Here is a 57,671-nt window from a genome sequence, read left to right as displayed (position 1 = left end):
GTAGTTAAAGGTGATGCCCTGCCCCACCAGTTCCGGCAAATCTGCGCCGGCCAGATACTTGAGCACGCCGTACCCCAGGCCTTTCCCCGGCACGGCACGCACGGCTTCCTTGACTGTCTTGAGAGTCGAGACCAGCCCTTCGCCCGCATCCAGCGCCAACGGGTAAAGGCTGGTGAACCAACCGACGCTGCGGCTCAGGTCCAGCACGTCGCTGCCTTGCTCGACGGTGTGCTCGCGCCCATGCCCTTCAAGGCTGATGACATGACGACGGCGCCCGGTCCATTGCGCCAGCGATTGCGCGAGCGCTGCCAGCAACAGGTCATCGATGCGGGTGCGATACGCCGCTGGCGCCTCCACCAGCAATTGCCGGGTGATGCCAGCGTCGAACACCAGGCTGACCTGTTCGGCGTCGCCGACCCGGCTTTCAATTGTGCGGTCGCCTGGCAAGCAAGCGTCGACCGCAGTCAGCGCTTGCCAATGCGGCAACTGCGCCTGCAGTTGCGGGCTGCTCGCCACGCCCTGCAAGGCCTCGGACCACGCCTGGAAGCTCGCGGTTTTGTCGGCCAGCGTCAGCGGTTGGCCGGCGGCAAGCTGGCTGTAAATGTGTTGCAGGTCTTCGAGCAGGATGCGCCACGACACGCCGTCCACGGCAAGGTGATGAATCGCCAGCAGCATGCGCCCTTCGCCAGACGGCAAACGCCCATGGACCACGCGCAGCAAAGGGCCGTGTTCGATATTGAGGCTGCGCTGGGCGTCTTCGCACAGCCGCTGCATGTCTTCTGCACGAGCGATTTCGCAATTCCACATCACACGCTCGGCGCTCTCGTTCTCGCGATAACGCTGCTGCCACTGGCCGTCTTGCGCCTGGTGGAAACTCAACCGCAGGCTGTCGTGCTGGGTCAGCAACACGTCGAAGGCCCGTTGCAGCAGCGCGTTGTCGAGGGCCTGCGGCAACTCAAGCAGCAGCGACTGGTTCCAGTGGCTACGCTGCGCCACGGGCTGGGCGAAGAAGCGCGCCTGAATCGGTGTCAGGGCAAAGTCCTGGGTGGCCAGCGGCACTGGCGCACTGACTGCTGCCGGTTTGGCTTCGGCCAGTACCGCCACTTGCGCGAGTTCAGCGATGGTCTGCTTTTCGAACAGTTGCTTGGGCGTCAGGCGAATGCCCTGACGGCGGGCGCGGGCGATGATTTGCAGGCTCAGGATCGAGTCGCCGCCCAGGGTGAAGAAGTTGTCGTGGCGGCCCACCGACTCGATGTTCAGGGCCGTTGCCCAGAGCGCCGCCAGTGACGCCTCGACACCTTCATGGGGGGCTTCGAAGGTCTGCGTGGTCAGTTGCGGCGCAGGTAATGCAGCGTGGTCGAGCTTGCCGTTGGCCGTCAGCGGGAAGGCATCCAGCACAACGATGTGCGCGGGCACCATGTAATCCGGCAGGCAAGCGGCCAACGCCGTGCGCAGGGATTCGTCGGTCAGCGTCAGCCCTTTGCCTTGCAGCGCGTAGGCAATGAGTTGCCCGCGGTCATCGACCCGCACGTACGCATCGCGCACGCCGTCGAGCTGGCGCAGGCGTTGGGCGATTTCACCCAGGGCCACGCGATAGCCGCGAATCTTGACCTGATCGTCGGCGCGGCCGAGAAACTGGATCTGCCCGTTTGCCAAAAGCTGCGCATGGTCGCCAGTGCGGTACAGGCGTTGTCCCGGATGGCGCAGATCAGGCAGAAATACCGCTGCCGTCATGCCCGGCCGGTCGTGATAACCCCGAGCCAGGCCCGGCCCGCCGATATACAGCTCGCCGATGTCGCCCTGCACCACTGGCTCCAGGCGTTCATTGAGAATCAGCGCAGCGGCGTTCGGCAACGGCTGGCCCACGGGCACGCTGTCACCTTGGGGCGTGAGCCCGCTCAATTCGTGGATCAGCACGCCAACGGTGGTTTCGGTCGGGCCGTAGTGGTTGATCATCCGGCAGCCGGGCTTGAGACGATTGACCTGCGCCACCAGTTCCCACGGCAGGGCATCGCCGCCCAGAATCAGCGCCTGCTCTGGCAAGACATCCGCCGCAGCCGCGGCTTGCAGCAGACCGCTCAAATGCGTCGGCACGATTTTCAGCACAGCGACGCGGTGCTCGGCCATATACGCAGCGAAACGGTCGGCGTCCGTGGCGCGTTCAGCCGCGATCACGTGTAACGCACGGCCGGAGCACAAGGCGCCGAACAACACGGTGTGGCCCAGATCGGCACCGACCGTGGAGACCATCGCCATGCTCGCGCCGGGCGCCAGATCAAGCCGGTGCAGCAAACCCTGCACATAGTCCGCCAGCGCGCCGTGACTGATCACCACCCCCTTGGGCGTGCCGCTGGTGCCGGAGGTGTAGATCAGGTACGCCGCCTGCTGCGGATGCACCCGCACATCGAGCGGTGTGGCCGGCTGTGAGTGCCAGGCTGCATCGGCATCCATGGCGATTCGTTCACCGGCAAATTCGGCAGGCGCCGCAGCGTCGCTGATCAACCAGCGTGCGCCGCTGTCCGCCAGGACAAAACCCTGACGCTCGGCGGGCCATTTAGGGTCCAGCGGCACATACGCTGCGCCGCTTTTAAGGACGGCCAGCAGCGCGACGACGAACTCGACGGAGCGCTCCAGCGCAACGCCGACGCGGCTCTCGACGCCCACACCGGCCTGCTTGAGATGCTGCGCCAGGCGCCTGGCCTGGGCGTCGAACCAGGCAAAATCACGGCGCTCGGTTTCGTGCTGCACCGCGAGATCACCGGGCGCTGCGACGACGCGTTGATCCCACAGCGCGAGCACGTCGCTACCCGCAAAATCAGCCGATTCAGCCTGCACCACCGACGTCGCCGCAGACAGTTGCACCTCGGCCAGCAAGGTCGTCGGTTGCGCAGTGACCTGCGCGCAAATGCGCAGCAGGTCGGCCGCCATGCCGGCGATCCGTGGCTCATCGAACAGGTCGCACGCGTAGGTAAAGACCGCCTGTATGCCCTCGGGCGTGTCGGTGATGTCCAGGCCCAGATCGAAGTGCGCCGAGTAGTCATCCAGCTGGCTGACGTCCAGCGTCACATCCCCCAGCTCCAGCCCTTGAGGCAACACGAACTGCTGGGTGAATTTGACCTGGCACAGCGGGTTGTGGCTGAGGTCGCGGGTAACGCCCAGTGCTTCCACCAATTGCTCGAACGGCAGATCCTGATGGCTCTGCGCACCGAGTGCGTTGTGCCTCACCGCCTGTAACAGCGAGACGAACGACTGTTGCGGCGAGACGTCAGTGCGCAGCACCAGCGTGTTGACGAACAGCCCGATCAGGCCTTCTGCCTCGGTGCAGGTACGCCCCGCCACCGGCACGCCGACGCGCATATCCGTCTGGCTGCTGTAGCGCTGAAGCAGGGTTTTGTAGGCCGCGAGCATGACCATGAACAACGTTGCGCCATGGGCGGTCGCCAGGCTACGCAGTTGCTGGCTGAGCGCGGTGTCGAACGCAAGCGCATAACGCGCACCCCGGTGGCTTTGCTGCGCCGGGCGCGGACGATCGCCGGGCAACGTGAGCACGGGCTGCGTGTCGCCCAGGCGTTCACGCCAGTAGTTGAGTTGACGCTCGCCTTCCCCACTGGCCAGCCGTGCGCGTTGCCAGGCCGAGAAGTCAGCGTACTGCACCGGCAACGGCGCCAGGTCCGGCACGCGATGCTGCGCGTGGGCGGTGTACAGCGCGGTCAGGTCTTTGAGCAACACCTGCACCGACCAGCCATCGGCAATGATGTGATGCAGCACCAACACCAGTTGCTGACGGTCCGGCGCCAGGCGCACGTTCAGCACACGCCACAATGGCCCGGTCTGCAAGTCCATCGGTTGCTCGACCGCCGCTTTCGCCAACGCGTCCAGGGCTTCAAGCGGTTGTGCATTCAGGCTGAGGTCATGGCGCTCAATGTTGACGGCACGCGCCGGGTGCACGCATTGCACCAGCGCCTCGTCGGCACCCACGGCAAAGGTGGTGCGCAGGCTTTCGTGGCGCGCGGCGAGGTCATCGAAACTGCGCTGCAACGCGGCATCGTCCACGGTGCCAGTGAGGGTGAGTTGCCCGCATAAATGGTAGGCGCTGCTGTCAGGTTCCAGCTGCGCCAGAAACCACAGGCGTTGCTGAGCGAACGATTGCATCAGCGGCGCATCTCGATTGACCCGCAGCACCGGCTGAACAGCCATTTCACCAGGGGATTGCCCGGCGACAAGGGCGCTGAAATCCCCCAGTAACGGCTGCTCGAACAGGTGCGCCGGTTGCAGGTTCAGGCCCAACGCGGCATTGAGCCGGGACAGCACTTGCACGGCGCCGACTGAATCACCGCCACGGGCGAAAAAGTGGTCGTGGGCGGCCAGATCGCTCGCGCCCAGCACCTCTTGCCAGGCCGCAACCACCTCTGCCCGCAACGGTGTGGTCGTTGCGGGCTGCGATCCGGTGTGGGCGGCGGTGTGAGCGGCATCGAGCAAACGCCCGTTCTGCCAGACGGCGAAACTGTCGAGGGTGCCGTTTTGCCAACCCGACCGACAGGCCGAGCGCTGCAGTTTGCCGCTGGTGGTGCGCGGCAAGGCGCCGGGCTCCAGCAGGACGATGAGCCTGGGGGCGACCATGAACACGTCGGAAACCGCGTCACGCACGGCGTCGCAGATCATCTGCGGCTTCATCAGGCGGCGCACGTTGCGGCTGATTTCCAGCGCCAGGCCGATGCCTTCGCTGCCGTCGGCATCGTTCATTGCAAACGCCGCGATACGCCCACGGCGCAGCAGTTCGACGCGTTTCTCCAGCGACTCTTCAATGTCCTGCGGGTATAGGTTCTGGCCGTTGAGGATGATCAAGTCCTTCACGCGGCCGGTGATGAAGAGTTCGCCGTCGCGCTCAATCCCCAAATCACCGCTGCGCAACCAGCGTTGGCCATCGCGCTCGACGAACGTCTGCGCCGTGGCTTCGGCATTCTGCCAATAGCCTTGGGCGACGCTGGGGCCGGCGATCCAGATTTCCCCCACCTGCCCCGGCGCCAGCGGCTGCAAGGTCGCAGGGTCGACGATTCTCAGGGCGTGATCGGGGCGGCACCAGCCACAGCCCGGCAACCGGCTGCCGTTTGCCTGGCTGACCAGATTGGCCACGTCGGCGTCGCCCGCTGCCAGTTGGTTGGCGTCGAAGCGGTGGATTCCGAAAGGCTTTTGCCGGTCGGCAGCGCTGACATACAGCGTTGCCTCGGCCAGTCCGTAGCTGGGGGTCAGCGCGCGCTGCTTGAAGCCTGCGGCGCCGAAGCGCTCACAAAACGCGTCCAGGGTGTCCAGCCGGATCGGCTCGGACCCGGAAAACGCCAGGCTCCAGGTGTCGAGCTTGAGGCTGCCCAGTGCGTTGGGCTTGATGCGCTCAACGCACAGACGATAGGCAAAGTCAGGCCCGCCGGAGAACGTGCCGCCGTATTCAGTGATCGCCTCCAGCCAGCGCGCCGGGCGCCCCAGAAAGTAGTTGGGCGACATCAGCGTCAGCGTGCCGCCGTAATACAACGGCAACAGCAGGCCGCACATCAGGCCCATGTCGTGGTAAAGCGGCAGCCAACTGACCCAGCTCTCCGAAGGCGCGTCAGTGATGAAGTGCCGGGCCATGGCCACTTCATTGGCCATGAGGTTGTCGTGGGAGACCATCACGCCTTTGGGTGCGCTGGTGGAGCCAGAGGTGTACTGCAAAAAGGCGACCGATGAAGTGTCGATGATCGACGGCTGGCAGGACGTCAGCCAGCCGTTGTGAATGTCTTCGATGGCGATTAATTGCCCGCCTGCCGGCATGAACGGCCGCAGCTGTTGCTGGTATTTGTCGAGGTCTTCACGACGCCCGAGCACCACACGCGGCGTGGCATCACGCAGGATGCCAGTGAGTCGGTCCAGGTGGGTCTGGCGGTTGTATTCGGGGGCGAACGCCGGAACCGCGATGACATTGGCATACAGGCAACCCAGGAAAGCGGCTGCGTAGTCGGCGCCGGTCGGCAGGATCAGCACGCAACGCTCGCCGCGGCATTCACCCGGGCCAGCGCCCAGGTGATGTTGCAGAAAACCGGCCACCGAACGCGCCTGTTGATCCAGCGCGGCGTAGGTGGTCAGCAGCGGGGCCTGGTCTTCGGAAATGATGTGTCGAAGGGCAATCCGGTCCGGCTGGCGCTGCGCATAAAAGCCCACCAGTTCGGGAAAATGCGCGGCCTGATCTCGTATGGATTTCATGTGTCACCTTTTTTCGGGCAAAGCTCAACCCGCAGGCGGCCATCACGGCTCGGCCCACAACGTTGTGAGGAAAGTCAGGTGGCTGCGTGAGCCACCGGGTTGGAGGTGCGGCGGTCAGCGCGCCAGTTTCAGGGGTGCGGCGCTGCGCAGCTCCGGCACTGAAGCGACTGTGGCGGGCCGACTGGAGCAAGGCTGCGCGTAGTCGGCAAAGATCGACTCGACGACCTCCTGCGAGCGGATCGCCAGGACCGACAACAAGGTGTCGCTCAAGCCATGGCTGTCTTCGCAACAGCCCTGCAAAAACACCCTGGCCTCGCTGCCGGGACGCATGGGCAGTCGGTATTGACGGTCCACGGCCGCGCCGTCGATGCAGTCTTCGAGACCGGCCAGCAGCTGGCGGTGGTAATCACGGCGGTAACCGGTCGCCAGCACCACCACGTCGAAATGCTCACTGTCGGTACGGTCATTGATGGCGTCGCGCAGGAACAATTCGATGCCGGCGTCGCCTATTTCGGCATGCACCACTTCACGGTTGGTCAGCAGTTGATGGCGCACTTCGCCGCGTACTTTCTGGTGATACAGGCGCTGAAAGATCGACTCGATCAGGTCGGTGTCGACCACTGAATAGTTGGTGTTGCGGAACTCGTTGAACAACGCGTCGCGGCGCTCTTCGCTGTGATTGAAAATGGTGTCGGTGAACGACGGGTTGAAGATCTGATTGACGAAGGGGCTGTCATCCGAAGGCTTGAGCGCGGTGCCGCGAATCACCAGCGTCGCGTCGACATGGTCGAAGCGGCTGGCCAGGTCTTCGAATATTTCTGCCGCGCTCTGGCCGCCGCCGACAACCGCGACTTTCACCGGAGCCGAACCACGCACGCCCGCAAAACTGCCCAGCACGCTTTCGATGCCGCCGCGATAGCGCGATGAGTGCAGAACGCGGGAATCCTTGACCCCTTCAAACGGCGCAGGAACGGTCGGTATGCCGCCGATGCCGAACACCAGATTGCGCGCCCGACGCCGGGATACAGCGCCGTCCGCCCCGCGAGACAGCACGTCCACCGCAACGAAACGACCGTCGTGATAGAACGGCTCGACCGCAATCACGTCTTCGCCGTAATGCGTCTGATCGGCGAAATGCGAAGCAGCCCAGGTCAGGTAATCGGTGTATTCCTCACGTGTCGGGAAGAAGGTCTTCAGGTTGATAAAGTCCTGCAGGCGACCGCGCTCATTGAGGTAGTTGATGAAGCTGAAACGGCTGGCGGGATTGCGCAGCGTCACCAGGTCCTTGAGAAAGGAAATCTGCATGGTGGAACCGTCGATCAGCATGCCTTCGTGCCAGTTGAAAGCCGGCTTCTTTTCGAGGAAACACACCTGAGGCGCCTGACCGTTGGCCGCCGCGTGCTCTTGCGTGGCGATGGCCAGTGCCAGGTTCGACGGGCCGAAACCGATGCCGATGTAGTCGTAGACGAGTTCCATGCTTGCCTCTCGTTTTGAAAAATGTGCCGTTGTAATCAAGCGCCGCAATCGAAGGTGGCCTTGCAGGCCGGGCAGGATCGCTGGCGCCCAACGACGTTAATAGTGATTCTCATTTACTAAGACGGGTGAGGCTGACGGCTGTTTAGTCGTTGGCCTTCAAACTTGAAAAATTCATGAAACCGCCGTCGGACGAGGTTGATACGCACCGCCGATTTCTTCCACAGCGTCGCGGCTGGCGTTGTCGCGGCGCGCGCCTTGTAGCTCACTGAGCTGGCCGCCTTCCATCTTCACCAGGCGGTCGGCGAGGTCGAAATATTGATCGTCGTGGCTGATGGCAAACACGGTCAGCCCAGCCTGCTTGAACATCGGCAACAGCTCGCGGTAGAAGAACCGGCGAAACAGCGGGTCCTGATCTGCCGCCCACTCGTCCAGCAGCAAGATGTCGCGTTTTTCCAGCAGCGCCAGCAGCAATGCCAGACGCTTGCGCTGCCCCTGGGAAAAGCGCGTGTCGAGCAGATGACCGTCGCCAATGCGCACCTTGTGGCGCATGTGCAACTGGTCAAGCCAGTGGTCGGTGTGGGTGGATTCGCTGGTCTCCCCTTGGGGTCCGAGCAGCTGTGAGAACAGGTGGAAGTCGGTGAACACCGAGGCGAACAAGTGACGATAGGCAGGCCAGTCCTTTGAGGTGATGAGCTGGCCGTCGATCAGAATCGCGCCAGCGGACGGTCGATACAACCCGCTGAGCAAGCGCGCCAGGCTCGACTTGCCGCTGCCGTTGCCGCCCATCAAAAACACCGTCTCGCCCCGCTTGAGCGTGAGGTTGACCGGGCCGACATCGAAGCCTGGCTCATCGCGCTGCGCGGGATAGTGGTACTCGACATCTCGGAGTTCCAGCGTCTGCCAGTGCCCGGCAATGTGGCTCGGCGCGACGGCAAAACTTTCCTGGTGCTCGGCCAGGGCCAGGGATTCGACCTTGTCCAGCGCGACACGCCCGGCAATCTGCGCGGGAATCGCCGCGACGGCCAGCACCAGCGGCGTGCGCATGAACAACACGGTCAGGGCGTAGGTCGCGGCAACCTCGGTCGGCGCCCAGCCAAGGCCATTGGCAAGGTAAAACGCCAGGCCGATCGTGCCCAGCACCATGATGTTTGCCCAGTTGCTGGCGATGCCGTGGTAGCGGTCCGCAAGGGTAATGTGGTCGCGGTATTTGCGTGCGCTGGCGTCGAAGGTTTCGTCGAACAGCCGCCGCGCCCGGTCGCGATTGAGGGTCAGTTCCTTGCGGCCGTCGATCACCCCTTGGTAGCTCTGGTAGAGCTTGTCTTCGGATTCGCGCAGCAGTCGCAACTGCGCGTTGAGCCGACCTACCAACAACCAGCCGATGCCCAGCGTGAAGCCCATCCAGCACACGGTGGTCGCGAACAGCGACGGCGACAGCCACGCCAGATAACTGAACGCCGTCACGCTCAGCACCGAGCCGTAGATCAGGTCGGGCAATTGCACAAAGGCCATGGTCACGCTTCGAATGTCGCTGGACAGGCTGGCAAAAATCTTCGCCCCGCCGATGGCTTCGACGCGCTCGATGTCGGTGTCCAGCAGCCGCTTGACCATCACCCGGCGCAGCCCGTAGACGAAACGATGCCCCAGTGCCGTGAGTGACAATTGCGCGCCGGACGCCAGGCACAGCAGTAGCGCCAGCATCAGGCCGAACTGCCAGAGCGCGGTGCCCAGGCCTTCGTGCACGCTGATCATGCGCTGGTTGACGAAGGCGATCACGCCCACGCTCAACAGGCCGCTGCTGACGCTCAGCAACATGACCAGTGCGAGGGGCCAGCGGTATTGCTGGAAGACCAGACGAATGAGTTTCATGGATGACTCCAGGCGTGAAAATGAAACGCAGGTAATGGCGTTATCGGATATCGCCCAGCCGCGCACGGCAGTGGGACAGTGTGTCGCGCAGCAGGAAGTTGACCATCGTCGGCGAGGTGCCGATGACCCGTGCCACATCGCGCTGGGTGTAGCCCTGGATCTGGCTGAGGTTGAAGACGATACGCATGCGCTTGGGCAGCTCGTTGAGGGCGCCGACCAGTTGATTGACGGTTTCACGACCGGCCAGCACGCGCTCCGGCGAAACCTCGAAGAGCGGCTGCTCGTCGCGTTGCGCTTCAGCGCCGTGATTGCGTTCAAGTCGCTGCCTGCGCAGCCGGTCGATCGCCAGATTGCGCACGACGCGGAACATGTAGCGCGCAGGTTCGGTGGAGGCCAGATCGCTTTCCAGCATTTTCACGAACGCGTCCTGCACCACATCTTCAGCACGCGCACGGCAGCCCAGAAACTTGGCCGCCAGGCGCAACAGCCCTTCGCGATGGGTGTGATAAGTGGACATGAGCGCATCCAGTCGAGGATCGATGAATGTGCAGGACGCGCCAATACGGCTGGAGCGCGGCGCTGGAGGCCGGTCCGTGAGAGGACGAAAATCCATCTTGTTCGACATCCCTGGTAACAAAGGAATGCGAAGGATAACGCAAACGATTCTCATTGCAACAGGAGAACATTTACCTTTGTATGAAACTTGATAACCCGACGTAGGTCCGGCCCTACTGGCTTTTGGCTACATCATCAGGCGTTTCTGTAGGCGCGAATTCATTCGCGTGGCGGTGGGATTGGTTCAACCGGTTGCGCCGCATCGCCAACACATTGGTGCCTACAGAGGTAATTAGGCTTGCGCCCGCAATCAGCGCAACACCGCTGGCGCTACTGCAAATTGACGAACAATCCGCCGTCCACCAACAACGACGCGCCGGTCACGTAGCGCGCCATGTCGGAGGCCAGAAACACGATCGGTCCGGCGACATCTTCAGGCTCACCCAGGCGGCCGAGCGGCGTGCGCGAGGTCATATAGGCCAGTTTTTCTTCGTCGGCCAGGTCTTCTTTATTGATGTCCGTGGCGATGGTGCCGGGCAGTACAGAGTTGCAGCGAATGCCATAAGGCCCCAGCGCAATCGCGCACGATTGCATCAGCGAGTGCAGCCCGGCCTTGGTCGGCGTGTAGTGGGTCTGCATGCCGCCACCGACCAATGCGCTGATGGAACTGACGGCGATGATCGCCCCGCCACGGCCCTGGTTTTTCATTTGGTTGGCGGCCGCCTGCACAGCGAAGTACGCGCCGTTGAGATTGGTGTTGACCGTCTTCAGATAGACCTCGCGAGGCATGTCGAGGAACGAGTGAAACGGACAGATACCCGCATTGTTGACGAACACATCAACACCGCCGAAGGCATCCACGGCGCCCTTCACCAACCGGTCGCCGGTGTCCGGATCTTCCGCGTCACTGCCGACTTCGATGGCTTGCCCGCCAAATGCCGCGATCTCCTCGATCAGGCTGCGCGCGGCTGCAAGACCCTGCTCGCTGCCGCTGTGACCGATGACCACGCTCGCGCCTTGTCGGGCGCACTCCTTTGCCGCGCCCCGGCCAATGCCTCGTGAAGCACCCGTGATGATCACGGTTTTGCCTGCCAGTAACATAGAGAACTCCTGAATGAATGCCGTGTGGCCGTAGGGTTGTTTTCAGCCGAGATAGTTGCCGTAGCCGACCATGCCGATGGAGCCGAGAATCACTGCGATACCCATCATCAACACACCTTTGTTGGATGCGGTCGTGCCCTGCCACTCGCGGAAATACAGGCCCCAGCAGTTGGACACAACGATGATGAAAGACATATGCAGCACCCACGAACTGGCGTCGTTCTGAAAACGGCTTTCGCCCATCCCGTAGAAGAAGAACTGCAGGAACCACAGCGTCCCCGCGCTCGCCACCAACAGGTAGTTGCGCAGCAGCGGCGTCTGGGTGTTGGTGTAATCACTGAATGTACGGTTGCGCCGATTGAGCCACAGGCACCAGATGGCGTTGGTGGTGAGCCCGCCCCACATGATCACCATGAAGGTCACGTTGTTTTGAAACAGGCTGTTGGCGCCGTGCTGCACCGCCGCTTCGGCCAGCGGGCGGCCGGCCGCGATGCCGTAACTGAAACAAGCGCTGAGCACGCCAGAGATGACCGCCACCACAGCGCCCTTGCCCAGCGAAAATTCACTGACGCTGGCGAACTTGGTTTCGTCGGACACGTCGCGCTCCTTGAGCATTCCGGCGCGCCCGCACAACGCTATACCGATCATCGACACCGCCACGCCCCACAGCACCCAATTGCCGCTGGCGCTCGCGGCCATTTCGGTCAGCGTGCCAGTGGTGGCATCGGTGAACAGGTCACGGTAGAGCGCCGGCATCAACGCGCCGAGGGCGGAGGTCAAGCCCATCACCAAGGACATTCCCAGTGACAACCCGAGGTAACGCATGGTCAGGCCGAACGTGAGCCCGCCAATCCCCCACAGCACGCCAAACAGGTAAGTCCAGAACAAGGTGCCGCTGTCGGCCTGACGCAAGATGTCGACGTAACCGGGCACCGTGAGTTGCGCCGCGATCAACGGCACGATCAGCCACGACGACAGACCGCCCATGATCCAGTAGCTTTCCCACGCCCAGCCACTGACCTTCTTGTAGGGGATGTAGAAGCTGCCGGAAGCCGCTCCCCCAATGAAATGCAGCAGCACGCCGAGCAGAATGATTTCCACGATGTACGTCCTTTTTTTGTTGTTATTGAGTAAGTCAGTCAGCTTTCGCTTGAGTGAATGGAGCGTGTGCTCAGTCCCGATTCAGGCTGAACACCGGTTGCAGATCCACGCTGATCGGCGAGGCGTCGGGGTGGCTGGGCATGAGCGATTGCATATGCCGCCACCAGCGCTGCATGACGGGCAAGTGCGGCAATTGATCGAGTTGATGAGGGTGCTCATGGGTCATCACGGCGAACAGCGCGAGGGATTCGGAATCGAGGAAAATCCGGTAATCAGTGATCCCCGCATCGCGCAGGGCCTGCTCCAGTTCGGGCCATATCTCGTCATGACGACGCCGGTATTCATCGGTCTGGCCAGGGTTGAGGTTCATGCGAAACGCGCGAACTGCCATCAGCCGATCCCCCTGTCCGCCAGCGCATACGCCGTGAAAACGTTGCGCCGGAAAAACTTCGTCTGCACCTCCAGTGGCTGATCGGCGAGCCAGTGTTTGACCAATGCCTGGGTGGTGTCGAAATCGGCGACGGTGTTGCTGTTGGGCCAGTCGCTGCCAAACAGGCAACGGTCTTCACTGAAGGCTTCCCACAGATAGGCCAACCGATCGCGGTAATACGCAGGGTCACTGATCAAGCCGTTGGCGTTGACCTGAGGGATTTCGGCCAGCTTGGCGAACACATTGGGGTTGGCGGCCAGCGCCAGCACATCACGCTGAAAGCCAGGCCATTGATCGTCACTGACAGCGGCGCTGGGCAAGTGATCAACGACAATGCGCAGGTCCGGCAACGCGTCGCTCAAGCGCAACAAGCCCTTGATCAGCCGCGGATCAGGATTGGCGCTGTCCAGACTGCGGCCCGACTCGACCAAGCGTCGCAGGCCATCGATGAAGCCGGGACGTATCTGATCTTCCAGCAGGTCGCGTTCCCACAAGTTGCCGTAGCGCAGGCCCAGAAACAGCGGCTCGCGTTCCAGTGCGGAAAAGTCGTCGTTAAAGCGAGGGTCCAGCGGAGACAGGTTGCCGACGAAACCGAGCATGCCGGGACTCTCTCGCAGCGTGTCCAGCAGCCACTGATTATCACTGCGCCAAGGGCTCGCCTCGACCACAATCGCGCCCTCGACCTGATGCGCAGCGGACACTGCCCAGTAGTCCGCAGGCAGCGAAGCACCGTACAAGGCATGCCCGGGTTCGGGCCACGCAATACCCTGGGCGCGAGCCGCGTCGAAAAGATGAATGTGACTGTCGATGATCGGGCCAGCGTACGAGGTGGGAGCAGTCATTCTCAATTCCGGCTGATAAAACCTGTTCTTATTGAGGCCGACTGTAGGGTGTCGCAGCGATACGTGACTAATCGATTTTTGGTTAACCGTGATACCCGGAAGGTATCGACAGCTATCGGATACTCACCGGTTGAGCCTGGCAATTTCCGCTGACAAGGATGAAGAGGTATCTAGCGAAAACTTATCGTTGCACCGCAATGCATTTGATTTCGACAAGCAGGCCCGGCCGGGCGAGATCACTGACACCTATGCATGTCCAGGCACACGCCCCACGTGGAAAGACTTCATCCTTCACGCGTCTGAAGACAGGCATGTGGCGGTGCATATCGACGTGATAGGTCGTCATGTCGACTACATCTTCAAATGTGCAGCCGCCGGCGGCCAGGACCTGTCGCAGGTTGTTCCACGCTGCAAGAAACTGCTCCTCCGGGTCTTCGATCACTGTCAAATCCGCTGTACGACCTACCTGGCCAGCGCAGTAGAGCGTATCCCCGACCTTTACTGCTGGCGCGTAACCGGCCTGTTCATAAAGCAGCCGCATATCATCTGGAACAATGATCTGACGATCAGTCATGGCTATGGAAATCCAATAAATAAAGGGATGCGGAACCTACTCCACTACCAGAATTGCGTCCAGTCGAGACCCTTTTCTCGGCAGAGCGAGATGAAGCCGGACAGCCGTGTCAGCCGTGTCAGCCGTGTCAGCCGTGGGCTCACGCGCATTTCTGATCGGGTACAAAAGCATTACCGGGATAGGCGCGCCCGTTTGGGAAATGACACGGAATCTTTAGCCAGACCCAAGGCTCTGAATTGACATGCGGTGTGATCGCACGCTGCGGCCAGAGGTGGCAGCAGCGTCAGGCGTGATCACTATCAATTCGATCAATATTGAACATAGCGATGGTCGCCGTTCTTTTTCCGGTGCGAGACGGGGATGATGCGCCATTGATTTTCCTAGGACTTAGCCCATGACCGTCAACATGACCCTCCTGTTTTTACTGATCGTTTCCTTTTCGGTGGCGCTGCTGGGCGTAGGCTCGTTTTAAGACTGAAATAGCTCAGCGCCCTTCTAGCAGTTTCCCTGCCTGGTCCAGCAACCCCAGTGGATCGCTGGTCTTGTGAATGTCGACAGACAACAACTGGCGAAACTTGCGAGCGCCGGGAAAACCCGTCCCCAGCCCCAACACATGCCGCGTGATGTGGTGCATCGAGCCGCCATCGTTCAGGTGCTTCTCGACATAGGGACGCATCGCCGCCAGCACGTCTGAACGCGAAATCACCGGCGCGGTGCTGCCAAACAGCTCGCGGTCGACTTCGGCCAGCAGGTAAGGATTGTGGTAAGCCTCGCGGCCAAGCATCACGCCGTCGAAGGTTTGCAGGTGCTCGTGGCATTGCTCCAGCGTCTTGATGCCGCCGTTGACGATGAACTCAAGGTGCGGAAAGTCCTGGGTCAACCGCCCTGCGATGTCGTAGCGCAACGGCGGAATGTCGCGGTTCTCTTTGGGCGACAGACCCTCAAGAATCGCAATCCGCGCATGCACCGTAAAACTCGTGCAGCCGGCTCCTGCCACAGTCCCGACAAACTCACACAACGCTTCATAGCTGTCGCGGCCATTGATGCCGATGCGGTGCTTGACCGTGACCGGCACAGACACCGCGTCGCGCATGGCTTTGACGCAGTCGGCCACCAGCTGCGGGTGCCCCATCAGCACAGCACCTATCATGTTGTTCTGCACGCGGTCGCTCGGGCAACCCACATTCAGGTTGATCTCGTCATACCCCGCCGCTTCGCCCAGCTTCGCGCACGCCGCAAGGTCCGCAGGCGTGCTGCCGCCCAACTGCAACGCCAGTGGGTGCTCGGTCTCGTCGTGGCCCAGGAAACGCTCGCGATCGCCATGAATCAGCGCGCCGGTGGTTACCATTTCGGTGTACAGCAAAGCGTTTTTGGACAGCAGGCGCAGGAAGTACCGGCAATGGCGGTCGGTCCAGTCCATCATCGGCGCAACGGAGAAGCGGCGGGATAGCGGAAACGCTAAATTTCCAATGTATGCTGGGGTATCTCGTTTTTCGCTGATCATAATTACTGGTCTTTTATACAGCTATTTTTATCCGTTTTTGCTTGTTTTTCATGAGCTGTTGCTACAATGTAGCAAATCGATTCTGAAATGTAGCAAATGAAATGGGCACGATCACAGCAAGGAAACGCAAAGACAAAACCACTGGCTTCACGGCTCAGATTCGGATCAATAGGGTCGGCCTGCCAGTTTATCAGGAAACCCAAACCTTCGACCGTAAGCAGGTTGCCCAAGCCTGGATCAAGAAACGTGAAGCTGAGCTGACCGCACCTGGTGCGATCGAACGCATAAACCGCAAAACCGTCAGCATCAAGCAGATGATTGATCGATACCTAGACGAGTACGAGAAGGTTCGCCCTCTGGGCAAGACCAAGCGGGCAACCCTAACTGCAATCAGCGAGAGCTGGCTGGGAGCGGTGGCGGACTCAGCTTTGACTAGTCAGAAACTGGTTGAGTACGCGCAATGGCGAATGGGCAAGGAAGGTGGAGGCGTCCAGGCGCAAACTGTGGGCAATGATTTGTCGCATCTGGGAGCAGTACTGTCTGTAGCAAAGCCGGCATGGGGATATGACGTTACCCCTCATGCAATGTCAGATGCGCGAATCGTCCTGCGTAAGCTGGGAATGGTCAGCAAGAGTAAAGAGCGTACTCGGAGACCTACAAAAGACGAACTCGCCGCCCTGTTCACGCATTTTTTTGAGATGCAGATACGTAAACCGACTTCGATCAATATGCCCAAAGTGCTGGGGTTTGCGATATTTTCCACGCGGAGGCAGGAAGAGATCACACGCATTAGATGGGACGATCTGGATGAAAAACGCCAGGCAGTCCTAGTGAGAGACATGAAAAACCCCGGACAAAAGATCGGCAACGACGTCTGGTGCCACCTTCCTGACGAAGCTTGGGCGATCCTGCAGAGCATGCCTAAAGGGTGCGCAGAGATTTTCCCCTATAACTCAGATTCGATCTCTGCCGCATTCACACGGGCTTGTAAGTATCTCGAGCTGAAAGATTTGCGCTTTCATGACATGCGACATGACGGCATAAGCAGACTTTTCGAAATGGACTGGGACATCCCCAGGGTATCGAGCGTGTCAGGCCATCGTGACTGGAACTCTTTACGGCGGTACACGCACCTGAGAGGACGCGGCGACCCCTACCAGGGCTGGGAGTGGCTTAAGCAGATTGTGGAAGCAGAGGTTGACCTTGGTGCACGAACGAACCAACGCTAGTGCAGCAATACTCCCTCCACGCTTCGCTTGCACAGCGTGGAGGGGACGCTCGCTCAAATTTATATTTTTGGAGAACCCTGCGATGACTTACCATGAGCAACACGCTTAAATCGTCCGATCTCACTGATCTCACGAGCAGCAAAATCATTTAATTTTTTTCTTGCCTCGCCACTAGGCCTGATATCCATAACTTCCAGCAAGCTCAAAAGCTCCTCCTTAGTAAATCTATACTCGGAGAAATAAGACTTAATAGCCTCTACATCCATATCCATAAGTTCATCAGGTGACTTATAAAGCTCTTTCCGCCTATTCTCGATTACAAAATCAATAACTTCAGAGCGACGCAACTTACTGCTCAGACTCAACTTTTTTGAAGAATCTAGATCTAGTATTTCGGAGATTGTCAGGTCACTTTTATCCAAGCCTGCCTTAGCACCTTCAACGCCAAGCCAACTTATAAGAACGGTTAAATCAATCATGGACATGTCCGCATAAATTCTTTCGTTAAACTGCGAAATTGCTGGGCTTGCTTTGCAGCGTTGGCACCAGTCCCGTCGTAGACAGACTGTCTATTCGCAGCTGCCATACGAAGTCCATCACCCTCGGTGACGTAATTCTCAAATACGGGGCCAGCACTCCTTAGCAAACGATACTCAGTGTGTTCTGAGTACTTTAATGCTTCAGCGTACTCTCTAGCCATCATACCTATAGCACCAGAGAATATCGTATCACGGTACCCATCTTCAATCTTCAGCGCACTTCTGATCATCGCAATATCCGAGTTAACATTATCGATCTCGGCCATAACTGAGGCCACACCGATAGCTGACTGGCGGTCTAACTTGACCGGCGAAACACAGTAATCGGATGCATAAATTATAGACTTTAGAACATCCGAAATTTCTGGATGAGAGTCAATAAGTACATAGTCATATTCATCGTGCATCGTGCATCGGCTGCAATACAAAATCTATAGTTTTCATATGTGCCAGAAGCGAAACGTTATTTTCGCGAATATTGTTAGTACTTGGCAATTTGTTAACCGAAACTGTAGACAGTCTATAGTCAGCGGGAGCCAAAAACAACCCATCAGCAAACTCAACAACATCTATATCAGGTGTCTGGATACCGGCACTATATAGCTGCTGATACTTCTGATAAAGTGTTGCACCAGAAGGCACAACAACTCCAAACTCTTCGATCAGATCAGGAAAAAACCTGCCTGAAATACCACCACGCTGATAATCCGCATCAATAACCAGAACTCTTTTATCATGAAACCTATTCAAGGCAACTGCAACGTGATAACAGGATGTTGTCTTGCCAACCCCACCTTTCTCACTAATAAAGCCAGCGACCGTTGCCATGTAAACTCTCCTAGTTTCTTACGCTGAAGCACTCAGACGCTCGCCGTCCCTAACGAAGCCATTGTTGCATAGCTTCAGCACGTCCAACAATCCGTGGCCCCAGCAATTAGCACGGATGATCGCCAACATCTTCCGAAGTCGGCTCGGCTCAAAAAACGAAACCGAGGCAGCTAGGCTTCCAATTCATGATTACCAGCTCACCGCTGACATCAGCCTTACCCTTTCGCTGATTCGCTGTGGTGTAGCGAATGTCGACCGTTTCAAAATGGAAGCCTTCAAACACGCGTCGTATGTCAGGGTGGTCATTGATGCTGACCATCACCTTCCCTTTGCACGTCCGCATGAAATCAGCCATCCGCTCATAATTCTCGAAAGGAAAATCAACACCATACCCGGCCGTCTGCCAGTAAGGCGGGTCCATGTAGTGAAAGGTGTGAGGCCGGTCGTAACGCTCAGCGCACTCAAGCCAAGGCAGGTTCTCCACATAGGTACCCGACAAACGCTGCCAGGCCGCAGAAAGGTTCTCCTCGATCCGTAGCAGGTTGATGGCCGGGCCTGTCGTTGCGGTCCCGAATGTCTGCCCGCTCACCTTGCCTGCGAAAGCATGGTGCTGCAGGTAGAAGAACCGGGCGGCGCGCTGGATGTCGGTGAGGGTTTCGGGGCGGGTCATCTTCTGCCACTCAAATACTTGGCGCGAGCTGAGTGCCCATTTGAACTGGCGGACGAATTCTTCAAGGTGGTTTTGGACGACGCGATATAGCGTCACCAGGTCTCCGTTGATGTCATTCAAGACCTCGACAGGAGCTGCCTGGGGACGCATGAAGTAGAGGGCCGCACCGCCTGCGAATACTTCGACGTAGCATTCGTGGGGTGGGAAAAGCGGGATGAGGCGGTCGGCCAGGCGGCGTTTGCCGCCCATCCAAGGGATGATGGGTGTGGACATAGAAAGCAAGACCTTTACTGTATATATAGACAGGTGCTAGGCTCGCTCCGCTTTGTGCACGAAGCGAGAGCCTTGGCTGGACTTGCAGGGGTAATCTGCGGGGACGGCGACCGGGCGTGGTGTTGGCGCATCACGACTGGTCGCTCTTTTTTAACTTACGGCTGCGGTTGATTGACTCGTAACTGACACAACTTGATCTGCTCAACCCGATGAGGGTCAGTGAACTGCCGCCACCTTTGCGGCCTACAGCCGATCAATCCGCCTACAGGCCGATTTTGCCCAAAGCTGGCAGGCGCCCCCCTGAAAAATTATTTTGTGTATGATTGAGACACACGGGCCTCATTAAAAGGAATTTACTATGTCATTTGAAGCATATCTCCAGATTGAAGGTGTACCAGGCGAAACCCTCTCCGAGGGCTACGAGAACTGGATCGAATTACAGGATTTCGACCTCTCTGCAAACCAGACGGCATCTGCGACGTCCACCTCATCTGGTGGCGCGACCTCTGGGCGTGCCTACATGAGTGACATGCTTGTCCGGAAAGCCGTAGACAACGCCACGCCGAAGCTTCACGAAGCTTGCTGCAGCGGTAAGCATTTTAAGCAAGTATCCGTCCACGTTTTTCGGGCCGGAGACCCGAAAGTAAAATACTTAGAGATAAAATTGGAAGAGGTCATTATTAGTTCGTTTACGTTAACCGGTAATGGCAATCAAGCCGGTGCCTTTCCTAGCGAGCTGATTGCCTTGAACTACGGGCGCATTCAGCTCGTCTACTCAAAGCAAAGTAGGAAGTCGGGGCAGAGCGCTGGGCAAATTGCTGGCGGCTGGGATGCTATCAGCAACAAAATCTATTCATAACTCTTTCTATTTTAGAATAAGGAATAGTTATGGACATTATCATACCGCCTGTTATACCTCTTCACGTGAGTGTTGATGTGCATATGAAGCTGGCCAATGACCGCTGGAAACGAGACCCTGCAACTGGCGCATTTATGAGCTGGTTCTACCAAAAGGTTCGTGGTCGCGGACCATGGGATTACAAGCAGGAAAATCGCAAATGGGAGGACTTCGGTAACTTCCACTACGGTGCTGTTGGTAGAGCTGGCCAGCTATCCGAACAGCTTTTATTAAGAGCTGCCGGCTTTGCTCAAAAGGACGCAGGAACACAAGACCCTGATATTGACTGGGGTCATTGGTTTTGGAGGGCTCCTTATGGTGATGATCCTAAAGATCAGGTATGGATAGAAAGAGGGATCCGCTATGCAGAACTCAAAGGCTATTGAGCTTAAACTAAATTATAAATTTTTCTTCTGGGCGCTAATTATCATAATCGCGCTAAGATTTATTTTTGATGGCTTCCTTTTCGGCAGAGGTGATGCTGACGAAGTTGTCATTAAACGTGAGCTTCCTGACGGCGCGTGGCTGTACGTCACCGAATATTTCGCGCCCGCCACCGACCTTAACACGCTTCGCTTTTACATTAGTAAACCCTTAAGCGGCAACGATAAAGAGATATTGAAAGAGCTAAATAAAGCCGACCTTTTCATGATCACAGATAGCGCTGTCAAGGATGTAAAAATACGTGACACAGAAAACGGCGTTGGGATCGAGATAAAAGGCGCCGTGTACCGCTACTTTAGTAAGCAATACCTCACTGAAGGTGAGACGCTGAAGAGCTATCGCATAACGTTAAGCCAGCAGGATACGACTCCGAGAGATTGACTCATACGCCCATACACATATTTCTGTCAGAGAACAAAATCAAGCAAGCACCTTCAAGGCACGCTCGTAGAGCATTTGCCTATCTGCCTGGCCATTGGTGCCGCCGTTGATGCGTCTGGTGATCGCCAGAAATTCGCCTTTATCAGCCAAGGTATTGAGGCCAGCCCGGTGCCAGAACCAACCTGCCGACATGGCTGCATGCTCTGGACGCTCCAGGAGTTCGGGATGTTTAAGAAGATACAGCCCTAATGCCTCTGCGCACGCGGCGTAATTGTCACGCCCGGTGACCTGAATAAGCCCCCTGCCCCGATACAACTGACCATCGTCATCGTCCTCTGGCGTGTTACCAAGGCGTTCAGCCAGCCGCCCGGTGTCGTACTTGTCGAGATATTGATCGCTGCCCAGCTCGCGCACGTAGCGGAGCTGGCCGGACTCGTGCCCTACCTGCGCCAGAAACGCAGCCATGCGCAATCTGGTGACGATGCCCACCCATGCCTCCGAGAAATGCGCCCACCATCCCGCCGATGGCCGTACCGATCACCGGCACGATAGAGCCAATCGCGGCACCCGCCGCACCGCCTGCCAATGCGCCGGCCAGCCCACCCGCAGCGCCGCCGTAGCCTTCTGCTTTCTCGTCCTGGGTCTCGGCGTTTTGGTACGTGTCCAGAGCGAGCATGCCCGCATCCAGAAACTTCGCGCCGGGGACCACCTTGGCAACACTGCCCAGCTTTCCTGCGGCACCCGCCAGCCTCGTCAGTCGGCCTGCTGGTACAGGAGGAGCTGGCGGCATCGGAGGGCGCGGAGGTCCTGCGCGTCGACCACCGGCACCGCCAGCAGCACCGCGCCGACGGCTGCGACGTGACCGACGTTGATCACCCGGTGCATCCGAACCGCCACCGAACGCACTGGCGTTGACCACAAAGACCTTCTGCGGCTCAGAGCTGCTGCCGCCCTTGGCACCGTCCGCGTCATTACCACCCTCACCGAACAGATCGAGGATTTTCAGGCCGGTGTCGACCGGATCAAAACCGGTCTTGCCGCTTTCCTCTGCGTCGTCATCAGCATCGTCAGCGCCGTCCTTGCCATTTCCACCAGCCTTGTCCTTGCCCTTTGTTTTGTCCTTGCCTTTGAATGCTTTGAGACCGGTCTCCAGCAAGCCTTTGACCGCGCCTACCTTCCCTTCGGGCTTATCCTCTTTGCCGCCTGAGTTGGTGACGTAGACTCTCTGGACCTTGCTCGGATTGCCACCCAGTGATCCACGACCAAGGTTGAGCAGCCCCTTGCCGATTTTGAACACCCCGGCAGCAGACTTCAGTGCCAGCAACCCAGCACCGATTGAGGCGATGGCCAGCACCACCGGCTTGGAAGTATCAGAGAGCGCTGTGAATTCCTTGGCCGTTGCAGTGATGCCCTTCGCAACTGCGTCAGTGACCGGGCGTATCGCATCACCAATGCTGCGCATCGAATCGTTGACCGCTTGAAACGTCTCAGACCAGATCTGCGATGAAGCACCACGACGCTCGGCCAGGTTCTTGTCGAGGATTCCCGAGGCGTTCTGGGAGTCTTTTTTCAGCTGTTCATACAGCGCGCGATTCTGCGAGTAAGCGGTCAGCGCAGCCTTGACCTGCATGTCGGCAAACAGGTCGCCGGTACGCAATGCCTGCTCCAGCGAGTCCAGCATCTCCTTGGCTTTTGCCGGATCGGCCTCCTTGCTGATTTTGTCCGTCGCATCCTTCATCTTTTTGGCTTTCGCCGGGTCGGTCTTTTCGATGTAGTGCTGGGCCAGCGCAAAGCTGGACTCCAGTGTCGACATACCCTTCTGGATAGCCTTCTCAGGATCGCTTCAATGGGCTCACGAATCAGTAGATCGTCCACGTCTATGCCGTATCGCAATGCTCGCCCGCCGCCGCGAACGTGATCGCAGAGGGTTTCTGCACACTATTGAACTCAAAAACCTCCGCATAAGGCAGCTTGAAGAGCAGTTAAACGCAGGCTATACCGGCTCGCTCACCACAGCCGATCTCCAGGTTCTGTCAGACACAGCCATCACGCTGGGGCTTGCCCATAAAACCTGGGTGCACATAAAAGGCACAGAGCCTTGGCGCACTCGGGCAACAACCCAACTTGAGCAACTGAACAGCATTGTGCTGCGAATCCTTGGCGAGATTCGCGGAGCTAATGAGTTATCCGAGAGCCAGACCGATGTGGGGAAAGCAGCATGAGCCGCACAGGCGCGCGCGACAGAGCGCGTAGACAGCTTACCGAAACCCTATCGGTGTTAAGCGATGGGGCGACCCTCCTGGGTAAGTCCCGTACGCTAGTCGAGCATATCGATACCCCGGACGTGGCTCAGTACCTCGCAGATCTGGACTCGTTTTGCGCTCGCCCCTTTCCAGCCCAGGTCGACCAGCATCCTGATAATCAAGCTGTTGATGGGTTCGCTGCTGCAATGAAAACCAAGCTTGCCAAGGCCCGTGCCAAAGGCCGTCACGGCTGGAGTGAGTCAAGGGTGCAGGACAAGCAACTGGCCGAACTGCTGGTTGGGCACATCCCCAAGGGTAATGCTGGAAACTTCGAGGACATAGCGAACTTAGCAATGATGCTGCATCAACGGGGCGCAGATCCGATGGAACTGACACTGGCGTTCAACAAAGCCAAGCTCGGCCTCAGCAATGCCTGTTGCCGCGCTGAGAACGGAGCTGACGCTACGACGATCAAAGAGCGTCCGATTCTGTTCACCGCGCCGATAGTGCGCGCCATCCTGTCGGGCCAGAAGACTGTAACCCGGCGACTGATGAAGGTTCAGCCAGTCTTGAACGGAGGATTTTGGGAGGTCTACGGTGCGGGCTGGGGTAAAGGGATCACTAGCGTACCGGCCATGCCTGTGCATAGCCTTTCCTCGAACTGCCCCTATGGCCGAATCGGCGACCGGCTATGGGTGCGAGAAGCCTGGCAAGCTGACGAGCAGGTGAATGCGGTCGCGCCGCGAGAGCTGAGCCACGGTGAGCCGATCCAGTACCCGGCAGATGGTGCCTCAAGGCAAACCGGATGCTCGATGATCACGCCAGGCAAAACTCGGCCATCCATTCACATGCCGCGCTGGGTCAGCCGCATCCTGCTGGAGATTACTGATGTGCGTGTCGAGCGCTTGCAGGAAATCAGTCTCGCTCAGGTCCAACGGGAAGGCTGCGAAGTTCGCCAGTTCTGGCTCTTCGGTGCGAATAACGAGGAAGCACAAAAGATAGGTGCATCTGTATTTAGCGGGCTCTGGTCATCTATCAACGGTGCTGAATCGTGGAACGCCAACCCGTGGGTCTGGGTAGTCGAGTTCAATCAGGTGAAACTATGAATACACTGTTCCTACTTATGGCCCAGTACGAAGGCCAAGCAGTCGTTCCGTTAGATCGCGTTTGTAGAGACTACATGCATTTGACGGTTGAGAAATTCAAGCGAAAAAGACTTGACGGCGAAATTGACATTCCGGTGGTCCGCCTGGGGGCTGACAGCCAAAAAGCGGCTCTCGGCATCCACTTGAAGGATTTGGCTGACTACATTGATCGACAGCGGGAAAAAGCAGCGAAGGAGCAAAACCAGCTAATGGGGCGAGCAGCCTAAGCTGACATGGCTCGTCCAAATGTCGAGCCACTGGCAGGAATCTTTCTCACGCGTCGAATCCCTCAAGGATGGCCGCTCACGGTCCATTACCAGCGCGAAACAGTTGCTCTGAGTGATGCAGATACGGAGGACATTTAGGCTCGACGCTTGAGGATGATGATCTACTCAATTTTAGATGGCCATCTGTCTACGCTTTCAGATAGGCTACGCGCCATTCGCGTTATTGGAACTGAAATGTCTACTGCCACATCCTTCGTGACCCCCCTACGCTATCCCGGCGGCAAAGGCCGATTAGGGGCCTGGCTTGCAGAACTCCTACGCCACAATGACCTGTGCCGCGGACTTTATGTCGAACCCTATGCAGGAGGAGCCGGTGCGGCCATGTATTTGCTCACCAATGAGCATGTTGAACGCATAGCCATCAATGACCTTGATCCGGTGATTCACGCCTTCTGGTGGGCAATCCTTAATGACACTGACCGGTTTATCGAGATGATCAGGGAAATCCCTGTCACGATTGACACCTGGCATGCTCAGCGAGAGCTGGTCAACAACGCCTCTACCGCTGACAAAACAATGCTTGGCTTCGCGACGTTTTTCCTCAATAGGACAAATCGTTCAGGCATGATAAAAGGTGGAGTCATTGGGGGAGTCAATCAAACAGGCAAGTGTCTGATTGATGCTCGATTCAACAAAGAAAAATTGATTGCGCGCATCATCAATATCGCAAAATTTCGAAATCGCATCCAGCTTTTTAATACTGACGCAATGGAATTACTTAACCACCCTGAGCTTGATATCGGCCGAAAATCATTGATTTACCTCGACCCTCCTTACTATGTAAAAGGTAGTCAACTATATCGCAATCACTACCTGCCTGACGATCACCAGAAAATAGCAAATCTTGTCATGGAAATTGATACGCCTTGGCTAGTAACCTATGATAATTGCAGCGAAATCAGAGCGCTGTACAACAAAGCAAATGGGGTCGAGTTCTCTCTTCACTACTCAACCCATATGCTAAGGCCTAAGACAACTGAAGCCATGTTCTATGGCAACATAGAACTACACACAAACCCTACACTCAAGCGATAACCTACCAGCATTCGATAATAAAATATTTTAACTCACTCCACATCGAGTTCAATGTCTCCCCATTGGGGAAGTGAGCAACAGAATGAAGATATTTCTGAAGAGTACTGATAGTCAGCATTCCGCCATCTTCTACGCAGTGCCGCAGCACAATATCCAAATGATCTTGACTAAGTTTTCCATGTGCCTGCATGTGCCTAGCCGAACACCTTACCTTATCCCTTAATGAGGTGTTGTGTTCAACCTTCCGCATAACGCCTGAATTATTTGTTATATAGTTGTCCGAGCTAAGCTCCAAAAGAGCCCTAAGTAGAAAGGACACTGATATTGGTGTTCCTTTACTGCCAGAATGCTTAAGAGTTGCTAATTCGCGTAGTATATCGTGGACTTTGGTTTCGTTGCTGGGGACATCAAGACCGTGAGTTGTCAAAGCGAATAAGCGATCCCTGGTACCAGATCGCGGCTTTGCAGGACGCCCTTTTGTCGCTGGATTGCTACTCGCATCAGGGCTATTAGTTGTACCAACATCAGCGCCGCCTGCACTTGAAGATTCAATTGATATCAGCTTAGGCGATTGCTCGTCATAGTCCCCCCAGGCACCAGCAGCCTTCCACTCTTTTACAAAGGCTACACGCTGATCGACACTTTTCAGCTCGGTGACTGATGCTTTGCCATTAGCCATAGCTATCAACATCGTCGCCACTGCACGGTCAAAATATTCCTCATCAGCGATACGGAACACTTCTCCCTTGGAGACGTGACATCCAAGCTCTTTACGTACCGCAGGAGTACCAAGCATGCGATGCAACGTAGTGACTGCTATCTGATCGCATTGCGCTTGAGTAATGAGGCCTTTTGACAGTGCGTACAAAAGAAGGTTAATAGCTGACCGATTTGTACTCCTACTCCCCAGCCTCGCGAGAAAACTGTCGTACTCTTTTGCTCCCCAAGAGGCGACCCCGACACCGCTGTGCTCTCCGCCGTGCCGCAATTGAATCCAATAAGAAGCATCAGAGAAGTCTTTTAATACTGCAAATTCGACACGTAATGGAATTGGCTGGACAGCTTTCTTTTTCAACTGATCATATTGCTTACGCAACTTCAAATCAGGACAGAGCTTAGGGTTATTTAAAAATTTTAGCGCAGCGACGCGCCGGTTACCCTCAACCACAACCCAGCCTTCTTTATCTGTGTCTTTTGATGGCACCACACCCATAACATCAAAAGGACTTAAGCCTTTAGCAGATATATCCGCAGCCAACTTAAGCACCTTCTGAGCAACAGTGCCGGACGTCATCCATTTGTAAATATCGCGCTGGGATTGCTTTTCTCCATGCCTAGCGTTCTCGTAATCTAGCAAAATACTGTTTAGAGAAATAGTTTTTGTAATACTCATACTTTTACCCACACTTCACCAGCACTAGACACATAATTGGTATCAACATCCCGACCAGCCTTATGTGGCAGGGTCTGCATAATGACCAGATACCAGCTTGGAGCATCAATGATTTTTGGAAGCGTCAAGCGTAGAGTCGACTTGTTCAGTGACTCATGCCGAGAAATGCTTAAAGACTCGTCGTTTCCAGCAATGCGGTGCCAGAATCGAGTGGGTGGCACGGTAACGTCAGCAACTGCCATAATCGGGGTATTCCTTTACGGCCCAAAGAGCGATGATCATGCCAGCCTTTTGATATCGGCGACAACAGTTTGAGGCCGCGCTAACCTTAATCGGAGACCGCTGGGACGTTTTTCTTTGGATATGCACCCAGCAGCGTCGACCATGCGTACGGGCCAGCCCTAGCCTAGCTCCAGAAGATTCAGCAGCATCTCCCTCTGCGGCGAACAATACCGTAATGGTTCTGATGCATCGGTGATGAATCGTATGCGCTGTGTCAAAATTGCTACATTTAATTATCAGACCACCCAAACCCCATTGATCATTGGACCAAACGCTTTACCCGTCCAATCCATCATCGGGGCAACGGAAAACCTCCTGCATACCGGAGATGCTGGTGTTGTGAGGTTTTCTGCTTGTTTGGTCTGCATTTACACAAATCTCGTTGGATACCGTTTACTGCCGTTTTCGCTTATTTCTGAAAGGTCGTTGCTAGAACGCAGCAAGCCCAGTCGGTCGTGTAGCAAACTCCATGGGCACTATCGCAAGCGCAGAGACGGATCGTTGGCCTACACCGCACAGATACGCATCAGCCAAAAAAGCGCGCCAGTTTATCAGGAAAGCCAAGCCTTCGAGCGTAAGGCAGGTCGCTCAGGCATGGAAGAAGCGTCGAGGGGCCTGGCGGTTCGTGGCTGGTGCTGTAGAGCGCATAGATCGGAAGAGTGTCGGTATCTCGTAACGACCTGTCGCACCGGAGCGCAACCCTATTCGTCGCTAACCAGTCCGCGGCTGAGATGTCTCCCTAATGCTATGTGCGATGCCCGAATTTCCTACGAAAACTTGGGATGCTCTCCAAGAGCAAGGTGCGGTCCCACCACGCTACGAGACCAACTGGATGCCCTCCTACAGCATGTCTTCGAAACGCAGACGTGTAAGCCCACCTCGATCAATATGCCCAACCGGACGATTGCAATAGATCCTTGCGCTGATCTGTTCATGCCTATAAAAGCACAAGCGATCTGCAATCACTATCGGCGTCTACGGGAGCACTTCGGCTCAGGTAACACCTCATCTAATCGCCAGACGCCTTACCCGGTGTTGCGCCTTGTTGCGCTGATGAACGCTCGCTCCCACATCATCGCCAATGCAGCCATCAGCCCTTATCGCAAGGGAGAGATCCCACTGGCCAAGGACTTTATAGAAAGCATACCCAGCCACTCGGTTACATTGCTGGACAAAGGCTTTTTCAGCGCGGACTTGTTGTTGAGCATTCAAGACATCGAGAAAAACAGGTATTGGATGATCCCGGAACGCAAGGGGACGGTCAGAACGCAGCTTGAACATTATGGTGATGGCGATTATCTGGTGCAGATGAAGGTCTCGCCGCAGGCGCGTAAAAAGAATCCGGCTCTACCTGAATACTGGCAGGTGCGGGCTGTGACCTACGAAGTCGAAGGTAAAGAGAAGACGGTCTTCACCTCGCTACCGGCCTCAAACAGGTCGCGACGCTTTATCACGAGCGGTGGGAAATCGAGTTGGGGTTCAGGGATATCAAAAGCTCGATGCAAGACAATGCACTGACGCTTCGCAGCAAGACTGTGGATCTGGTGTATCAGGAATTATGGGGGCTGTTACTGGCTTATAACGTGGTGCGCCGGGAGGCCAGTCAGGCTGCTGTTGCCCACAAGCGAGCGCCGAGCGAAGTAAGTTTCAAGTTTGCCTGTCAGCACATCGCCAGCTATTTGGTGGTAATGGCCGGTGCCGTATCGCCGTCCCATACCCCAAGGCGCCTGGAGGAACTTCGGGGCAGCATCGGCGTGCTCTTCATAACAAAACGCCCCAGACCTGCGAGGCCCAGGGCGGTGAAGATGTCAAAAAACCGGTATCCGGTTAACCGCAAAGCTGCTCCGCTTAAGTGAACAGCATTGCGCCAGCCAGCGGGCTTTTTTACGCCAGCCAGAAAGGCGCCGCCTCATATTCTGGTTGGTAGTCATTCGTCTCGACCGGACGCTCATCATCGGGAATCGGCTCACTTCACCGTGACTGCGCCATCGTCTTCAAAGATGATATCCAGGTCATCGCGGCGTTGGCGACAAGTCCTCCGCTATCTACCTGCTCGGCGACGAAGCTACGCTTGAAGCGCTGGCTACCGAGCGTCAAAAGCCTCACGCCTATGACGGCGTAGCAGCGATGCGCGAAGAAGCCGAATACGATCTGGCAGGTGATTTATGAGCGCCCACATCCTGATAGGCCGCTAGCTCGACGACATCGAAACAGGCGACAGACCACCCTATTACGAAGTGCTGGTCGAGAAATGCATCTTCGATAACTTCGTGTCCGGCGCAATCAACCAGGATGAATTTCATTTTCGGTCGAGCCAAATTACCCCATCAGTGGACGGCGACCGCTCTACCGCTTCATAACACGCTCATAGGCTGCCAGTACCGTGCGCTCCGATTGCACCAGGTAGGCTTCCAGCATCGCGGTTGCCTCCTCTGCCCTGCCTTCCTCAAGGTGGCGAAGAATCGAAGCGTTCATGTCCACGTAAGGCGAATGCAAGAACCTTGGGTCGTTGAGCAGTCCGAACGCCAGACGCAACTCGGCGGAAATCTGTCCGTAGAACACCACCAGACGCGGACTGTCAGCCAGTTCCACGACGGCTTTGTGAAACATCATGTTGGCGGTGCCCACCGCTACCCAGTCTTGCGCTTCTCGCGCGCGTACGCCTGCTTCGACTGCTTCACGCATATGCAGAGTGCCGGGATGCCGGGGATACCCCTGGGCTATGGCCTTGCATTCGATGAAGCGGCGCACCCTATAAATGTCGATGATCGACGACATATCGGGTTCCGCGACGGTGACCCCCCGATTGGGTTCGTGCTTGAGCAGTCCTTCGCGGGTCAGGACCCTGAATGCCTCTCTCAGTGTGTTCCGGGAAATATCCAGGTTTTCGGCCAGCGCCGCTTCTGAAAGGCGTTGCCCAGGCACGAGCTCACCCTCGACCAACATCCTGCGTATGTCCTGGGTGATGGATTCCCCCAGCGTGCGAGGAAGAGCTGAAGAGGCTTCGTTCATAAGGGATCCAGGGAGAGGTCAAAACGCGGCGGTATTCCACCAGAGCTTAGTGCAAGGCACAAGGATGAAGCATGCAGCGTGCTTCATTCAGTAGCACGCTTGTGTGTTGAGGTAACAATACAGTGCATTTTGATCATCGATAGTAACCAGATTGTTCAACAATAAATTACTGATAACCCTACTCATAAGGTGTTATCGATGATGGCTGGCATGCACATTGCTCTGTCGGTAGACCTCTCACCGTAGGAACGATGCCGTGACACAGACCACCAATGAGTTCACCAAGGCGCGCCGCGCATCGTTGATTGCCGCCATCTTCATGATGGCCACGTCCGCTATCGGGCCCGGCTTCCTGACCCAGACTGCGACCTTCACCGCGACACTTGGTGCTGCGTTTGCGTTCGGGATCCTGGTCTCGATCCTGATCGATTTCGTCGTGCAGTTGAACGTCTGGCGCATCGTATCGCTGACCAGAATGCGCGCAGCTGATCTTGCCAACGCTGCAATCCCCGGAAGTGGCTACCTGCTGACGTTATTGGTCCTGTGTGGCGGCCTGGTGTTCATGCTCGGCAACATTGCGGGTGCGGGCCTGGGCTTGAACGCGTTGACCGGCCTGGACCCCAAATGGGGAGGCGCCTTGAGTGCGCTGCTCGCCATCGCGATCTTCTCGTCCCACCGCGCAGGCGTCGCCATGGACCGCATCATGATGGGGTTGGGCATTCTCAAAGTGTGCCTGATCCTGTTCGCGGCCTTCGCGACCCATCCCCCTTTGGGCGAAGCATTGCGACAGTCGGTGTGGCCTGACTTCATCGATTTTGCCTCCATCACCACCATCGTCGGCGGCACGGTAGGTGGCTATATCACCTACGCAGGCGCTCATCGCCTGCTGGATCGAGGCACTGTCGGTATTGAAAATATCGAGGCGGTCTCGAAGGCCGCACTGACGGGCATTCTGGTCACAGGCATCGCGCGTTACATCCTGTTCCTCGCGATCCTCGGGGTGGTTGCCAGCGGTGTCGTCATCGACGTGTCCGGCAAAGGCGCAAACCCTGCGGGCCAGGCGTTCCATGCCGCTGCGGGCGATATCGGCATGATGATGTTCGGTCTGGTGCTCTGGGCTGCCGGTATCAGCAGTGTGATTGGCGCTTCTTACACGTCGATGTCGTTTATCACCGTGTTCTCAAAGCGTATTACCGAGCGGGTGCGTAACCTGGCGACCGTCGCGTTCATCGTTATTTCGCTGGCTGTTTACATGATGCTGGGCAAGCCGCCAGCTGCGCTGCTGGTGTTCGCTGGCGGCTTCAACGGGCTGATCCTGCCGCTCGGCTTGAGCATCTTCATGTACGTGGGCTGGCGCCGTTCCGACCTCATGGACGGCTACCACTATCCTCGCTGGTTGCTGGTGCTTGGCATCCTGACCTGTGTGCTGTCGTGGTTCATGGCTTACAAGTCGGCAGGTGCCATCTTTGCCTTCATCGGCGCAGCGTGACTTAACCGGAGAGACCTGAGATGCGTTCAATTGACCTTAACAGCGACCTGGGAGAAAGCTTCGGCGCCTGGAGCATAGGCGACGATGCAGCCATGCTCGATGTCGTCACCAGTGCCAATGTTGCCTGCGGCTTTCACGCAGGCGACCCGGCCGGCATTCTGCGGACGTTAAAAGCGGCAGCGGCAAAAAACGTCACCATTGGCGCCCATGTCGCGTACCCGGACAAAGTCGGCTTCGGTCGACGGAACATGGACCTGGCCAGCGATGAGCTGACCGCCGACGTGATGTACCAGATCGGAGCGCTTCAGGGTCTGGCCAAAGCTGCTGGCACCACTGTGCGCTATGTGAAGCCACACGGCGCCTTGTACAACACCATTGCCCACGACCGCCGACAGGCACTGGCAGTGATTGCAGCCATCCGCGCCATTGATCCCTGCCTGATACTGGTGGCGCTGGCCGGCTCGGACCTCATCGAGCTGGCCCGTACCGAGGGTTTGCAGTGCGTCGCCGAGGCCTTTGCCGACCGCGCTTACACACCGCAAGGCACGCTGGTTTCGCGCCGCGAGCCAGGTGCCGTTCTGCACGATCCCGCACAAGTGGCCCAGCGCATGCTGCGCCTGGTTGAAGACGGCACGATTGAAGCCATCGATGGCAGCCTGACCCGAATCCAGGCCGACTCCATCTGTGTCCATGGCGACAGCCCTGCCGCCGTGGAAATGGCCCGCGAGCTGCGCCGAGTGCTAGAGCACGCCGACCTGTCCTTGATGGCTTTCGCTGGAGCTCGTCCATGAACGCCATAGCCCGTGCACGCCAGGCGGCCATCGCCGCGGCCCACGATGCACGTAACAGCTACCGTGGCGGCCTCGTTACCCCAACGGCCGGTGTTGCCCCGGGCATGACCCAGGCCAACCTGATCGCCTTGCCCCGCGAATGGGCTTACGACTTTCTGCTGTACGCCCAGCGTAATCCCAAGGCCTGCCCGATCCTGGACGTCAGCGATGCGGGCAGCCCGAGAACGCTGCTGGCGCAAGGAGCGGACTTGCGCACCGACATCCCCCTTTACCGCATCTGGCGGGACGGGAAACTGGTGGAGCAAGTGAGCGACGCTACCCAGGCCTGGGCCGAGCACGACGACATGGTGGCGTTTTTGATTGGCTGCAGCTTTACCTTTGAAACCGCCCTTCAAGAAGCGGGTATCGAAGTACGGCATATCGCCGACAGCTGCAACGTGCCGATGTACCGGACCAACCGCGCGTGTCGCCCGGCGGGACGCCTGCAGGGTGAAATGGTGGTGTCAATGCGACCGATTCCGGCTGACAGAGTGGCTGAAGCCTGTGTTATCTCGGGGCGTTATCCCTCGGTCCACGGCGCACCGGTACACATCGGCGAGCCTGCGCTGCTCGGTATCCCGGACCTCGACCGACCCGACTTTGGCGACGCTGTGCGCATCGAGCCAGGCGAGGTTCCCGTGTTCTGGGCGTGCGGTGTGACGCCCCAGGCGGCAGTGGCCGCCTCGGGTGTACCCTTCGCCATCACCCATGCACCCGGCCACATGTTCATCACCGATGTGCCTGACAGCACGTACCACGTATAGGAGTTTCCAGTGCGCTTTTTACCGGTCAACCTGGACACCGTGCTCGTCGAATTGAACGACCTCGACGAGACCCTGGCATTGTTCGACGCCCTGACAGCGGAACCTATCGAAGGCGTGGAGGAAATCGTGCCTGCCGCTCGGACATTGCTGATCCAGTTCCGCCCCAGCGCCATTGATCGTCAGTCGCTGGTCGACCGTATCGCTGGCGCAGACGTGAGCCAGCGTCGCGAGGCTGAGCAGCGCCGGGTAGAAATCCCCGTGCACTACAACGGCGAAGACCTCGACGAAGTCGCCACGCTGCTGGGCATCAGCCGCAACGAAGTGATCCACCGCCACACCGCCCATGATTACAGCGTGGCTTTTTGTGGCTTCGCGCCGGGCTTCGCCTATCTCACCGGCGGCGCAGGCTTCCAGGTGCCCCGCCGGCAGACCCCACGCACTCGCATACCGGCGGGTGCCGTGGCACTGGCGGCTGATTTCAGCGGTGTCTATCCGCAGGCCAGCCCCGGTGGATGGCAGATAATCGGCGTGACCCCGTTGCAGATGTGGGACCTGAATCGAACCGAACCGGCACTGCTTCGACCTGGATACAAGGTGCGTTTTACCGATGCCGGGCCGCTACCGGCCAGCGGCCTCCCCGCTCCGGTTGCGCCGGCACGCGCCCCCGCCCCAATCGCTGATTGCCTGGAAATCATCAGCCCCGGGTTGCACAGCGTGCTACAGGACAGGGGACGCCCGGGTCAGACAGGTCAAGGCGTCTCCTGCTCCGGCGCGCTGGACCTGGGCGCCCTGCGTGCGGCCAACCGTGCGGTGGGTAATCGCTCGGACACCGCCTGTGTGGAATCGGTACTGGGCGGCCTGAGTTTCGTGTGCCACGGCCGTGCAGTGATCGCAATCACAGGTGCTCAGACCCCGGTCACCATCACCAGCGCCAGTGGCCTGCAGTGGCAGGCCAGCAACTATCAGCCCATTGATCTGGAGGACGGAGACCGCGTCAGCCTGGGCTCACCGCGCGCGGGGCTACGCAGCTACCTGGCCATTCGCGGCGGCTTTGAGGTGGCACCCGTACTTGGCAGTTTGTCCACTGACACCCTCGCTAACGTCGGCCCACCGGCACTCGTTGCAGGCGACCGACTGGGTTTCACCACACCCACAACCGGCACCAGCGTGTCGCTGAGCGAGGCGCCGGCCTTTGAGCCACCGACGGCGGCCAATGTCGTCACCCTCGATGTGGTCATGGGCCCGCGCACAGACTGGTTCGACGAAGACGCCATCAAACTTCTGAGCAGTCAGCTGTGGCGCGTTACCTCGCAGTCCAACCGGGTCGGCATTCGCCTGGCCGGAGAAACGCCCCTGACACGCCGCAATCACCAGGAGTTGCCCAGCGAAGGCACCTCCGTTGGCGCCATTCAGGTACCGGCCAGTGGCCAACCCGTGCTGTTCCTGGCCGATCACCCATTGACCGGCGGCTATCCGGTGATTGCCGCAGTGGCTAGCTACCACCTTGACCTGGCGGGGCAGATCCCCGTCAACGCACAGATTCGCTTCAACCCTCTGGACGGCTTCAACGAGATTCAACCCAGCACAGAGGCCTCTTTTTCAACTGCCGATGCGAAAAACACGCCATGAAAAAATTATTGATCGCCAACCGTGGTGAAATCGCCGTACGCATCGCTCGCGCCTGCCGCGACTACGGTGTTCAGTCTGTCGCCGTCTATGCCGACGCCGACATCGACGCGCTGCATGTGCAGGTAGCCGACGAAGCTTTTTCTCTCGACGGCCAACGCCCGGCAGAGACCTACCTGAATATCGAAAAACTGCTCGCCATCGCCAAACGCAGCGGTGCCGACGCCGTGCATCCGGGCTATGGCTTTTTGTCTGAGCGCGCCGACTTCGCTCGCGCGGTAATCGACGCCGGTTTTATCTGGGTCGGCCCCAACCCCGAGACCATTGACGTGCTGGGCGACAAAGTCGAGGCGCGCAAGCTGGCCCAGTTGGTCGGTGCACCGCTGGTGGCCGGCACTCCCGGCCCGGTTGAAAACGCAGCCCAAGTGCTGGCCTTTGCCGAACAGCATGGCCTGCCGATTGCCATCAAGGCGGCCTTCGGTGGCGGTGGACGGGGCATGAAAGTCGCGTGGCGGCTGGATGAGGTGGCGGAATTGTTCGCCTCAGCCGTGCGCGAAGCAGAAGCGGCCTTCGGCCGTGGGGAATGTTTCGTCGAGCAGTTCCTCGATCGCCCTCGTCACATCGAAGCGCAGATAATGGCCGACAAGCACGGCAAGGTTGTTGTGGTCGGTACCCGTGATTGCTCGCTGCAGCGTCGCAACCAGAAGCTGGTGGAGGAAGCACCCGCGCCGTTCATCAACGACCAACAGCGCCAACGCATCCACCAGGCCGCCCACGATATTTGCGCCAAGGCCAATTATGTGGGCGCGGGCACCGTGGAGTTCCTGCTGAGTCAGGATGGCACACTGTCGTTTCTTGAGGTCAATACGCGCTTGCAGGTCGAACACCCGGTGACAGAAGAAACCACCGGCATCGATCTGGTGATCGAGCAACTGCGCATCGCCGACGGTCTGCCATTGTCGTTCAGCGAAACGCCAATCCCGCGCGGGCATAGTTTCGAGTTTCGTATCAACGCAGAAGACGCAGGCAAAGGATTCCTGCCCACACCCGGACACATCACCGTTTTCCACCCGCCCTCGGGGCCGGGCGTACGCCTGGACAGCGGCGTGGTCAGCGGCTCACAAGTGCCCAGCACCTTCGACTCGATGATGGCCAAACTGATCGTCAGCGGTGCGACCCGTGAGCAGGCCATTGCACGTGCCCGCCGCGCCCTTGCTGAGTTCAACATCGAGGGAATCGCCTCGGTGCTGCCTTTTCACCGGGCCGTGATGGACCATGCAGACTTCACCGGTGCTGATCGCTTCGCCGTCCACACGCGCTGGATCGAGACTGATTTCGCCGAGCAGATCACTATCGTCCCGCGCAGCGCCGCATCGGCCGACCCTGAGGTGCTGCGCACGTTCATCGAGATCGACGGCAAGCGCCACGACCTGGGCCTGCCCGCCACGCTCTTGCGCGGCTTCAGCATGAAGGAAGAAAGCACAGCCACGGAAAAACTAGCTGCAACCGAAGTAGCTGATCCAAGTGCAGTCATCACGTCAGTGGCGGGGAATCTCCACACCTGGGTGGTCGAAGACGGCGAGTCGGTAACTGCAGGCCAGGTGATTGCGGTTGTAGAAGCGATGAAGATGGAAACGTCGATTGCCGCTCCCTGTGACGGCAGGGTGCAGATCACTGAACAGGCCGGTGCGTATTTTGAAGCCGGCTCGGTTATTGGCCATATAAAAACGTCTGCCTGAGTTAAACGGATACCGGCACGGCACTTGAGTCGCATGCTGCGCCGGTCATTGACGTGCCGATAAAATCTGCGGGGAACAAGCAGCCTCCACTGCGCTCAAACTCAATCTGAATCGAGCATTCGCCGTCTCGGGCATCGATAACGACTCCGCCGGGCAAGCGACTGAAAAACGCCTTACCGGCGGTATCCGTGGCTGATACGCAGGCCGCACGTTTGCGCAAACGCGCGCCATGAAATCAGCTGCGTACGTTAGGTCTACGCCCTTGAGTGACCGGCAGCGCTCGGGTAATGTCATCAAACCCACAGGACAGAGCACGCTCATGACTTCCAAGCTGGAACAACTCAAACAAATCACTACCGTCGTTGCCGATACCGGCGACTTCGCAGCCATCGAGAAACTCAAGCCGGTCGATGCCACCACCAACCCTTCCCTGCTGCTCAAAGCTGCTTCGAGCGACAGCAACGCCGACCGCCTGAAGGAAGCCTTCAGCGGCAGTAACGGCGACATCGACCTGGCAAGCGACCGCTTCGCCGTCGCCATTGGCCGGGAGATTCTCAAAGTGGTACCCGGTCGCGTATCGACTGAAGTCGACGCGCGCATCTCGTTCGACACCCATGCCTGTATCGCGCGTGCAGAGCGCATCGTCGGCCTGTACGAAGAGTTCGGCATCGGCCGCGAGCGCATCCTGATCAAACTGGCTTCGACATGGGAAGGCATCAAGGCCGCGGAAGTGCTGGAGAAGAAAGGCATTCAGTGCAACCTGACGCTGCTGTTCTCCTTCGCACAGGCTCAAGCGTGTGCAGACGCTGGCGTGTTCCTGATTTCGCCGTTCGTAGGCCGTATCTACGACTGGTACAAAAAGGCAGAAGGCAAGGATTACGTTGGTGCCGAAGACCCGGGCGTCAAGTCCGTCAGCCGTATCTACAACTACTACAAGGCCAATGACTACAAAACCGTGGTCATGGGCGCCAGCTTCCGCAACCTCAGCCAGATCGAAGAACTCGCCGGCTGCGACCGCCTGACCATCAGCCCTGACTTGCTGCAAAAGCTCGCTGAAGACAATGGCACCCTTGAGCGCAAACTGGCTCCAGGCAAAGGTGGCGAAGCGCGTCAGACCCTGAACGAGAGCCAGTTCCGCTGGGCCTCGAACGAGGATGCAATGGCCACCGAAAAACTGGCAGAAGGCATTCGTCAGTTCGCCCGTGACCAGGAAAAACTCGAGGCATTGCTGTCAGCCAAGAAGTAATCACCCGGAAACGCAAAAAAGGGCGACATCCTCAAGGATGTCGCCCTTTTTCATACTCACGATTTATACGATTTATAAAACGGAGTATTTACGAAGACGGGATGCGCAGATAGCGCCAGATGGATCAGTGACGCTCGAGCGCGTTCACCAGGTCGTGGAACGCTTCGCGATTGGAATCGTTCAGGCCCATGAGGATCTTGTGCGCCTCCAACACTTTCGCCTTCACCACCTCTTCGCATTGATCCTGCGAGGGTAAGTCCGTGAGGCATTCAGGCCGCGTCATAGGCCGGTCTACGATATTGAAGACCTGATCGAAGCCCATCGACTGGAGCAGACGGGTGATGTCCTCGTGGGTCGTCACCACCGTCGGCAAAAGCCCGACTTTTTGACGCGACAAAATGGACAGCTTCGCCAATAAACCAAGCGTAGTGCTGTCAATGCTGCGGGTTTCAGTGAGGTCTATCACCACCGTCGAAAAATTCAACGCCGTGAAGATACGCTCGATTGTCGCATCCAAGGCCGAACATAGCGTCAAACGCACTTCACCCACGAATTTGAGGACGAACGTGCCGTCTTGCTCGGCAAACTGGATTCTACCGGTACTCATTAAAGGTTCCTGCTCAACACTAACAAGGCGATATCATCCGGCATCTCCCCGAGTGTGGCCAATCCAAACTTGCGGCGCAAGCCATCCAGGCTCCCGCCTGCCGCTTTCACCAGTTCTGGCAATGCGGCCTCTTTCTCTTTGAGTGTATCACCTGGCAGAAGGTCCAGAATCCCATCAGACAAGAGCGTCAGACTAAAGGACTCAGGCAGGTCAAGCACATGATCGGTGTAGGTCGCTTCATTGAAAATCCCGACGGGCAAACCGCGACCATCCAGATAACGGGTCTCGGTGGGCGTGTACAGCACGGGCAGCGGCAAATGGCCGCCCACGCTGTAGGTAAGTTGCCCGGTGTCTTCGTCGATAACCCCGCCGACCATCGTCACGTGCTTGCCCAGCTTGCAGCTGATCAATCCGCGATTGATATGGCCAAGGACATCAGAAGGCTTGAACTCCGGTAACGTGCCGCCACGCCTGGACTCGAACAGCAGCCGCGTAGTCATGAACTTCAACAACACAGTGATAAACGCTGAGGAAGCACCGTGGCCTGAGACGTCGGCCAGATAAAACGCCACCCGGCGTTCGTCGACACGAAAGTAATCGACGAAATCACCCGACAGATACAGCGACGGGATTATCTCGTGTTCAAACTCAAAGTCGTCTATGGCCCACGGATTGGTGGGCAACATGTTCATCTGAACCTGTCGACCCGCGTCCTGATCTTCCTGTAGCAGGTGAAGGCTGGCTTCAAGCTCGCGGTTGGCCGTTTCCAGCTTTTGCCGATAAAGCTCGTTTTCCTGCAACAGACGAGCGCGGTCCAGTGCCCGGCGCACAGAGTGCTCCAGTACGGCGAGGTCTTCGAGAGGCTTGATCAGGTAGTCGGCAGCGCCAAGACGCAATGCTTCGACGGCATCGCTCATCACGCCGGCACCCGATACCACTATCACCGGTGTTTCCGGGGCGATACTGGTCACCTGACGGATCAGCTCAAGGCCACCCACCTGGGGCATGCGCAGGTCGCAGATCACCAGATCAGGCGTGTTTTGCTCGAAGGTCTGCAGACCCTGTTGGCCATTGCTGGCCTGCAGGACGCTGAATCCACTGTCTTCCAAATAGGCCGCGAGACTCGCGCGCACTACTTCGTCGTCATCGATTATCAGCAGCGTGGCACTGGTTTTTTGCATGTGGGCAAACGGCGCCAGATTAGGTTGGCGTAGACGGTCGTTTGGTGTCTGACCGCGTACTGGATTCGCTTCTAGCCTCTCTGACCCAAGCGCGCGGATTTTTGGTCGCGCGCAGCGCATTACAGAGGTGCCCTTCAAGGCGCAGACGGTACTCCCATCCGCCGGGCGTTTCAAGCGTGCTCCAACGGTCGGTTTGCGTCTTTACATCGTAAATCGCCGAGAGTTATAAGAACGGTTAATTCAGCAACGAAAACGAAGGATATCCCATGGGCCAGAATGATCGTGACTACGACGAGAAACGTGACTACATCCGAATGCGAGTCGATGCTGATGTAAGTCTGCTTTACGCAGGCCAGATCATACCCGCCGTTTGCGTGGATTTATCCAGCTCAGGCATGCAGATAGAGGCCCAGCGCGCATTCAAGGTCGGCGATCAAATCAGCGTGCGCATCGAATCGGAGCACGCCGCGCTCAAGGGGCTGGAAGCCGACACCGAGGTGGTTTGGCTCGCTGACCTGGAAGAGGGCGGACAGAAACTGGGGCTGACGATTCTAAAGATGAATTGAAGACCGGGCGGAACTGGTTCACAGATTTCGCAAATGACAGGCATGAAAAAGGCGACCCGATGAGTCGCCTTTTTTGCATCTGTCAATCGAAGTCGATCAATCAGAAATCGTCGACAACCTTGCCATCCTTCACCTTGAACTCGCGGTTCTGCAAGTAAGCGTTGCGGATGAAGATGTACTTGTCGCCATTGATCAGCTTCTCTGCCGACAACAGGCTCGCACGAGTGTCCACAACGTTCACGCCCAGCAAGGTATTGCGGGTCGGCACGTGGTCGATGTAGCGATACGGCGAGGTGTAGGTGTCGGGATATTTGGCGAAGGCATCACGCACGGTACTTGGACCGAAGAAGGGCAGCATCACGAACGGGCCGCTGGGTAGACCCCAATAGCCAAGGGTCTGACCGAAGTCTTCGTCATTACGCTGCAGGCCCATCTTGGTGCCAACATCGAAGAATCCTGCAAGACCGAAGGTGGTGTTGAAGATGATACGGGCAGTGTCGACGCCTGCGGCTGCCGGCTTGGCCTGCATAACGTCGTTGGCGAGGTTGGTCACGTCGCCGACGTTCTTGAACATATTGTGAATGCCGTCTTCCAGAAACTGCGGCGTGATGAACTCGTAACCCTGGGCAATCGGCTTCAGTGCATACGTGTCGAGGGTGTCGTTGAAGCGGAAGATGGCACGGTTGACGCCTTCCCACGGGTCTTCTTCAGCGGCATGAGCGGCCATCGGGACCAGTGCAACACCGGCACAAAAACAAAGCTTAGCCAGACGATCCAAAAAGCCTGCACCGGTTACGGGCATAGCTGACACTCCTAGTCAAAGTTATGAAGCGGGCGCTACGCCCCCAAACCAAAGTGGCGAGTATAAAGCGTTCCGCGATGATTTACGTCGCCAACACCTAAGGTTTTACCCGGCACCTTGCACAGCGGCGCCCACGGTCACGCAGCCGTCATCGGACTGTCATCTGAAAGCCTTAGTTTCACCTCTATTTGAGAGGGAAACCCATGCTCGCCCCCGTCGCCGTACCCGAACCCTCTTTTACCGCTGTGCTCTTTGGTCTGAGCGGCTGTCTTGTTGACTTCGGTGCACAGGCAAAGGCACTGAACGTAAAAGAATCGAAACAAATGATTTCAGCCGAACTGGCAGCACGCACGGCCGAGTGCGCGATTGCCACGCAGGGCGCACTCGCCGTCCTCAAATCCTTGAAAAAGCAAAATGTGCCCTGCGCATGGATCGATGAACTGCCCGCTGCGATTACCCGGACGCTTGCCGAGCCGCTGCAAGGATGGGTTCACGCCACCTCCGGCATGCACAACAGCTGGCCTGCGCCACACGCCTGCTGGGACGCGCTGATGAGTCTGAACGTGGCGCAGCTCGATGGATGCGTACTGGTCAGCGGAGATCCACGCTTGCTCAAGTCCGGGCTAAACGCCGGATTATGGACAGTCGGGATCGCCTCCAGTGGACCCCTCTGCGGCGCCTCTCCTGCGCAGTGGCAGGCATTTACCGACAAAGAGCGCGAGCAACTGCGCACCAAAGCAACGCTGAAGCTTTACGAGTTGGGCGCGCATTCCGTAATCGATCACCTCGGCGAACTCGAATCATGCCTGGCTGACATTGCGCTTCGCCGACTGAAATCCGAAAAACCGTAAATGGCCTTGATCGACATCATGCAGGTTGGCGCTGAGTGGATTAGTCTTGATGCCATACGGACCTTTGCCAAGGCGTCGAGGTCCATGCTGAGACTATCCATAAAGGGAGCACCCTATGCCCGCCCGCGAACTGCAAGAACAACTCAACACCTTGCGCGAGCAACTTGATCAGAATCCGCCTATGACTGAGGCAGAGCGCGACAACCTGCACGACCTGATGGCGCAGATTCAGTCGCAGATCGAACTGGAAACCAAAACTCAAGACAGCAGCCTCTCAGACGGCGTGAACCTGGCAGTGGAACGCTTTGAGCTGGAGCATCCCGGTATTGCCGGCACCTTGCGCAATATTGTCCAGACCCTGGGCAACATCGGCATCTGAAGCTTTACCCAATCCCCACCGCCTGAAAGGCTCGCCAACGAGTTGGCTCATACGGATATGGGCATCCTGCAATGCGCACATCAACGACTGGCGCGTTTTATCTTCTGTAGGAGCGAATTCGTTCGCCAGGCGGCAAGGTTGATTCAACCCGCAAAACGTCCAGCCAGCTGGCCCCGGCAGAACACTGACGTCTACTGCCGCGCCAGCCGCCCGTTTTCAAACGTCAGCGTTTCAGTGCTGCGGTACGGGTTGATGTCCAGCCCGCCGCGTCGCACGTAACGCGCGGACACGGTCAATCTCTCCGGCTTCAACAATTGCTGCAGGTCCATGAAGATCCGCTCTACGCATTGTTCGTGAAAATCCGAATGCTGACGGAAGCTGACGATGTAGGCCAAAAAGCTCGCATGTTCCAGCGCCGCGCCACGATAACTGACGGCAACGCTGCCCCAGTCAGGCTGACTGGTCACCGGGCAGTTGGATTTGAGCAAATGACTGTGCAGGGATTCTTCGACTGTGCGGGACTCATCACACCGCAGCAACTCTGGCTGCGGACGGTCGTAACTGTTGATGCTGATGTCCAGATCATCGATGCACTCCCCCGCCACCGCGACGATGCCCTCGCTCTCGATCTCTTTCAGGCTGCGAATCCTCACGCCGACTGGTTTGCCGGCGGCGGCAGACAGATCCCTTTCCAGGGTCGCAATCAGTTCGCTGCGTTCGGCAAACCGCGTCTGGTTCAACGAGTTGAGGTAAAGCTTGAAAGACTTGGACTCAATGATGTTGGGTGAGTCTGCGGGGATGGCGAACTCACCGATGGCGACCACCGGCTTACCGGACGGGAGCAACCACGACAGTTCGTAGCAATTCCAGAAATCCACGCCCTTATACGGCAGCGTCTCGGCTGTCAGCCCCAGCTCCGCCCATTTGGCGGCGCGAGGGATCGGGAACAGCAAGGACGGCGTGTAAGTGGCGATGTATTCACTGGACTTGCCCAGCGGCGAGTGTTCGGCTGCGGGATGCATGAGGAGACCTGAAATCTGAAGGCGGAGATGAAAACCAAGGCCGTCGAGTTTATAGGGTTTGGCCCAGGCTTTCAGCCCCGTGTTCGTGCGTTACGGAGTTATCGCCAGCTTGCCGACCATCCCCGCCTGGTAGTGCCCCGGGATATTGCAGGCGAATTCCAGATTGCCCGCTTTGGCGAATGTCCACGTCAGCTCTGCGGTTTTACCGGGCTCCACCAGCACGCTGTTGGGATCGTCGTGTTTCATGGCCATCCCCTCCAGATTGCCGTGGTCCGCGCTTTGATGATTCATGCCGGTGGGCGTCAGCATGCCGCTTTGTTGCATCTTGAGCATTTCCTGCTGATGCTCGGCGTGCATCGACGCATCCCCCAGGTTGAACTCATGCAGCAATTGACCTTTGTTGACCAGCACAAAACGTACGGTTTCGCCGGCTTTCACCTGAAGCGATTTGGGCTCGAAATACATATCACCGAGCGTCATCTCGACAGTACGGATGGCCCGAGCAGCGGTCGAGGCGTGCCCCATATCGACGTGACCCTCCGGTGCAGCCATCACGGAGGCACTCAACCCCAACGCGATCAACCCCGCTAATAGTTTCAGATGAGCAGACATAACACTTCTCCAGTCGACGACACTTAATCGCTGCACATTAAGGTCCCGGCACTGCCAGTTAGCTGACGGGAACATTACAAGTTTGTAAGGTTGCTGCTCAAACGCGTCAGTCGCGCTATAAAGCGGCGCTGCGCCCGATTGCGTTCAACGAGCACGCCATGAAATTACTGATCATCGAAGACCAACCCAAGACCGGCCATTACCTTCGCCAGGGCCTGGCCGAAGCAGGCTTCAACACAGAGCTGGTGGCAGACGGCACAACGGGCCAACAACTGGCGCTGAGCGGCGATTACGCGCTGTTGATCGTTGATGTGATGCTTCCGGGGCGCGATGGCTGGCAGATTCTCCAGGCGGTGCGCGGGGCCGGACTGGAAACGCCGGTGCTGTTTCTCACCGCGCGCGATGCCGTCGAAGACAGGGTTCGCGGTCTCGAACTGGGCGCTGACGACTATCTGGTCAAACCGTTCGCGTTTTCAGAGCTGCTGGCCCGCGTGCGCAGCTTGCTGCGTCGAGGCAATACCGCCCCCCAGGAAACCCGGCTGCAGCTGGCGGATCTGCGCCTGGATCTGCTGCGCCGCCGCGTCGAACGCAGCGGTCAGCGCATCGACCTCACCGCCAAAGAATTTGCCTTGCTGGAGCTGATGCTGCGCCGTCAGGGCGAGGTGTTGCCCAAATCCCTGATCGCTTCGCAGGTCTGGGACATGAACTTTGACAGCGACACCAACGTCATCGAAGTGGCCATCCGCCGTTTGCGCCTGAAAGTCGATGACGACTTCCCCCACAAACTGATCCACACCGTACGCGGCATGGGTTACGTGCTCGAAGAGCGTCCGCTGTGAGGTTCAACAGAATGTCTCTGGGCACTCGTCTGGCGCTGCTGTTCGCGGGCTGCACGGCGGTGGTATCGCTGAGCGCAGGGGTGCTGTTCAACCGGGCCAGCGAAACCCACTTTCTGGCACTGGACCGGCAATTGCTGGAAAGCAAGTTGCCCACCTTGCGCGATGTGCTGCGCGGCGTATACACCCTAAGCCAGCTACAGGAAACACGCCCGGCGTTACAGGCCGCACTTGCACATCAACCTGATCTGACTTTGCAGATCCGCGGCCCAGACAGCACGCTTTGGCTCGACGGACTGTCTCCGATAACCGCCAGCGCCCCCCTTCCGGAGGGCCTGCATACACTCAATACCGATCAAATCGCCTACCGCACTTACACCGTCGCTTTACAGCCTGAAAGCACAAAATCACCACAATTGACGCTGTTGCTGGACATCACTCACCACCAACATTTTCTGCAACGGATGCAGCGCCTGATCTGGCTGACAGTGGGATTGTCAGCGCTCGCAACGGCATTACTTGGCGCCTGGGCTGCGCGTAGCGGTTTGCGCCCACTGCGGCAGATGAGTGAAGTCGCAGCGAGTGTTTCCGCCAGCTCCCTGACCACTCGCTTGCCAGAGGGCGACATGCCACGCGAATTGGCCGATCTGACCCAGGCGTTCAATGCGATGTTCGATCGTCTGGAGGATGCGTTTCAACGTCTCTCGGCGTTCTCGGCCGACATTGCCCATGAGCTGCGCACGCCGCTATCGAACCTGCTGACGCACACGCAAGTCATCCTGACGCGGCCGCGCGGCGTCGAGGACTACCGGGAGGCGCTACTCGGCAATCTCGAAGAGCTGCAATGGATGGCGCAAATGGTCAACGACATGCTGTTTCTGGCCAAGGCCGAGCACGGTTTGTTGAGCCCGCACCGGGAGCGTTTGCAACTGGAGGAGGAAGCCGACGCGCTGCTCGAGTATTTCCTGCCGCTGGCGGACGATGCTCAGGTGCACTTGTCACGCGAGGGGCAAGCGACGGTCAGCGGAGATCGCCACATGCTGCGGCGTGCTTTATCCAACCTGCTGGATAACGCGCTGCGCTTCACTGACGGCGACGGGCAGGTACGAGTGCGCATAGAGGCGCTCAAAGGGAGTGTGCGAATGGCAATTGAAAACAACGGTCAGACCATTCCGGAAGACGTCCTGCCGCGTCTGTTTGATCGCTTTTACCGTGCGGACCCGGCGCGGCACGAGGGTCGCACCGAGCATGCCGGTCTTGGACTAGCGATTACTCAGTCGATCATTCAGGCCCACGGCGGGACGATTGCCTGTGAGTCTCGCAAAGGCGTCACGCGATTCGTGATCCACTTGCCGGCGTAACTTCACGCTCGGCAAGTCGGTGTGGCCGACTAACGCAGGTCACTCATAGCGCAATGCATGCGCCGGCTGAATCTGAGCCGCGCGCCAGGCAGGGTAGATGGTTGCCAGAAAGCTCAGCACGAACCCGGCCGAGCAGATCAGCGCTACGTCTGACCCTTGCAACTGCGAAGGCAGGTTGCTGATGAAGTACACGTCCGAAGTAAAGATATGCTGCCCGGTAACGCGCTCTATCCAGCCCACCATCGCGCTGACGTTGATCGCCGCAATGACGCCCAACACGCCGCCGATCACCGTCCCCACCACGCCGATTACAGTGCCCTGCACCACGAAAATAGTCATGATCTGCCCCGGCGTCGCGCCAAGGGTACGCAGGATCGCGATGTCCGCCCCCTTGTCGTTCACCACCATGATCAGGGTTGCGATGATGTTGAACGCTGCCACTGCAACGATCATCAGCAGCAGCAAGCCGATCATGGTTTTTTCCATTTTCATGGCGCTGAACAGGCTGCCTTGGGTATGCGTCCAGTCGTCGGCCTTGTAGCCGGCACCAAGCCCCGCCACGATAGCCGTCGATACCTGCGGCGCTGCATAGAGATCCTTGAGCGCCAGGCGAACGCCCTGCACCTGACCAGGCTGCCAGTGCTTGATAGCCGCGGCATCCGCCACGTTCACCAGCGCCATCGAGCCATCGAGCTCGGCACCCACTTTGAACACACCCACCACGGTCAGGCGTTGCAGACGCGGCGTGATGCCGCCCGGTGCGGAACTGATCTCGGGCACGATCAACGTGAGCTTGTCGCCCACATTAAGGCGGAAGCGGCGCGCCGTGATCTCGCCAATGACAACCCCAAAATCACCAGGCTTCAGGTCCTGCATCCGGCCCTGGACGATATGCTGGGTGACGATTGAAACCTGAGATTCAAGCGCCGGATCTACGCCGCTGATCTGGATCGGCTGCATCGCGCCCTTGTAGGACAGCATGCCGTCCATCTCGGTAAACGGCACGGCGGCGGTCACTTCCGGATTCTTCAGGGCCGCCTCGGCAGCCGGTTTCCAGTCATCGAGCGGAGCCACACCGGAGATCACTGCGTGCGGGACCATGCCGAGGATGCGTGAGCTCATTTCCTTCTGAAAGCCGTTCATCACGGACAACACCACAATCATCGCCAGAACGCCCAGCGCCAGGCCAATCATCGAGGTCATGGAAATGAACGAAATGAAATGGTTGCGGCGCTTGGCCCGGGTGTAGCGGGTGCCGATAAAGATCGATAACGGTCTGAACATTCGTGGAGCACCGTGACTGAAAGCAACTAAAAATAAAAACCGCGATGCCGGTCTGACCGGCATCGGTTGACGCCATCAGATCGCGACCAGACGACCTTCTTGCAGGCTCAATACGCGGTCCATCTGCCTGGCCAGCGCAAGGTCATGCGTGACCACCAGAAACGCCGTGCGCGAGGAAGTGCTCAGCTCGAGCATCAAGTCCTGAATACCCTGCGCGGTGTGCGAGTCGAGGTTGCCGGTTGGCTCATCGAGCATCACCAGCCCCGGCTGATTCACCAGCGCGCGGGCAATGGCCACACGCTGACGCTCGCCGCCAGACAGTTCAGATGGCTTGTGCGCAAGGCGGTGTCCCAGTCCTACCCGCTCCAGCAGCGCAGTGGCGCGCTTGCGGGCTTCCGGGATAGCGGTCTTGCCGATCAGCAGCGGCATGCAGACGTTCTCGAGCGCGGTGAATTCCGGTAGCAGATGGTGAAACTGGTAGACGAAGCCAAGCGCCCGGTTACGCAGCAGACCACGGGCTTTTTCGTTCAGCGCCGAAAGCTCTTCTCCGGCAAGCCAGACACTGCCCTGCGACGGTGTGTCGAGACCGCCAAGCAGGTTCAGCAAGGTACTTTTGCCCGAGCCCGAACTGCCGACGATGGCCACGCGCTCGCCGGGGTGCAATTCAAGCTGCAAGCCCGACAACACGGTCACCGACTCCGGGCCTTCCTCGTAGGATTTGCCAAGGTTGCGGCAACTCAATACTGCTTTATCACTCATGCCCGACTCACTCATAACGTAGCGCCTCCGCCGGCTGGGTGCGCGCAGCACGCCAGGCGGGATACAGGGTGGCGAGGAAACTCAGGATCAATGCCGCGCCGCAGACGAGCAACACGTCTTCGCCCATCAATTGCGACGGCAGATAGTCAATGAAATAGACATCTGCGTTGAGAAACTTATGACCGATCAGGCGTTCGAGCAGCGAGATGGCCGCGCTGACATTGAGCGCTGCGAATATCCCGACGGCTGCGCCAATGGCCGTACCCACGACGCCGATGACTGTGCCCTGCACCATGAAGATCGCCATGATCTGGCCCGGCGTGGCACCCAGCGTTCGCAGGATAGCGATGTCACCGCGCTTGTCGTTCACCACCATCACAAGCGTTGAAATGATGTTGAACGCAGCCACCGCAACGATCAGCAGCAACAACAGGCCAATGATGGACTTCTCCATGCCGATGGCTTGGTACAGATTGCCGTGGGTACGAGTCCAGTCACGGGAGAAATACTGATGCTCGCCGAGGTTCTGGGCGATGTCATAAGCCGTGCGCGGTGCTTTGAACAGGTCGGTGAACTTCAGCCGCAGGCCTTGTACCTGATCGGGTTTCCAGCGATGCAGACGCGCCAGATCCTGAAGATTGGTCACGCCCAGATAGCCGTCCAGTTCACCCGCGCCCACATGGAAAATGCCGACGACGGTGAAGCGCTTCATGCGTGGGAACATGCCCGCTGGCGTGACGGTGACTTCCGGGGCGACGAAGGTCACTTTGTCACCGAGCCCAACGCCCAGTTTGGTCGCCGCCTTATCGCCGATCACCACACCGAAACCGCCCGCAACCAGATCGTCGAGACGACCTTGCTTCATGAAGTTATCGATGATGGAAACCTTGCGTTCCTGCTGCGGATCAATGGCATTGAGCAGGATCTTCTGGACGTTGCCATTGTTGGTCAGCAAACCCTGCATCTGCGTGAACGGCGCGACGGCCTCCACCTGCGGGTTCTGCTTGACCTTGGCGGCCAGGCTCTGCCAATCCGAAATGGGTTCGCCGGACTCGATGGTGGCATGGGGCACCATGCCCAGCACGCGGGTACGCATCTCATGGTCGAAGCCGTTCATCACCGATAACACGACTATCATCACGACGACGCCCAGGGCGAGACCGATCATCGAAGTCAGGGAAATGAAGGAGACGAAATGATTGCGGCGTTTTGCACGCGTATAACGCGTGCCGATGAATACAAAAAGAGGTCTGAACATTTAGGGACTTGTTCGCAGGATTGGGGAACGTCCTTGTGGCGGGCTTCGACAAGCAGCCTTACACTCGAATCACACCGGGCTGAACGCCAGGCTTCAGTCAGACAACCGCCGCTACCATGGGTTCGCCATGTCGACATTAGATGAAGAAGAACGCCGCGAATACTACCGTATCGAGGACAGCGTCGCACTGGAAATTAACCTGCTGTCAGGTCCAGGCGCAATCGACGAGCATGCCCATCGGGGCACGTCGGCACTGTTCGATTTGCTGAGTGAACTGCACGTCAGTGAATTTGAGTCACAACATTTACTGCGCCAGCTGGACGAACGCGACCGTACCCTCAACAGCTTTCTCAAAGCGCTCAGCAAGCGCATCGACCTGCTCGGCCAGGTCGTGGCGCAAACCGCGTTGGGCAAGCTGGGCAAGCCGCAGAAGGTGATCATGTCCGAAGGAGGCTTGCAGTTCGAGTCGCCTCAGCCCTTCCCTGCCGGTGCAGTGCTGTCGATCAAAATGGTGCTGATGCCGCAAGCGTCCGGGCTGATGCTGCGGGCCAAAGTGACGCATTGCGATGCGCAGACCATCGGCGATTTTGAAGTCGGCACCGAGTTCATCGACCTGCCGGACGCACAACGCCAACTGCTGGCCAGACACATTCTGCAACGACAAGCCCAGCAACGGCGGCTCGCCCGTGAACAGAGCCCCCCTTCAATCGACTAGAAAAGATCTACGTTTAGTTCAACTCAAAGCGGCACATTGGCGCGCACCGTTCCCAAGGAGTAATCGTGACCCTGATCTATGGCCACCGCGGCGCCAAAGGCGAAGCACCGGAAAACACCCTCGCGAGCTTTCAGGAATGCCTGAAACATGGGGTGAAACGCTGCGAACTGGATCTGCATCTGTCTCGCGACGGCGAACTGATGGTCATCCACGACCCCACCCTCAAACGCACCACTGACCGACGCGGCAAAGTCGTCGAACATGCTGCGGCAGACCTTGTGACGTATGACGCGCGCAAGGGCGGCCCTGGCTGGGTCAATCCCTGCCCGATTCCGCGACTGGAAGAACTGTTTGAGAAGTGCGCGTTCGAGCACTGGCAGCTTGAAGTCAAAAGCGCCTCACGCACCCGCGCCGCTACAACCGTACTGGCCATTCGCGAAATGGCGCAGCGTCATGGTTTGCTGGACAAGGTGACGATCACCTCCAGCTCTCGCGAAGTGTTGCGCGCAGCCCTGGAGCTGACCCCCGATATTTCACGCGGACTGGTCGCCGAATATGCGTGGCTCGACCCGCTGAAAGTGGCGCAAGGATATGGCTGTGAGTTTTTGGCGCTGAACTGGACGCTGTGCACGCCGGAGCGCTTGAAGAAGGCGCAGGAGCAAGGTTTGCATGTGTCCGTCTGGACCGTCAACGAGCCTGCACTGATGCGCAGGCTCGCTGATTTCGGCGTTGACAGCCTGATTACAGACTTTCCCGGTTTGGCCAGCGCCACCCTCGGGAATTACTGAAATCGGTCTCCCCGGCCGGCTCAGGCCACCGGCCGGAGCCGCTTAAAAAAGCCGGTTAAGGCCGTCATACGCAGCTACCCGATAGGCCTCGGCCATGGTCGGGTAGTTGAACGTGGTGTTGACGAAGTACTTCAGCGTGTTCGCTTCACCTGGCTGGTTCATGATCGCCTGGCCGATGTGAACGATCTCTGAAGCCTGGTCGCCGAAGCAATGGACGCCTAGCACCTGCAGGGTTTCGCGGTGGAACAGGATTTTCAGCATGCCCACCCGCTCGCCGGAAATCTGCGCCCGGGCCATGCCCTTGAAAAACGCCTTGCCGACTTCGTACGGGACTTTGGCCTGAGTCAGATCATGCTCGTTCTGACCGATCGAGCTGATTTCCGGGATGGTGTAAATGCCGGTGGGCACGTCGTTCACGAAACGCCAGCTGCCATTATCAACCGCAACACCTGCCGCCGAGCGACCCTGGTCATACGCAGCGCTAGCCAGACTCGGCCAGCCAATCACGTCGCCGGCACCAAAGATGGTCGGAACCGCAGTGCGGTAGCTTTCATCTACCTCGATCTGTCCGCGACCGTTGGCCTTGAGACCGATGTTCTCCAGGCCCAGCTTGTCGGTATTGCCGGTGCGGCCGTTGCACCAGAGCAAGGCGTCGGCCTTGATTTTCTTGCCGGACTTGAGGTGCAGGATCACGCCATTATCAAGGCCTTCAACGCGTTCGTACTCTTCGTTGTGCCGGACCATGACGTTGTTGTTGCTGAAGTGGTAACTCAGCGCCTGAGCGATTTCCGAATCCAGGAAACTCAGCAACTGGTCACGGTTATCAACCAGCTCGACCATCACGCCCAGGCCACTGAAAATCGATGCGTATTCGCAGCCGATCACCCCCGCCCCGTAAATGATCAGTTTGCGCGGGGTGTGGCTGATGCTAAGGATCGTGTCGCTGTCGTAAATACGCTTGTGGGAAAAATCGATATCGGCCGGACGATAAGGGCGGGAGCCGGTGGCGATGATGATCTGGTTGGCGACGAGCTTTTCGACGATACCGGTCGGACATACCACGTCGATGGTGCGCTCATCGGCAAAGCTGCCGGTGCCGAAAAACACGTCGACACGATTGCGTGCGTAGTACCCGGTACGCGAAGCCACTTGTTTGCTGATGACGATTTCAGCGTTTTTCAACACGTCCGGAAACGAAAACCAGCGCGGCTCGCCAATCACCCGGAACATGGGGTTGGTGTTGAACTGAATGATCTGCTTGACCGAGTGACGCAACGCTTTGGACGGAATGGTGCCCAAATGGGTGCAGTTGCCGCCCACCTGGCGACGGCTGTCGACCATGGCGACCTTGCGCCCAGCCTTGGCGGCATTCATTGCCGCACCTTCTCCAGCAGGACCGGAACCCAGTACCACTACGTCGTAGTTGTAGACAGCCATGCGTACTCCTTAGAACGGGCCGAGGCGCCACTCTGGCGTCTCTGGCTAACTCGCGCCGCAGCAGGCGGCGGGAAGAATTAAATCTCGCGGCGCAGTCTATACGTCCAGCGCCGCCGCGAACATTAACCCTTGGTCGCGTCGTAGGCCAATATTGTCTGCACAACAGCGTTCGTTGGCTAACAAAACAGCACTACGACTCCACAGTTCGGGGCGATAAATACCTCGCCGGGCCAATCACCTATAAAGTCTGAACAGTGAGTGACATAACCTTATGAACAGATTCTTGAGAGGGCATGTGTGATGAGAAAAATGTTGGCGGGATGGATGTTACTGGGAATGCTGGCGTCTCCCCTAGCGTTGGCTTCTGATGCGGACCTGCTGAAACAGGCGGATTTCCCGGCAAAACTACAGGGCCAATCGCCTGTTCTGGAACGCAAAAATCAGGCGATTCTGACCTACATGTGGGCGAACGTTTATGCGGCGGCGTTCTACGCCGAGTCTTCGACAGGCGCTCAACAGGCGGTGACCGGCCAGACCCCGCAGCGCCTTGAGCTTTACTACTTTCGCGACATTGACCGCGAAGACGTGATCAAGGCAGCCAATGCGACGCTGGAGCGCCAGCAGACCAAAGAAACGCTGGCGCGACTGCGGCCTGAGATCGACCGGCTGCATAAAAGCTTTCAAAATATCCGCACCGGCGATCGCTATGAACTGAGCTGGGACAAAACGGACGGGCTGACCCTGACGCGCAATACCAAGGTCATTTTCGCCAGCCCCGACGCGGAACTGGCGAAAGTGTATCTCGCCATCTGGCTCGCACCCGACGGGCTGTCGGACAAGCTGCGAGAAGCACTGCTTAAATGAAACCGGTCATGAACCGAGTAAGCCAGTGAGTTTTTTTTCAGCGGTTGACCGGCGTAAACACCGTCGTGTCCAACGCCGTCAATCGCTGGTCGACGGTTGTTCAACAGTCACTCCCGGAAACAAGCGACGGGCAACCTCCTTGCTGATAACGCTGCGGTAGACGGCTACCACCGACTGATTGTCTTTCGCAGACTTGATCAGCGCCTTGTAACCGATAAATCGTTGCTCCGGCAATTTCAGGTGTGCGGCGGTAAAAGCGTCTGCCGCCGCTGCTTCACTCGCGTAATGAAAGTGGGCCCACCACAACACCCGCTGCTGCTTGTCACGGATCACGTACTCCTGAAGAAAGTCATCGCGTCGGGCGCCCGACATATTTTTGCGCGCATCGAAACGGGCGATGTCAACTTCACGCTCTTTTGCCATGTAACTCAGGCGTGCAGCGGTGGGCGGTTGCGCCTTGATCATCGCGATGCGGATCGCACGCCCTTCCTCGACCAGGCGATCAGCGCCACTTCGCAGCGATGCGACCAGCCCCTGTACATCGCTGGCAGCCCCGCCAGCCGGACCGTCATCCCCACTCTTAGAAGCGAGTTTATCGGCGAGCGCACTCAGTTTGTCAGCCCTTTGCACCAGAATGTCCTGCATGTCTTCAGGTTCGTTGACGCGTTTGGACTGGCGACGTGCGTTGCCAATCTCGGTCTCGACCCGACCCAGCAAGACGCCGGCCTGACGCTTGAGCTCTGCGAGCGTACTCGTGCCGACACGCGGCACAGGACGCGAAGGGGGCACAACCTCAACCTCCACCCACTCGCCGTTCTCGTGCAAATGGTAGGTACTGACGACCGCCTCACCCATGCCTTCCGTTACATCAACGACAGCGCCCGGCAATTCGGACTCGCCATCCCTGAGGCTGCCAATGAGCATGCGCTGGAAGCGGGTCTTGAACACCCGTTTACGAAGCTGCTTGATCTTCGGAGCATATTCGGACGGCTGCTCCGGCGGCTCTGCATTCTCCCGGATCAGGTCAGACAGGCGCTTTTCTGCGCGTTCCGAAATCCAGGACAGGTCTTCGATAAAAAGCTTGAATTGATCATAGATGACGACCTCCGGCGCACTTTCTTGCGCGCATGTGGCAATCAATGCACCTCGCTGATATTCACGGAGCGAGCTTTCCAGAACACCAATTTGTTCGGAAAGCGTGAAGTCATTGGGGTTTTCCAGAGCGGCGTGCGAACTGAATGCCCCGTGCATCCGATCATCGTTACGCAACTGCTTGAGTTCGCGCGCACTGTTGCCCGACAGAATTTCGTGCTCGCTGAAGCTCAACTCCAGATGCGACCACAGACGTCTGATCCTCCATTCCAGATGGCTGAAGAAATTGTCTTGCTGCACTAGCACGACTTCTGCACGCCAGCTTTCCTCGCCAACCTTGGGCACCGCGCGCAGCTCCAGCCACAAGGCTTCTCTGACTCGCGACCAATGAACACCGCGGTTTTGCAAGACCAACAAGTCCTCGAACAATTTCAAGTAAGCTTTGACATTGCCCACGGTCACGTTGCCCCGGGAAACAGCCTGCAATCCGGCCATCCGGTTACGTGCCTGCGTCCGCACCTCCATCAGCAGCCCCCCCTCGAAAAAGGCAATGCGGCGACAAACGCCCCGAAGATCCTTCGCAACGCTTTTATCCGCCGTGCGGTCAGCCGGACGCAGTGCCAGATCAAGTTGTTTCTTCTGCTCGAGGAGGCCGCTCAGCTCAGTTAACTCAGCCTCGATACGGGTCATGTGTTCAGACGACAGATCCTCCGGCTTTTCGCGAACCGCCGAGCCCCACTCGGCAAATTTCTGGTAAAGCACATCTCGACGCTGATCGAGTAACGCTTTGGCATGGATAACGCGCTTGAGCGTCGCTGCGTTTTCCAGCGCGAGCTGCCGGGCATTACGTTTGGGTGCGCCGCCGCGCAATCGTAGCGTCAGGTCGAGGGTCCATGCCTGATTGATGCGCCGCAGCGAAGGCCCCGTGATCGACGGATCGCGCCCGTCAACAATCGAGACGCCGGCCTCGGTAGAAACGACCCGGTAAACCCCGCTCTCCAGGCGCACAAACCATTGCTGGTCGTGGAGATACAGCCCTTGCGTGGCCGGCTCGACAGACTCTGCCCCTAACGCGGGCTCAGGCGTGACTTTCAGACGCTCAAGAGCGCTGGCCTGTGAAACAGTCAGTCGATGGCGCGAGCTGGACCATGAGTAATCGAGAAGCCCTCCTGCGTTGGCCGGTAAACCCCCGCCCGACTCCAAAGGGGGTTCTGAAGGAAAGACACGCGCAAGGGCCTTACTCTCCAGCAATGGCTGGCGCCGCGAGAACTCAATGCGAGGGCTAAAGCCTTGGTGCAAAAGAATCATCGAGATTGTCAATAGCAAGGTATTCCAGGCCTCGACACCTTCCTGCTTTGCCTTGCGACTCTCCGCCGCCAACACGTGATCGACGCTGATCATCAGTTGCACCAGCCAGAGTGCAGAGCCGACCGAGCCGGAGAGAAACGGCATCACCGCATCCAGTGCCAGCCAGCCGCCGCGCTTGATCAGCGCCCAGCGGCTCTCTGCATTGGAGACCGACTCAACCTCAGCCAGATCAGCCAGCGCCAGTGCATTAGCCTTGAATAACGCTGCAAACACGTCACCGTTGACAGCCGTCGTATCCAGCTGCGCCGGTGCGGGTGTTTCCAGCGGCGCGAATTCCGATCCCTCGCCGAAACGCACCACATGCGGCTGATCAAAACCGCCGTTGGCGTATCGCTGCCATGCGTGCTCGCTCATCCACGCCAATGTCTGTTCTTGCAACTCACCGGTCTGCGCTATGGCATCACGCAACGCCGCCCCGCTGACGAACTCGGTCAGCGGCACCCGCGCAAACGGGCGATACAACACCCACGGCCCAACGGCGGGGTCAGCATCAGTTATTACGAACATATTGCTGACCTGATCAGCAGGCGCGCCTGGCTGAGCGATAAACGCCAACGGACGCAGTACGCCTGTCGCGGTGTCGTCCGACGGCTGCAACAGTGAGCGTATCCGCCGATAACCGGCGTCAGACATATTGCCTTCGCCGCGGATTTTCTGTTCCAGCGCCTTGAGCGGCAGTTGAACCCGCAGTTGATCGGCAAAAAGCACTTCACGGCGGGCTGCTTGCGCTTGATCCGTAATCAGATAGTGGCGTACCAGTGCGGGGTAAGTCCGACCGATATCGACACGCGTGACCAGCTGTTTCAGATAATCGGGCGTTAACCATGAAGGTAAGGGGCCGCCGTCCTTGGTCGACAACGTAACGGTGCCATCAGGGAGACTGGAAAGATTCTCCAGCGCGAAGACTGCGACGCTCATCCGGATATTTTCCACGCTGCCCACACTGACAATCTGCCCTGCTGACGGTATGGCTGCGGCCACGACCTTGGCCAGCTGGACGGTCACATCATCCAGCGTTACGCCGGTCGCCTCCAGGTGGTCAGCCCGCATCGAGTCCTGCATGACCCGTCGTGCGTACTCAAGGATCGGTGGCAGATCGTCATCCCAGGATTTTCCTTCAGCGCGTGCACCGACCACCGCCAATGCCGATAACTGGCGGCTGTAAGCAAGGCGGTCAACTACGCTGGCCGCGCGTAGCCAGTCAGGGAGTTGATCCAGCCGTGAGATCGCCGGGTGCACGTTCTCAGAGGCCTTGTCGCGCAACAAAGGGCTGATGTCAGTGATGTGTGCGAGACAGCGCTCGATCTCGTCGAAATCCCCCAACCCCAACGAAAGAACGCCCCGGATCGACAACAGCTGCGCCTCAAGGCTGTCCAGCGCCTGGCGTTCGAAATCCGCATCAGTCGCCGCCTCAATGACAAGCACACGGCTGCTTTGGGCGGTGCCCTCGATGGCACTGCTGTCGCTGGGTCGCGGACCTAGCTGCTTCAGTGCCGCGACCAGCGACTGCAAAGGGCTTGAGCCAGTTTCGTCAGGAGTATCCCAAAACGCCACCAAGGCGTGCATGAAGCCTGCGAGCAGGTCCAGTGAAACGCTGTCGACAAGCACCGCCAGTTGCTCGACATCCACGTCCATCGTTACCGGCAGTAGCGCTGCCGGTTCAGCGATCAGCGTATTTTTTTCTGGGCGCCACTGTAGCGTTTTGCCAGTCGCGACACCCTGACGCAGGCAGTCCAGCAACGTTTCAGATTTCGGCTTGCCGGATAACGAGACGCGGGTGATCACCGCGATCGCCGGGTTGATTTCAAGGTCTGGATACTGAGCTTTGAGCGCGGCCTGTAACGCAGCCAACG

The 57,671-nt window shown here is 58.2% G+C and carries 48 protein-coding genes and 5 pseudogenes (2 of these 53 running past the window's edge); 24 read left to right on the top strand and 29 right to left on the bottom strand.

The window, feature by feature from the left end:
- The 10 genes from OYW20_RS10830 to dusA form a co-directional block, all read right to left on the bottom strand.
- Positions 1 to 6,234 carry the 5' portion of a non-ribosomal peptide synthetase gene (locus OYW20_RS10830; RefSeq protein WP_268800675.1) on the bottom strand. Its footprint begins 3,525 nt before the window's first position, so only the first 6,234 of its 9,759 coding nucleotides appear in the window; it begins with the start codon at positions 6,232 to 6,234; the stop codon falls past the left edge of the window.
- 114 nt (positions 6,235 to 6,348) lie between these two features.
- Positions 6,349 to 7,710: a lysine N(6)-hydroxylase/L-ornithine N(5)-oxygenase family protein gene (locus OYW20_RS10825; protein ID WP_268800674.1), complete on the bottom strand. Its 1,362-nt coding sequence runs from the start codon at positions 7,708 to 7,710 to the stop codon at positions 6,349 to 6,351.
- 171 nt (positions 7,711 to 7,881) lie between these two features.
- Positions 7,882 to 9,576: a multidrug ABC transporter permease/ATP-binding protein gene (locus tag OYW20_RS10820; protein ID WP_268800673.1), complete on the bottom strand. Its 1,695-nt coding sequence runs from the start codon at positions 9,574 to 9,576 to the stop codon at positions 7,882 to 7,884.
- Positions 9,577 to 9,616: 40 nt separating this feature from the next.
- A complete protein-coding gene (locus OYW20_RS10815) occupies positions 9,617 to 10,093 on the bottom strand; it encodes a sigma-70 family RNA polymerase sigma factor (RefSeq protein ID WP_268800672.1) in 477 nt (158 codons plus the stop codon).
- Positions 10,094 to 10,461: 368 nt separating this feature from the next.
- The gene (locus OYW20_RS10810; RefSeq protein WP_268800671.1) at positions 10,462 to 11,232 is read right to left on the bottom strand and encodes an SDR family NAD(P)-dependent oxidoreductase; all 771 of its coding nucleotides are present in this window, start codon (positions 11,230 to 11,232) and stop codon (positions 10,462 to 10,464) included.
- A 42-nt stretch (positions 11,233 to 11,274) separates the two neighbouring features.
- Positions 11,275 to 12,333, bottom strand: a complete 1,059-nt coding sequence (rhaT, locus tag OYW20_RS10805) for an L-rhamnose/proton symporter RhaT (protein ID WP_268800670.1) — start codon at positions 12,331 to 12,333, stop codon at positions 11,275 to 11,277.
- 70 nt (positions 12,334 to 12,403) lie between these two features.
- Complete coding sequence (rhaM, locus tag OYW20_RS10800; RefSeq protein WP_268800669.1) at positions 12,404 to 12,724, bottom strand: L-rhamnose mutarotase; 321 nt, start codon at positions 12,722 to 12,724, stop codon at positions 12,404 to 12,406.
- Positions 12,724 to 13,605, bottom strand: coding sequence for an amidohydrolase family protein (locus OYW20_RS10795; protein ID WP_268800668.1), 882 nt, complete (start codon positions 13,603 to 13,605; stop codon positions 12,724 to 12,726). Before OYW20_RS10795 ends, rhaM begins: the two co-directional genes overlap by 1 nt.
- 181 nt (positions 13,606 to 13,786) lie before the next feature.
- Positions 13,787 to 14,179 (bottom strand): RidA family protein, encoded by a 393-nt coding sequence (locus OYW20_RS10790; protein WP_268800667.1) that lies wholly within the window; start codon positions 14,177 to 14,179, stop codon positions 13,787 to 13,789.
- A 484-nt stretch (positions 14,180 to 14,663) separates the two neighbouring features.
- Entirely contained in the window at positions 14,664 to 15,683 is a 1,020-nt protein-coding gene (dusA, locus tag OYW20_RS10785; RefSeq protein WP_268800666.1) for a tRNA dihydrouridine(20/20a) synthase DusA, read from the bottom strand.
- Between the two features lie 101 nt (positions 15,684 to 15,784).
- Between dusA and OYW20_RS10780 the strand changes: the two genes are divergently transcribed.
- Entirely contained in the window at positions 15,785 to 16,912 is a 1,128-nt protein-coding gene (locus OYW20_RS10780) for a site-specific integrase (protein ID WP_096115005.1), read from the top strand.
- 59 nt (positions 16,913 to 16,971) lie between these two features.
- On the opposite strand, the gene OYW20_RS10775 is transcribed toward OYW20_RS10780, so the two are convergent.
- The 4 genes from OYW20_RS10775 to OYW20_RS10760 form a co-directional block, all read right to left on the bottom strand.
- Positions 16,972 to 17,391 (bottom strand): hypothetical protein, encoded by a 420-nt coding sequence (locus tag OYW20_RS10775; RefSeq protein WP_204903232.1) that lies wholly within the window; start codon positions 17,389 to 17,391, stop codon positions 16,972 to 16,974.
- Entirely contained in the window at positions 17,388 to 17,858 is a 471-nt protein-coding gene (locus OYW20_RS10770; RefSeq protein WP_268800665.1) for a ParA family protein, read from the bottom strand. The genes OYW20_RS10775 and OYW20_RS10770 overlap by 4 nt, the downstream gene beginning before the upstream one ends.
- The gene (locus tag OYW20_RS10765) at positions 17,848 to 18,279 is read right to left on the bottom strand and encodes a ParA family protein (protein ID WP_268800664.1); all 432 of its coding nucleotides are present in this window, start codon (positions 18,277 to 18,279) and stop codon (positions 17,848 to 17,850) included. The genes OYW20_RS10770 and OYW20_RS10765 overlap by 11 nt, the downstream gene beginning before the upstream one ends.
- A 148-nt stretch (positions 18,280 to 18,427) precedes the next feature.
- A complete protein-coding gene (locus tag OYW20_RS10760) occupies positions 18,428 to 19,222 on the bottom strand; it encodes a DNA adenine methylase (protein WP_268800663.1) in 795 nt (264 codons plus the stop codon).
- 358 nt (positions 19,223 to 19,580) lie between these two features.
- On the opposite strand from OYW20_RS10760, the gene OYW20_RS10755 reads away from it, so the two are divergent.
- The 3 genes from OYW20_RS10755 to OYW20_RS10745 are packed head-to-tail and all read left to right on the top strand — an operon-like array spanning position 19,581 to position 20,945.
- The gene (locus tag OYW20_RS10755) at positions 19,581 to 20,081 is read left to right on the top strand and encodes an Hcp family type VI secretion system effector (RefSeq protein ID WP_005758232.1); all 501 of its coding nucleotides are present in this window, start codon (positions 19,581 to 19,583) and stop codon (positions 20,079 to 20,081) included.
- A gap of 29 nt (positions 20,082 to 20,110) precedes the next feature.
- The gene (locus OYW20_RS10750; RefSeq protein WP_268800662.1) at positions 20,111 to 20,506 is read left to right on the top strand and encodes a polymorphic toxin type 44 domain-containing protein; all 396 of its coding nucleotides are present in this window, start codon (positions 20,111 to 20,113) and stop codon (positions 20,504 to 20,506) included.
- Positions 20,484 to 20,945 (top strand): hypothetical protein, encoded by a 462-nt coding sequence (locus OYW20_RS10745; RefSeq protein WP_268800661.1) that lies wholly within the window; start codon positions 20,484 to 20,486, stop codon positions 20,943 to 20,945. The genes OYW20_RS10750 and OYW20_RS10745 overlap by 23 nt, the downstream gene beginning before the upstream one ends.
- Positions 20,946 to 20,984: 39 nt before the next feature.
- On the opposite strand, the pseudogene OYW20_RS10740 reads toward OYW20_RS10745, so the two are convergent.
- Positions 20,985 to 21,428: pseudogene (locus OYW20_RS10740) on the bottom strand (glycoside hydrolase family 19 protein); the annotation flags it as partial.
- Position 21,429: 1 nt separating this feature from the next.
- A pseudogene (locus OYW20_RS10735) lies at positions 21,430 to 22,770 on the bottom strand (phage tail tape measure protein); the annotation flags it as partial.
- Positions 22,771 to 22,837: 67 nt separating this feature from the next.
- On the opposite strand from OYW20_RS10735, the gene OYW20_RS10730 reads away from it, so the two are divergent.
- The 4 genes from OYW20_RS10730 (at position 22,838) to OYW20_RS10715 (ending at position 25,655) form a co-directional block, all read left to right on the top strand.
- Positions 22,838 to 23,167, top strand: a complete 330-nt coding sequence (locus OYW20_RS10730; protein ID WP_268800660.1) for a hypothetical protein — start codon at positions 22,838 to 22,840, stop codon at positions 23,165 to 23,167.
- Between the two features lie 491 nt (positions 23,168 to 23,658).
- A complete protein-coding gene (locus tag OYW20_RS26205) occupies positions 23,659 to 24,294 on the top strand; it encodes a hypothetical protein (RefSeq protein WP_408005508.1) in 636 nt (211 codons plus the stop codon).
- The gene (locus tag OYW20_RS10720) at positions 24,291 to 24,560 is read left to right on the top strand and encodes a pyocin activator PrtN family protein (protein ID WP_225651175.1); all 270 of its coding nucleotides are present in this window, start codon (positions 24,291 to 24,293) and stop codon (positions 24,558 to 24,560) included. Before OYW20_RS26205 ends, OYW20_RS10720 begins: the two co-directional genes overlap by 4 nt.
- Positions 24,561 to 24,794: 234 nt before the next feature.
- A complete protein-coding gene (locus OYW20_RS10715) occupies positions 24,795 to 25,655 on the top strand; it encodes a DNA adenine methylase (RefSeq protein ID WP_268800658.1) in 861 nt (286 codons plus the stop codon).
- 1 nt (position 25,656) lies between these two features.
- Here the strand turns inward: OYW20_RS10715 and OYW20_RS10710 are convergent, their stop codons facing one another.
- Complete coding sequence (locus OYW20_RS10710) at positions 25,657 to 27,048, bottom strand: hypothetical protein (RefSeq protein WP_268800657.1); 1,392 nt, start codon at positions 27,046 to 27,048, stop codon at positions 25,657 to 25,659.
- Positions 27,045 to 27,290, bottom strand: a complete 246-nt coding sequence (locus tag OYW20_RS10705; protein WP_268800656.1) for a hypothetical protein — start codon at positions 27,288 to 27,290, stop codon at positions 27,045 to 27,047. Before OYW20_RS10705 ends, OYW20_RS10710 begins: the two co-directional genes overlap by 4 nt.
- A gap of 1,015 nt (positions 27,291 to 28,305) precedes the next feature.
- Here OYW20_RS10705 and OYW20_RS10700 point away from each other — a divergent pair.
- Positions 28,306 to 29,186, top strand: a pseudogene (locus OYW20_RS10700) (IS4 family transposase); the annotation flags it as partial.
- A 490-nt stretch (positions 29,187 to 29,676) separates the two neighbouring features.
- On the opposite strand, the gene OYW20_RS10695 reads toward OYW20_RS10700, so the two are convergent.
- Positions 29,677 to 30,342, bottom strand: a complete 666-nt coding sequence (locus tag OYW20_RS10695; protein ID WP_268800655.1) for a GntR family transcriptional regulator — start codon at positions 30,340 to 30,342, stop codon at positions 29,677 to 29,679.
- 256 nt (positions 30,343 to 30,598) lie between these two features.
- Between OYW20_RS10695 and OYW20_RS10690 the strand changes: the two genes are divergently transcribed.
- The 6 genes from OYW20_RS10690 to tal all read left to right on the top strand — a co-directional run bounded on the left by OYW20_RS10690 (position 30,599) and on the right by tal (position 38,036).
- Positions 30,599 to 31,831, top strand: a complete 1,233-nt coding sequence (locus tag OYW20_RS10690; protein WP_268800654.1) for an NRAMP family divalent metal transporter — start codon at positions 30,599 to 30,601, stop codon at positions 31,829 to 31,831.
- Between the two features lie 20 nt (positions 31,832 to 31,851).
- Complete coding sequence (locus tag OYW20_RS10685) at positions 31,852 to 32,622, top strand: LamB/YcsF family protein (RefSeq protein WP_268800653.1); 771 nt, start codon at positions 31,852 to 31,854, stop codon at positions 32,620 to 32,622.
- Positions 32,619 to 33,425 carry a putative hydro-lyase gene (locus OYW20_RS10680; RefSeq protein ID WP_268800652.1) on the top strand — a complete coding sequence of 269 codons (807 nt, stop codon included), beginning with the start codon at positions 32,619 to 32,621 and terminating at the stop codon, positions 33,423 to 33,425. The genes OYW20_RS10685 and OYW20_RS10680 overlap by 4 nt, the downstream gene beginning before the upstream one ends.
- 9 nt (positions 33,426 to 33,434) lie before the next feature.
- Positions 33,435 to 35,054 (top strand): 5-oxoprolinase subunit B/C family protein, encoded by a 1,620-nt coding sequence (locus OYW20_RS10675; protein ID WP_268800651.1) that lies wholly within the window; start codon positions 33,435 to 33,437, stop codon positions 35,052 to 35,054.
- Positions 35,051 to 36,790 carry an acetyl/propionyl/methylcrotonyl-CoA carboxylase subunit alpha gene (locus OYW20_RS10670; protein WP_268800650.1) on the top strand — a complete coding sequence of 580 codons (1,740 nt, stop codon included), beginning with the start codon at positions 35,051 to 35,053 and terminating at the stop codon, positions 36,788 to 36,790. Before OYW20_RS10675 ends, OYW20_RS10670 begins: the two co-directional genes overlap by 4 nt.
- 319 nt (positions 36,791 to 37,109) lie before the next feature.
- Positions 37,110 to 38,036, top strand: a complete 927-nt coding sequence (gene tal, locus OYW20_RS10665) for a transaldolase (protein WP_268800649.1) — start codon at positions 37,110 to 37,112, stop codon at positions 38,034 to 38,036.
- A gap of 124 nt (positions 38,037 to 38,160) precedes the next feature.
- Here tal and rssC read toward each other — a convergent pair whose 3' ends face one another.
- Positions 38,161 to 38,643, bottom strand: a complete 483-nt coding sequence (gene rssC, locus OYW20_RS10660) for an anti-sigma factor antagonist RssC (RefSeq protein ID WP_268800648.1) — start codon at positions 38,641 to 38,643, stop codon at positions 38,161 to 38,163.
- On the bottom strand, positions 38,643 to 39,824 hold the full coding sequence (gene rssB / locus OYW20_RS10655; protein WP_268800647.1) for a two-component system response regulator RssB: 1,182 nt from the start codon (positions 39,822 to 39,824) through the stop codon (positions 38,643 to 38,645). Before rssB ends, rssC begins: the two co-directional genes overlap by 1 nt.
- Before the next feature lie 266 nt (positions 39,825 to 40,090).
- Here rssB and OYW20_RS10650 point away from each other — a divergent pair, with 266 nt between their 5' ends.
- Positions 40,091 to 40,390, top strand: coding sequence for a PilZ domain-containing protein (locus OYW20_RS10650; protein WP_268800646.1), 300 nt, complete (start codon positions 40,091 to 40,093; stop codon positions 40,388 to 40,390).
- A 100-nt stretch (positions 40,391 to 40,490) separates the two neighbouring features.
- Here the strand turns inward: OYW20_RS10650 and OYW20_RS10645 are convergent, their stop codons facing one another.
- A complete protein-coding gene (locus OYW20_RS10645; protein ID WP_268800645.1) occupies positions 40,491 to 41,192 on the bottom strand; it encodes an MlaA family lipoprotein in 702 nt (233 codons plus the stop codon).
- 203 nt (positions 41,193 to 41,395) lie between these two features.
- On the opposite strand from OYW20_RS10645, the pseudogene OYW20_RS26200 reads away from it, so the two are divergent.
- The 3 genes and pseudogenes from OYW20_RS26200 to OYW20_RS10635 all read left to right on the top strand — a co-directional run.
- A pseudogene (locus OYW20_RS26200) lies at positions 41,396 to 41,489 on the top strand (HAD family phosphatase); the annotation flags it as partial.
- Between the two features lie 221 nt (positions 41,490 to 41,710).
- Positions 41,711 to 42,043: pseudogene (locus OYW20_RS26195) on the top strand (HAD family phosphatase); the annotation flags it as partial.
- Between the two features lie 115 nt (positions 42,044 to 42,158).
- Positions 42,159 to 42,422: a DUF4404 family protein gene (locus OYW20_RS10635; protein ID WP_268800643.1), complete on the top strand. Its 264-nt coding sequence runs from the start codon at positions 42,159 to 42,161 to the stop codon at positions 42,420 to 42,422.
- Between the two features lie 191 nt (positions 42,423 to 42,613).
- Here OYW20_RS10635 and queF read toward each other — a convergent pair whose 3' ends face one another.
- Together queF and copI are read right to left on the bottom strand one after the other, a co-directional pair.
- The gene (queF, locus tag OYW20_RS10630; RefSeq protein ID WP_268800642.1) at positions 42,614 to 43,444 is read right to left on the bottom strand and encodes an NADPH-dependent 7-cyano-7-deazaguanine reductase QueF; all 831 of its coding nucleotides are present in this window, start codon (positions 43,442 to 43,444) and stop codon (positions 42,614 to 42,616) included.
- A 90-nt stretch (positions 43,445 to 43,534) separates the two neighbouring features.
- Complete coding sequence (copI, locus tag OYW20_RS10625; RefSeq protein WP_268800641.1) at positions 43,535 to 44,056, bottom strand: copper-resistant cuproprotein CopI; 522 nt, start codon at positions 44,054 to 44,056, stop codon at positions 43,535 to 43,537.
- A gap of 158 nt (positions 44,057 to 44,214) precedes the next feature.
- Here copI and OYW20_RS10620 point away from each other — a divergent pair, with 158 nt between their 5' ends.
- Both OYW20_RS10620 and OYW20_RS10615 read left to right on the top strand, forming a co-directional pair.
- Positions 44,215 to 44,895 carry a heavy metal response regulator transcription factor gene (locus OYW20_RS10620; RefSeq protein ID WP_268800640.1) on the top strand — a complete coding sequence of 227 codons (681 nt, stop codon included), beginning with the start codon at positions 44,215 to 44,217 and terminating at the stop codon, positions 44,893 to 44,895.
- A gap of 11 nt (positions 44,896 to 44,906) precedes the next feature.
- Complete coding sequence (locus tag OYW20_RS10615; RefSeq protein WP_268800639.1) at positions 44,907 to 46,253, top strand: heavy metal sensor histidine kinase; 1,347 nt, start codon at positions 44,907 to 44,909, stop codon at positions 46,251 to 46,253.
- 39 nt (positions 46,254 to 46,292) lie between these two features.
- On the opposite strand, the gene OYW20_RS10610 is transcribed toward OYW20_RS10615, so the two are convergent.
- The 3 genes from OYW20_RS10610 to OYW20_RS10600 form a co-directional block, all read right to left on the bottom strand.
- Entirely contained in the window at positions 46,293 to 47,537 is a 1,245-nt protein-coding gene (locus tag OYW20_RS10610; protein ID WP_268800638.1) for a lipoprotein-releasing ABC transporter permease subunit, read from the bottom strand.
- Positions 47,538 to 47,612: 75 nt separating this feature from the next.
- The gene (lolD, locus tag OYW20_RS10605) at positions 47,613 to 48,296 is read right to left on the bottom strand and encodes a lipoprotein-releasing ABC transporter ATP-binding protein LolD (RefSeq protein WP_268800637.1); all 684 of its coding nucleotides are present in this window, start codon (positions 48,294 to 48,296) and stop codon (positions 47,613 to 47,615) included.
- 7 nt (positions 48,297 to 48,303) lie between these two features.
- Positions 48,304 to 49,554: a lipoprotein-releasing ABC transporter permease subunit gene (locus OYW20_RS10600; protein ID WP_268800636.1), complete on the bottom strand. Its 1,251-nt coding sequence runs from the start codon at positions 49,552 to 49,554 to the stop codon at positions 48,304 to 48,306.
- A gap of 127 nt (positions 49,555 to 49,681) precedes the next feature.
- Here OYW20_RS10600 and OYW20_RS10595 point away from each other — a divergent pair, with 127 nt between their 5' ends.
- Both OYW20_RS10595 and OYW20_RS10590 read left to right on the top strand, forming a co-directional pair.
- Positions 49,682 to 50,269 carry a PilZ domain-containing protein gene (locus OYW20_RS10595; protein ID WP_268800635.1) on the top strand — a complete coding sequence of 196 codons (588 nt, stop codon included), beginning with the start codon at positions 49,682 to 49,684 and terminating at the stop codon, positions 50,267 to 50,269.
- A gap of 65 nt (positions 50,270 to 50,334) precedes the next feature.
- Positions 50,335 to 51,057: a glycerophosphodiester phosphodiesterase gene (locus OYW20_RS10590; protein ID WP_268800634.1), complete on the top strand. Its 723-nt coding sequence runs from the start codon at positions 50,335 to 50,337 to the stop codon at positions 51,055 to 51,057.
- A 42-nt stretch (positions 51,058 to 51,099) separates the two neighbouring features.
- Here the strand turns inward: OYW20_RS10590 and sthA are convergent, their stop codons facing one another.
- On the bottom strand, positions 51,100 to 52,494 hold the full coding sequence (sthA, locus tag OYW20_RS10585; protein WP_268800633.1) for a Si-specific NAD(P)(+) transhydrogenase: 1,395 nt from the start codon (positions 52,492 to 52,494) through the stop codon (positions 51,100 to 51,102).
- Between the two features lie 336 nt (positions 52,495 to 52,830).
- Here sthA and OYW20_RS10580 point away from each other — a divergent pair, with 336 nt between their 5' ends.
- Positions 52,831 to 53,358, top strand: coding sequence for a chalcone isomerase family protein (locus OYW20_RS10580; RefSeq protein WP_408005486.1), 528 nt, complete (start codon positions 52,831 to 52,833; stop codon positions 53,356 to 53,358).
- A 78-nt stretch (positions 53,359 to 53,436) separates the two neighbouring features.
- Here OYW20_RS10580 and OYW20_RS10575 read toward each other — a convergent pair whose 3' ends face one another.
- Positions 53,437 to 57,671: the 3' portion of a dermonecrotic toxin domain-containing protein gene (locus OYW20_RS10575; protein WP_268800631.1), read on the bottom strand. Its footprint extends 61 nt past the window's final position; the window shows 4,235 of its 4,296 coding nt (coding positions 62-4,296); the start codon falls outside the window, past its right edge — the gene reads right to left on this strand; it ends in the stop codon at positions 53,437 to 53,439.

The sequence above is a fragment of the Pseudomonas sp. BSw22131 genome, assembly GCF_026810445.1.
Taxonomy (GTDB): Bacteria; Pseudomonadota; Gammaproteobacteria; order Pseudomonadales; family Pseudomonadaceae; genus Aquipseudomonas; species Aquipseudomonas huanghezhanensis.
Note: the sequence above shows the minus strand (reverse complement) of the source record. Positions and strands in the feature narration are given on the sequence as shown.

Coding starts and splice junctions, on each gene's coding strand:
- OYW20_RS10825 (WP_268800674.1), bottom strand. CDS start 7,710: ATGGAACTCGTCTACGACTACATCGGCATCGGTTTCGGCCCGTCGAAC.
- OYW20_RS10820 (WP_268800673.1), bottom strand. CDS start 9,576: ATGAAACTCATTCGTCTGGTCTTCCAGCAATACCGCTGGCCCCTCGCA.
- OYW20_RS10815 (WP_268800672.1), bottom strand. CDS start 10,093: ATGTCCACTTATCACACCCATCGCGAAGGGCTGTTGCGCCTGGCGGCC.
- OYW20_RS10810 (WP_268800671.1), bottom strand. CDS start 11,232: ATGTTACTGGCAGGCAAAACCGTGATCATCACGGGTGCTTCACGAGGC.
- rhaM (WP_268800669.1), bottom strand. CDS start 12,724: ATGGCAGTTCGCGCGTTTCGCATGAACCTCAACCCTGGCCAGACCGAT.
- OYW20_RS10795 (WP_268800668.1), bottom strand. CDS start 13,605: ATGACTGCTCCCACCTCGTACGCTGGCCCGATCATCGACAGTCACATT.
- OYW20_RS10790 (WP_268800667.1), bottom strand. CDS start 14,179: ATGACTGATCGTCAGATCATTGTTCCAGATGATATGCGGCTGCTTTAT.
- dusA (WP_268800666.1), bottom strand. CDS start 15,683: ATGATCAGCGAAAAACGAGATACCCCAGCATACATTGGAAATTTAGCG.
- OYW20_RS10780 (WP_096115005.1), top strand. CDS start 15,785: ATGGGCACGATCACAGCAAGGAAACGCAAAGACAAAACCACTGGCTTC.
- OYW20_RS10775 (WP_204903232.1), bottom strand. CDS start 17,391: ATGATTGATTTAACCGTTCTTATAAGTTGGCTTGGCGTTGAAGGTGCT.
- OYW20_RS10770 (WP_268800665.1), bottom strand. CDS start 17,858: ATGCACGATGAATATGACTATGTACTTATTGACTCTCATCCAGAAATT.
- OYW20_RS10765 (WP_268800664.1), bottom strand. CDS start 18,279: ATGGCAACGGTCGCTGGCTTTATTAGTGAGAAAGGTGGGGTTGGCAAG.
- OYW20_RS10760 (WP_268800663.1), bottom strand. CDS start 19,222: ATGTCCACACCCATCATCCCTTGGATGGGCGGCAAACGCCGCCTGGCC.
- OYW20_RS10755 (WP_005758232.1), top strand. CDS start 19,581: ATGTCATTTGAAGCATATCTCCAGATTGAAGGTGTACCAGGCGAAACC.
- OYW20_RS10750 (WP_268800662.1), top strand. CDS start 20,111: ATGGACATTATCATACCGCCTGTTATACCTCTTCACGTGAGTGTTGAT.
- OYW20_RS10745 (WP_268800661.1), top strand. CDS start 20,484: ATGCAGAACTCAAAGGCTATTGAGCTTAAACTAAATTATAAATTTTTC.
- OYW20_RS10730 (WP_268800660.1), top strand. CDS start 22,838: ATGCTCGCCCGCCGCCGCGAACGTGATCGCAGAGGGTTTCTGCACACT.
- OYW20_RS10720 (WP_225651175.1), top strand. CDS start 24,291: ATGAATACACTGTTCCTACTTATGGCCCAGTACGAAGGCCAAGCAGTC.
- OYW20_RS10715 (WP_268800658.1), top strand. CDS start 24,795: ATGTCTACTGCCACATCCTTCGTGACCCCCCTACGCTATCCCGGCGGC.
- OYW20_RS10710 (WP_268800657.1), bottom strand. CDS start 27,048: ATGAGTATTACAAAAACTATTTCTCTAAACAGTATTTTGCTAGATTAC.
- OYW20_RS10705 (WP_268800656.1), bottom strand. CDS start 27,290: ATGGCAGTTGCTGACGTTACCGTGCCACCCACTCGATTCTGGCACCGC.
- OYW20_RS10695 (WP_268800655.1), bottom strand. CDS start 30,342: ATGAACGAAGCCTCTTCAGCTCTTCCTCGCACGCTGGGGGAATCCATC.
- OYW20_RS10685 (WP_268800653.1), top strand. CDS start 31,852: ATGCGTTCAATTGACCTTAACAGCGACCTGGGAGAAAGCTTCGGCGCC.
- OYW20_RS10680 (WP_268800652.1), top strand. CDS start 32,619: ATGAACGCCATAGCCCGTGCACGCCAGGCGGCCATCGCCGCGGCCCAC.
- OYW20_RS10670 (WP_268800650.1), top strand. CDS start 35,051: ATGAAAAAATTATTGATCGCCAACCGTGGTGAAATCGCCGTACGCATC.
- tal (WP_268800649.1), top strand. CDS start 37,110: ATGACTTCCAAGCTGGAACAACTCAAACAAATCACTACCGTCGTTGCC.
- rssC (WP_268800648.1), bottom strand. CDS start 38,643: ATGAGTACCGGTAGAATCCAGTTTGCCGAGCAAGACGGCACGTTCGTC.
- rssB (WP_268800647.1), bottom strand. CDS start 39,824: ATGCAAAAAACCAGTGCCACGCTGCTGATAATCGATGACGACGAAGTA.
- OYW20_RS10650 (WP_268800646.1), top strand. CDS start 40,091: ATGGGCCAGAATGATCGTGACTACGACGAGAAACGTGACTACATCCGA.
- OYW20_RS10645 (WP_268800645.1), bottom strand. CDS start 41,192: ATGCCCGTAACCGGTGCAGGCTTTTTGGATCGTCTGGCTAAGCTTTGT.
- OYW20_RS10635 (WP_268800643.1), top strand. CDS start 42,159: ATGCCCGCCCGCGAACTGCAAGAACAACTCAACACCTTGCGCGAGCAA.
- queF (WP_268800642.1), bottom strand. CDS start 43,444: ATGCATCCCGCAGCCGAACACTCGCCGCTGGGCAAGTCCAGTGAATAC.
- copI (WP_268800641.1), bottom strand. CDS start 44,056: ATGTCTGCTCATCTGAAACTATTAGCGGGGTTGATCGCGTTGGGGTTG.
- OYW20_RS10620 (WP_268800640.1), top strand. CDS start 44,215: ATGAAATTACTGATCATCGAAGACCAACCCAAGACCGGCCATTACCTT.
- OYW20_RS10615 (WP_268800639.1), top strand. CDS start 44,907: ATGTCTCTGGGCACTCGTCTGGCGCTGCTGTTCGCGGGCTGCACGGCG.
- OYW20_RS10610 (WP_268800638.1), bottom strand. CDS start 47,537: ATGTTCAGACCGTTATCGATCTTTATCGGCACCCGCTACACCCGGGCC.
- lolD (WP_268800637.1), bottom strand. CDS start 48,296: ATGAGTGATAAAGCAGTATTGAGTTGCCGCAACCTTGGCAAATCCTAC.
- OYW20_RS10600 (WP_268800636.1), bottom strand. CDS start 49,554: ATGTTCAGACCTCTTTTTGTATTCATCGGCACGCGTTATACGCGTGCA.
- OYW20_RS10595 (WP_268800635.1), top strand. CDS start 49,682: ATGTCGACATTAGATGAAGAAGAACGCCGCGAATACTACCGTATCGAG.
- sthA (WP_268800633.1), bottom strand. CDS start 52,494: ATGGCTGTCTACAACTACGACGTAGTGGTACTGGGTTCCGGTCCTGCT.
- OYW20_RS10580 (WP_408005486.1), top strand. CDS start 52,831: ATGCTGGCGTCTCCCCTAGCGTTGGCTTCTGATGCGGACCTGCTGAAA.